The organism is Mycobacterium sp. 2YAF39, assembly GCF_052114565.1.
Lineage (GTDB): Bacteria > Actinomycetota > Actinomycetes > Mycobacteriales > Mycobacteriaceae > Mycobacterium.
Map to the genome: position 1 here is coordinate 283,442 of NZ_JBFREZ010000005.1, position 57,671 is coordinate 341,112.

A 57,671-nucleotide genomic window follows, 5' to 3' on the forward strand; every position below is an offset into this window, starting at 1 on the left:
GGTGCGTAACGATCTGGGCGTCTCGATCTCCGCGGCAGGCGAAATCGTCAGCGCCGCAGTCGTCCAACTCGACTGCTAATACCTCGATCCTCACCCGTACCGCTGCGACGTGCGGCGCCACGTGGGAAACTCGTCTTCATGAACGCACGTCGTCGCACTGCGGCCCGCTGGTCGGTCGGTGCCGCGATGGCGGCGTCAGGCCTCATGACCGGGGTGGGCCTCGCACATGCACAGCCGCCGCCCGTGGACCCCGTCATCCCCCAGATTCCCGGCGTCGTCACGAGCATTGTGACCGCCGATGGGCCGCTGCCCGTGAATCCCCCGCCCCCACCCGGAGCACCGACGGTGCCCGCGATCCCCGCCGCCCAGCTCCAGCAGCCTGGTGCGTTGGGGTCCGTCGGTGACATCATGGGCACCTTCAGCAATCCCAACGGCATCGCGGGCCTCTTCCCCGACCCGGTCGTGCCCTACACCCCGGCACGCGAGATGCCGATGGGGCCGCCGCCTCCCCCGGATCCCGCGTTCGCTCCCCGGTCCTAGGACTCGCCGAGGGGCGACTCATCTGGGCCGCCACTACGCTGAACTCGTGGCGAAGGTGGTGTCAGTCAACCTGGCGCGTGTCCGGGCGAATCCCGACGCGCCCTCGCGGCGGACAGGCATCGACAAGTCCGCGACGTCGGACCCCGTCATGGTACGAGCGCCGGGCCCCATGCGCGGCGGGCTGGGAAGTGGGTTGGTTGGCGACACCATCGGCAACCAGAAGCTTCATGGCGGCGACGACCAAGCCGTCTACGCCTATGCGCGCGAGGATCTCGACGAGTGGGAGACCCGCATCGACCGTTCGCTGGCCGACGGGATGTTCGGCGAGAATCTCACGACCACGGGCGTCGATGTCACGGACGCACTGATCGGTGAACGGTGGAGAGTCGGCACGGGCGGGCTCGTCCTCGAGGTGTCGGCGCCGCGTACTCCCTGTCGGACGTTCTCGGCATTCCTGCACCTGAAGGACTGGATCAAGACGTTCACCAGGGCCGGAAAGCCCGGTGCATACCTGCGCGTCGTATCACCCGGACCGGTACAAGCCGGTGACGCCATCTCGATCGAAGACCGGCCCGACCACGACGTGACGATCGGCCTGGTCTTCCGCGCCCGGATGACGGATCCCGACCTGCTTCCCCGGTTACTGGCCGCCGATGCCCTCTCGTCGGAACTCAAGGCCTACGCGCGTCGCCGGATACCGAGCTAACTCATTCGGGCGCAGGCGGTTTGGGCCCGCGACGCGTCGCCCCCCACAGCCCTACCCCGATGCCCACGACGGCGCCCCCGAGCCCGATGATCTGCTGGGAGCGCTTCATCTTGTCGTGCACCCTCATGCCACCCAGCAGATCGGACGCATCGGCGCCGGCCGAGGCCAGATACCAGCCGCGGGTGTTCTTGCCGCGCACCGCCGCGGCGATCATCAACCCCCCGATGAGTGCGTCGCGATAACCCATGGAGTGCAGCAGGAGCTCCGCCGTCGGTGTCGGCTCTTCGGTATCTCCCCACAAGCGGCTCGCGCGCAGCGGATCGACGAGAAACGAGATACCCGATGCGAGGCGAATGCCGCCGACGGCGAGGGCTGCGGGGTCCAGAGGCATGGCGTGCAGCCTAAGGCAGGACCAGACTGAGCAGATGCGAATTGAGATCGTGGTGTTCGAGGGGTTCGACGCCCTGGACGTCGTTGCGCCGTGGGAGGTGTTCGCCCGTGCCGCGACCATAGATCCGGGATTCGACGTGGCGCTGGTCCGCATCGACGGTCCACCTGTCGTGTCCGCCGCCGAGGGGTTGCAATTGCATGTCGTCGACGAGTTGGGCACGCCGGATGCGCTGTTCGTACCCGGCGGCAGCTGGGTCGGCGGAACGGACACCGGTGTGCCGCGGGAGATTCGGCGAGGCACGCTGCCGCGCATCATCTCGGAGCTGTCATCCTCCGTTGAGTGGGTGTCATCGGTGTGTACGGGCGCGCTTCTGCTCGGCGAGGCCGGGATCCTACGTGATCGCAACGCCACCACGAATCCCGCAGCACTGCAGGAGCTTTCGCAGTACGGCGCGGTTGTCCGGCATAATCGCGTCGTCGACGACGGAAACCTGGTGACCGCGGGCGCCGTGACCTCAGGCATCGACCTCGCGTTGTGGCTGGTGCAACGCGAGCTCGGGGAAACCGTGGCGAGCACTGTCGCACAGGCGCTCGCATACCCGATGCCTGCCGACGTGTGGCGGCGGACCGGCTAGTTGCGTTGTTGGAGATGACTCCCGGCGCCGTTGGGATCTCGCCACGCTTCCCAGAAGAGAAGGTGAGACCGGAATCCAGGATGGCTGACCTTGTCCAGCACCCGGATACCGGCGTTCGCGACGGCCGGGATGCCGACCACCTTGTGGAAGAACCTGCCCCGGCGGTACTCCTTACCCCAGGTGGCTTCCATCTGTTGCGCGTAGTTGGTGAAGTCGTCGGGTCCGCCGTTGGTCAGGCCCGCGATGGCACACTCACCTGCGGCGAGTCCGGACTGCAGCGCTTTTGAAATCCCGGCCCCGGATACGGGCCTCGCGGCGCCCAGCGCGTCGCCGGCAAACAGGACGCCGGGCCGCCAGGGTGGCCATGCGGTGAATCCCATTGGCAGCCGCCATGCCTGGAGCGCCTTGGATTCCTTCAGCTCACTGAGCGGCGGCAATTCCCACTCGGGCGGCAGCGTGGCGAGGAACTCGCTCAGCAATTGCGTCGCGTTGATGTCGTGCCACTTCTTGTAACTGGTGCAGTAGCCGAGGCCGATGTTGGCCCTGCCGCCGCCCAGCGGGAAGACCCAGCCGTAGCCGGGCAACTGGTCGCCGTTGAACGCGAGCTTCAAATGGATGTCGAGGGTGTCGGTGTCCGCCCATTTCACGGGCATCTCGGCGCGAATCGCGATGGCCGAGTAGCCATTACGTTGCGATTCGAGCCGCAGGGCGCGCTTGACCGGAGAGTATGCGCCGTCGGCGGCGATCACAGCGTCGGCGCTGATCCGCTCACCGCCCTCGAGTACCAGGCCGGCGACGCGACCGTTGTCGTCGACGATGGGTCCGGTGACCTCGGCGGACTGGCGGACCTCGGCTCCGGCGGCCCGGGCGTGGTCGAGCAGCAGCGCGTCGAGTTCAGAACGTCGCGCGACATGGCCGTGATCGGGCATTCCTGGGCGGTTCGGAAACGACAGATTCCACTCGCTTGGGCTGAATATCCGCGCACCGTTGACCCGATGGAAGGTGTCGACCCTGTCTGCGAGTCCCATCTTCTGGAGATGACTCACCGCGCGCGGGGTGAGGCCGTCGCCGCACGGCTTGTCACGCGGGAACGCGGCCTTGTCGAGCACCACCACCCGGGCGCCCGTCTGGACGGCCTGCCACGCCGCGGCGGCCCCCGCAGGACCGCCGCCTGCAATGGCCAGGTCGTAATGCTGTGTCATCGGTCTCGTCTTGGAGCGTCGAAACTAGGTCACTTTCGACGGTATGGCTCCCGACGTGCCGTGAGGCTATATCCCCAGCCAGGTCACACTCTTGTAATCGCTGGCCTATCTACAGGCCGAACTGATCCTCGATGATGCCGAGCCAGATCTGCGCCGCGTCCATCGCCACCTTCTCGCTGATGAACGCGTGCTGGGTGCCGGTATAGATGTCCCGGAACGCCCGCTCGAGGCGGCTGCCTTCCCGAATCGAACTCGTGCCGGCGACCAGGTGTGCCCATTCCGCGCATTCCCGGGCGACGTCGGTGGCGTAGACGGCGGCGACGCGCATATCGGCGCGTAGCGCGGGCGTCAACGCCTCCCCCGATGCGACGGCGGCCTCGGCCGTGGTGAACGCCTCGAGGACGAGCAGCCGCGCGGCGCGCCACGCCGCGACGTGATGTGCGAGGCCTTTCTGGAACGTCGGCCGGCTCGCCAGTGACGCCATATCGCTCATCCGGAATTTGGTCGCCGCGAGTTCCTGAACGTCGTCGAGCATGCTCTTGGCGACACCCAGCGCCCACGACGCGTGTCCTGCCGCCGTGATGGGCATCATCCCCATCCGGGTGGCAGGCGACGTGCCCCGCCGCGGCTCGCGTGAGAACAGTTGGAAGGTCCGGTACTCGGGGACGAAAAGGTCCTGCACGGCGTAGTCGTAGGATCCGGTTCCCTTGAGCCCCTGAACAAACCAGCCGTCATTGAAGGTGATCTGGTCGCGGGGCACCACAGCCACCCGCATATCGGGCACGCCCTCGCTGATCCAGCGCATCTCGCCGTCGTCCATCGGGAAGAAGCCTGCCGCGACGTATTCGGAATGGCCGGTTCCGGACCCGAAACTCCACGATCCGCTCAGCGTGAAGCCGCCGTCGGTGGCATGGCCCTGCCCGTTGGGAAAGAACTGGCCACCCATCGTCACGCGGTTCTGGTTCGCGGTGAACACCTCCGCGAATCCGTCGTCGGGCAGATACGCCGCCGCGGCGAACGACGAGGGCAGGTTCGCGATCCCGACCCATCCGAAGGAGCCGTCCTGCCAAGCCATTTCGATCCAGGTCTCGATCATCTCGGCGAACGACGGCTCGGCTCCCCCGGCCTCGACGGGGTTGAAGGCCGTCATCAGCCCGGTGTCCCACATCTGGTCGACGATCGGCTTCGAGAGCGTGCGCAACCGCTCGGATTCCCCGGCCTGCGCCTGCACGAGTTCGCGCATGCCCCGTGCGAGTCCGACAACCTGGTCAGGTGCTTCGACTGTCGACGTCATGTCCAGACTTTAACCGCCCGCCGGGAATTTCGATACCAACCGACGCGTAATTTTTCGGACCCATAGACTTCGGCCGTGGATCTGCCCCGATTGACGGTCCCCGCGCTCCTGGAGCGCAGTGCGCGGGAGTTCGGCGACGAGACCTATCTGGTGACGCCGACGGACCGGCTCACCTATCGGCAGGCGGAGCGACGGTCGGCGGGACTCGCCCGATGGCTGCTGGCTCAGGGGGTCGGCAAGGGCGCGCGCGTCGGGCTGTTCTTCCCCAACGACGTCGAGTGGGTTGCCTGGTGGCTGGCGGTGTCCCGCATCGGTGCACTGGCGGTCCCGTTGAGCACGTTGTACGCACCCGCGGAGATCGCCAAGGTGGTCCGGCTGGCCGACGTCGGAATGCTGATCGCTCCGACCCGGGTGCTCTCCATCGATGTCGCCGAACGCTTCGAGACGGCGTTTCCCGACCTGTCCGGTCAGTCCGACCGGCTCACGATCGTTGCCGCGCCGTACCTGCGTCGCATCGTGCTGACCGGTGCATCGGACCGGCAGTGGGCGACCCAGCACGACGAGACCCTGCCCGTCGCACCCGACGAGATTCTGTCAGCGGTGGAAGCGGAGGTCTCCCCCGCCGACCTGGCCGTGATGGTGCATACGTCGGGGTCGACGGCGGACCCGAAGGGTGTGATGCACACGCACGGCACCTTGGTGCGCCAGACGTCGACATGGCCGGACGCGATCCGCGCGGTGACGGGGTCGGGCGCACGCCCGCGGATTCTGTGTGCGATGCCGTTCTTCTGGATCGGCGGACTGCTCGCCACGACGGGTGCGCTCCACGATCCCGTCACGCTGCTCGTCATGCCTCGACTCGACGCTGAGACGGCCCTGGATCTCGTTGAGCGCGAGCGGGCGACGGGCATCGTGGGATGGCCCGCCTTCACCCAGCGGCTTCGCGAACATCCGACATTCCTCCACCGCGACCTGTCCAGTGCGCCGATGCTGCGCGACGGCCCGCTGGACATCGCGATGACCGATGTGCCCGACGGTTTTCCCGTGCACCGCACCATGTCTGAAACGGCGGGCGGATTCGCGTACACGGACATGTGCATCGTCGACGACGACGGCGATCGCGTGACCGACGGTAGCGTCGGCGAACTTCTGATTCGCGGCATCGGGGTGATGGCCGGCTACAACAAGCGGGAGCGGGCCGACACATTTGACGAGGACGGCTGGTACCACACCGGCGACCGGGTCTACCGCAACGACGGCGACCCGCGACTGTTCTACGTAGGCCGCACAAGCGAACTCATCAAGTCCGCGGGGGCGAACGTGTCGCCGCTGGAGGTCGAGTCGGTAATCGAGCAGTTCGCCGAGGTGTCCCAGTGCATCGTCGTCGGGATCGACGATCCGGTGCGTGACGAGCAGGTGTGTGCCGTCGTCGTACCCGCCGTTGCGGAGATCGATGTGCAATCCCTTGCGGCGCGCACACGAGACCAGTTGTCTTCCTACAAAGTTCCCACGCTGTGGGTACTGGCGACGAGCGACCAGATCCCCACCCTCGCGAGCGGAAAGCTCAACCGCAAGGCACTACGCGCGCTCGTCACGGACGGAACGCTGACCCGCACTTAGGCGATGATGCGGCTCAGGTACGGGGTCATGTTGGCAGTGCGCACCGGCGACACCTGAACGCCGGTATCGGCGACCTCGAGCATCTGCCCGTTGCCGATGAAGAGAGCGACACTGTCGTTGCCCTCCGGCCCGTAGAAGATCAGGTCGCCCGGGAGTGCCTGCGCCGCAGTGACCTTCTGGCCGACCTTGTACTGCGCGCCTGAGGAGCGGGGCAGCTTGACGCCAACTCCCGCGAACGCATAGACCATCAGGCCTGACGCATCGAATCCGACGACATCCGCGGCCGGGTTCAGTCCCACGACCGTGCCCTCGGGGCTGATTCCGACGGCGTTGGTCGCCGGACCGCTGCCACGGGTCGGGCCCGTGGTGTCGCCGCCGCCGTATGAGAAGGGCACGCCGCGCTGGGCGACTCCGCGCGCAATAACCGTCTGGACCGCCTGCACTTGACTGGCGGGCCGTTGGGAAGGTTGAGCGGTTGCTAGGCCTGGCGTTGCGACCAACAGCGCCAAGCTGATTGCCAAGGCGTAGATGCTTCTCATCGGACTTTTCACTTTCTCGAAATAGGACGCGAACCGGTTTGATCCCCTGCGATCAAGAGTTCGCTACTCCACTTGTACAGCCAGATGGTGGGTGCAGCCCAATTCGCTCGTGGCACATGGCCAATGAGTTGTCGTACCGTGATCGAATGGTGACCGCTCGACACCGAAAAGTGGCTCGCGTCACGTTGTCTACGACCGGAGGCGGCAGATGACCGACCGGGTTGCCGTCGTCGGCGGCGGGATCCTCGGTGTCGCCATCGCCCGCGAGATCCTCATACGTCGACCCGACGCGCAGGTGACCTTGTTCGAAAAGGAGGACCGCCTCGCCGCTCACCAAACCGGGCACAACAGCGGCGTGGTCCATGCGGGCCTCTACTACGAGCCCGGTTCGGCCAAGGCCACACTCTGCCGTCGCGGTGTCGGACTTCTCCAGGAGTTCTGCGAGCAGCGCGGAATCCGGCGAATCGAATGCGGCAAGGTGCTGGTTGCCCTTGACGACGCCGAACGCGCACGGCTTTCAAACATCGAAGAGCGTGCAATCGCCAATGGCGTCCCCGGTGTCCGCACGATCGGCTCCGACGAGTTGCATGAACTCGAGCCGCACGTCCGCGGTGTCGCCGCGTTGCATTCGCCCACGACCTCGATCGTCGATTTCGCCGAAGTGACCCGCGCCCTCGCCGGGGACGCGGTGGCCGCAGGGGCGGGAATTCTTCTCGGGCAAGAGGTCATCGGATTTCGGACGACCGCCACCGAGGTCGTCCTCACCGTGCGCACGGCGGGCGGTGCCTACCAGAACACTTTCGATCAGGTCGTGACATGCGGCGGTCTGCAAAGCGATCGCCTCGCCGAAATCGCCGGGGATGGACCGGATCCCGTCATAATGCCGTTCCGCGGCGAGTACTACGCACTGACGCCCGAGCGACGTGGTGTGGTCAACGGGCTGGTGTACCCGGTGCCCGACCCGCGGTACCCGTTCCTCGGAGTCCACATCACCCCACGCGTGGACGGGGAGGTGCTCGTCGGCCCCAACGCGGTACTGGCGCTGGCCCGCGAGGGGTACACCTGGCGCACGGTTTCCGGGCACGATCTCACCGAGATCGCGCGCACACCGGCGTTCTGGCGATTTGCACGCCGGAACTGGCGCACCGGCATCCGCGAGATGCACGGCTCGCTGCACAAACGGCGCTTCATCGCGGCCGCCCGTGCCTATGTCCCCGAGATCGGCGACGACGACGTCGTGCCGGGACCGGCGGGAGTCCGCGCACAGGCCCTCGAGTCCGACGGCACGTTGGTCGACGACTTTCGGATCAGCCTGCGCGATCGCATCGTGTTGCTCCGTAACGCACCCTCGCCGGCGGCGACCTCCGCGCTCGCGATCGCCGAACACGTCGTATCCGTCCTCCCCCGCTGACCTCATCGCGATGAGTTCCGCCCCCCGGTGCAGTCTGATCTGCGTGGGCAAACTCATCTATGGCTTCAACGTGTCGGTGGACGGGTACATCGCTGATGCTCGAGGCAACATCGACTGGTCCGATCCGAGCGACGAACTGCACCAGTACTGGAACGACTTCGAGCGGGAGACCGCCCTGTCGTTCTACGGGCGGCGGCTCTACGAACTGATGTCCGCGTACTGGCCCACCGCCGACAAGGCCCCAGACGCCACCCCCATGATCGTCGACTTCGCCCGTATCTGGCGCGACATGCCCAAGGTCGTGTTCTCCCGCACCCTGGAGTCCGTCGACTGGAACTCCCGCCTGGAACGCGGCGACCCGGTCGGAGTCGTGACGAAGCTGAAAGCCGAAACCGACGGCAGCCTGGAGGTGGCAGGCGCGACGCTGGCCGCACCGATCGTGCAGGCCGGACTGGTGGACGAATACCGGATCGTGCTCGCGCCCACCGCCGTGGGCGGGGGCACCCCGTTCTTCCCGACACTGCCGTCATGGATCTCGCTGCGACTGCTGGAGAACCGCACGTTCCCGTGTGGCACGGTGCTGCTGCGCTACGAGGCGAAACACGACTGATCTCGCCCGTCGGCGATAACGCCATCGCCTCACAGGCCTCGGTCGTAATGTGAGGCTATGGCCATTATCGAAGCGGATGCAGCGCCCCAGACCCAGGCAGAGCGGGATTTCGGAAAAGACATCGCCGACACCCAGCAGTACTTCGACAGCCCGCGGTTCGACGGGATCATTCGCCTGTTCTCGGCCCGCCAGGTAGTCGAGCAGCGCGGCACCATCCCGACCGACTACGCGGTCGCGCGCGAGGCGGCCGCGGCCTTCTATCCGCGCCTTCGCGAGCTGTTCGCCCAGAAGAAGAGCATCACCACGTTCGGCCCCTACTCACCGGGACAGGCCGTCGTGATGAAGCGCATGGGCATCGAGGGGATCTACCTCGGCGGCTGGGCGACGTCGGCCAAGGGCTCGATCAGCGAAGATCCCGGGCCCGATCTCGCGAGCTATCCCCTGAGTCAGGTGCCCGACGAGGCCGCGGGACTGGTTCGCGCCCTGCTGACCGCGGACCGCAACCAGCAATACCTCCGGCTGCGCATGACCGACGACCAACGCGCAACGACCCCGGCATACGACTACCGTCCTTTCATCATCGCCGACGCCGACACCGGCCACGGTGGTGATCCCCACGTGCGCAACCTCATTCGCCGCTTCGTCGAGTCGGGTGTGCCCGGATACCACATCGAGGACCAGCGTCCCGGCACGAAGAAGTGCGGGCATCAGGGCGGCAAGGTCCTTGTCCCGTCCGACGAGCAGATCAAGCGCCTCAACACCGCCCGGTTCCAGCTCGACATCATGCGGGTACCGGGCATCATCGTGGCGCGCACGGACGCCGAAGCGGCCAACCTGCTCGACAGCCGCGCCGACGAGCGCGATCAGCCGTTCCTGCTCGGCGCGACCAACCTGAAGATCCCGTCGTACAAGGCCTGCTTCCTGGCCATGATGCGCAGTTTCTACAACGCGGGTGTCACCGATCTCAACGGGCACCTTCTCTACGCGCTTCCGGACGGTGAGTACGTCGCCGCCGACGCGTGGCTGCAGCGTCACGGCATCCAAGGGGCGATCACCGAGGCCGCAAAGTCGTGGCAGGACAGCGCCGAGGATTCGGTCGACTCGCTGTTCGACGCGGTCGAATCGAAGTTCGTCGACGCCTGGCAGATCGACGCCGGATTGCAGACCTACGGCGAGGCGGTCGGCGACCTGCTCGACTTCCGCGAGCGCGAGGGTGAAGCCGCGGAGATGAGCGCCGCCGACTGGCGCAAGTTCGCGGCGACGGCGCCGATGTACACCGCGCGGGAGAAGGCCAAGGAACTGGGCGCCGACGTCGCCTGGGATCCCGAGCGCACGAAGACGCCGGAGGGTTACTACCAGATCCGCGGCGGTATTCCCTACGCGATCGCGAAGTCGCTGGCCGCCGCACCGTTCGCCGACATCCTCTGGATGGAGACCAAGACCGCGGATCTCGCGGACGCCAAGCAGTTCGCCGACGCCATCCACGCGGTCTACCCGGACCAGATGCTGGCCTACAACCTCTCCCCGTCGTTCAACTGGGACACCACCGGCATGACCGACGACGAGATGCGGGCTTTCCCTGAGGAACTCGGCAAGATGGGATTCGTCTTCAACTTCATCACCTACGGGGGCCACCAGGTCGACGGTGTCGCCTGCGAGGAGTTCGCCACATCGTTGCGGCAGGAGGGCATGCTCGCGCTGGCACGCTTGCAGCGCAAGATGCGCCTCGTCGAATCCCCCTACCGCACACCGCAAACCCTGGTCGGTGGGCCCCGCAGCGACGCCGCGCTGGCGGCGTCGTCCGGACGCACGGCGACCACCAAGTCCATGGGCGAGGGGTCAACGCAGCATCAGCATCTCGTGCAGACCGAGGTGCCGAAGAAGCTGCTGGAGGAATGGCTGGCGCTCTGGAGCGACCACTACGAGATCGGCGAGAAGCTCCGTGTGCAGCTGCGCCCGCGGCGCGCCGGTTCGGACGTGCTCGACCTGCAGATACTCGGCGAAGCCGAGGAGCCGCTGGCCAACGTGGTCGTCGACCCCATCAAGGACCGTCACGGCCGCAACATCCTCACGGTGCGCGACCAGAACACGTTCGCCGAGAAGATGCGCAAGAAGCGCCTGATGGATGTCATCCACCTGTGGCTGATCCACCGGTTCAAGCCGGAGATCGTGTACTACGTGACGCCGACCGAGGACAACATCTATCAAACCGAGAAGATGAAGTCTCACGGCATCTTCAGCAACGTCTACCAGGAGGTCGGCGAGATCATCGTGGCCGACGTCAATCAGCCGCGAATCGATGAGCTGCTCGCACCCGATCACGAGGCGCTGCAGCGGTTGATCCGCAAGGAAGACTGACCGGAGCGGCACCGTGACTCCATGGACATCCTGAGAACGCCCGACGACCGATTCGACAACCTGCCCGACTATCCGTACCCGCCCACCTACATCGACGTCGAAACCCGCAGGTTGCCCTCGGTTCGGATGCACTACGTCGACGCCGGACCCGCCGACGGGCCCGTCGCCTTACTGCTACACGGGCAGCCGACGTGGTCGTTCATGTACCGCAAGGTCATTCGCGTACTCGTCGAGTCGGGCATCCGCGTCATCGCACCGGACAACATCGGGTTCGGCCGCTCGGACAAGCTCGCCGAACCCACGGCCTACACCTTTCGCAGGCACGTCGACTGGGTACAGGGTCTGATCGACGGACTGGACCTGCGCGATGTGACGCTGGTGGTCGAGGATTGGGCCGGCCCGATCGGCTTGAGTGTGTTGGCCCGCGAACCCAACCGGTTCGCCGGAGTCGTTGCAACGAACACGATCCTGTACACCTGCGACCCTGGGCTGGCAGGCAGGCTCACGTGGGCTCACCACAGCGTCGACGGCGAACGGATGGTCCTGCAGGACGCGCTCCTCGACTACGTCACGTTCTACCAACGCGCACCCGACATCGATCCGAGCCTGTTCGTCGACGCGGAGGCCGGTCCGCTCGACGCCAACGTGCGCGCCGCCTACGATGCGCCGTTCCCCGACCGAGGCTATAAGGCCGGGCTACGCCAGATGACCGCACTGATCCCGCTCACACCCAACGACCCTGGTGCGGCGATCGGTCGCGACACCATGGCTGTGCTGGGTCAGTGGGAACGGCCGTTCCTCACGGCCTACTCCGACAACGACGCCGCGACCCGAGGATGGGAGAAGGTGTTCCAGGACCACGTTCCCGGCGCCAGGACCCAGGAGCACACGATCATTTTCGGGGCCGGTCATTTCGTTGCAGAAGACAAGGGCGAGGAACTCGGAGCCATCATCGCCCAATTCATCAGCAGCACAAACTAACTCGGAGCGGGTAGGCGCAGTACCAGCCGTGCTCCGCCCATCGGGCTGGCCTCCATGGCCGCGGTGCCGCCGTGCAGGTCCGCCTGCTGGGCGACAAGGGCGAGTCCGAGCCCCGAACCGGAGCGTGCGGCCGTCGATCCACGGGAGAACCGCTGGAAGATGGCCGACCGCTCCTCCTCCGGCACGCCGCTGCCGTTGTCGTCGACGACGATCTCGACTCCCTCACCGGAACTGTCTGCGCAGAGCTGGATTTCGGTGGCACCGCCGTGCTTGACCGCATTGGTGATGGCATTGTCGATGACCAGCCGCAAGCCTGCGGGCAGACCCACCATCAGCACCGTGGTGGACGATGCCAGCGACACACGCAGATCGGGATAGTTGCGTACCGCGTCGTGTGCCGCGCGATCCAGAAGTTCGGTGATGTCGACGGGGACGAAGTCGTCGATCGTCGTCAACTCGCCTTGTGCAAGACGTTCCAGCGCCGTGAGGGTCGCTTCGATCCGGGTCTGGGTCCGCATGACGTCGGCGATCACCTCCTCACGTTGTTCGTCGCGCAACTGGAGGGTGGACAGCACTTCGAGGTTGGTGCGCATGGCCGTCAGCGGGGTGCGCAGTTCGTGGGAGGCCACGGCGGCGAAGTCGCGGGCCGACTCGAGAGCCGCCTTGGTGCGCTGCTGTTCGTCGCCGATGCGGGCGAGCATTCCCTCGACCGCCTCGGCGATCTCGACGGCTTCCTGCACACCGCGGACTTGCACCTCGTCGGGATTGGACTGGGCATTGATCGCCCGCGCCTGCTGCGCGAGCAACCGGAAAGGATTGATCATGATCGACCACATCACCCAGCCGATCAGGATGGTGCCGATGATGACGCCTGAACAGATCAGCAGCACGCGCCTGTGGAGTTCGTTGATGCGGCGCTGCGTCTCGGCGAGCGGGGCGCCCACCGCGATCGTCGCGTCGCCGGCGGCGAACGTACGCACCCGGTATTCCACGCCGTCGATGCTCGTGTTGGCATAGCCGACGTTGAATTCCGGCAGCACCACTTCCCGGGGTATCGACACTGTCACGCCGCCGAGGCGGGCGGTGCGCACCAGGTTGCCGTCGGGCGCCTGAGGCTGGTTGATTCCCGCTTGCTGTGCGGCGCGCAGCAAGGTGCTGATGTCGCCCAGACTGCTCACCGAGTCGAGTCGACGGTCGAGCTGGCTGTACTGATCGTTCGTCACGCCGAACCACACCCACGCGCCGAGCGTGAAGACCAGGGCCACGACGGAAAGGGCGGAGACGATGACGATTACGCGCAGCGACAGCACCCGCGTCAACCACTCGTAGAAAGCGCGGACGGCGCTCATATGCGTGTGGGCAGTTGGGCCGCGATCAGCGGAGCGATCTTGTCCGCCATGTATTCGTGGCCGGCATCCGTGGGATGTACTCCGTCGGCGCCGATCAACTCCGGCTTCCCGACGAACCACCCCTCGGCGATGGGGTCGACGAACGTCGCGCCCGCGAGCTGCGCCTGATACTGCAGCGCATCGCGGATCCGCACGACGGCCGCGGGAGGGTTGGCGGTCGGCCATGGCGGGCCGATGATCAGGAATGACGCCGACGGCGCAATGCGGCGGGCCAGTTGGAAAGTGCCGTAGGCCAAGACCGACACCTGCACGGGGTCGACGCCCTGATCGTTGCGCGAACCGAAGAACACGACGAGCACGTCGTCGGGCTTGACCGTGCGGGCAGTCAGATCCTCGAACAGGCTCCCCCGGTTGCCTCGCGTGCCGTATCCCGCCCCACCCTCGGCGCCCACATCCGCGCTGATCGGTATCCGGCGTGCGGCGAGATCGCCCCAGGCCTGGGCAGTCCAACCCTTCGGGCCGAGGCCGCCGAGATCGCCACCCGTCGTGTAGGAATCGCCGATCACCGCGACGCGATTCAGCGAGGTGTTCAGCGCCACAGTGCTGTTGTGGCTCACCTCAATTGGGCGCACACCGCCCACGCTGACCAGGAGCGCGAACGCGACCATGGCCGTGATCAACCGGCTCACCGCATCAGCCTAGGTCTCAATTGACGAAATGGACGTTGACGACGCGCGAACTCATCCCGCACGTGCAGAAACCACCGGTGTCCGCTCCTCGCGCTGGGCGTCGATCGTATGCAGGGTGCCGTGGCCCGGGACCCGTCGAGAGTCGCCGGGCGGGCTCATCATGCCGCGCATCCATCGCCGCGCCGGCTCCTCGACGACGTGGTACAGCAGCACCGCGCCGATCAATGCCACCGCGAGCAGCCCGAGGAGCACCGCCTTTCCCGCAAGGTCCGAACCGAGCCGTAGTTCGAACTGCATGACCATCCAGTTCCAGGTCGTGTGCACCAACTCGTGAACCATGTACAGGCTGAAGGAGATGTGACCGAGGTAGACCATCGGACGTAGGGAAAGCAGTGCAGGCAGGGTGCCTGCGCCGATCGCCAGGGTCAGCATCAGGGGCACGAACAGCAGATCGACCAGTGCCGCCGAGTCGTAGATCGTCGGTATCGGATGCGCGTCGAGCAGGTACAGGATGCCGACAATGGCCGCCGCGATGAGAAGCGACGCGACACCGGCACCCGTGCGCGCTCGGTCGCTCGGATGAAGCCTGCGGACGGCGGCACACACGAGGGCGCCCGCGGTGAACTGCATGATGATCCGCGGCAACCAGCTCCACGGTGTGTAGAACAGGCCGGTGGCCATGAGCAACACCAGAGGCGGAAGTGTGGCCGCGACGGCAAGGAAGAACAGGCCCCGCGCCCTGGTTGCTCGAGCGATCCGGAAGATCACCAGCACCAGCGCACCGAACAGGATGTAGGCCAACCACTCGGCGCTGATCGACCATGCCGGTCCGTCCCAGCTGGTTCCGTCGAAGTAGGGCGCGACCCACAGCTGCACGAGCAGGAACTGACGGACGTAGTTCCCCGCGGTGAGCTGGTTGGCGGCCTCCGATGGGATATGGCCGACGTTGAGCGTGAAGATGATCCAGAGCGCGGCGAGGTGCATCGTCACCAGATAGACCGGCCACACGCGGGACAGGCGCAGCCACAGGAAGTGCAGAGTCGACCGCCACGAAAAGGACTCACCCATCCGGTCGAGATAGTTCCACGTCAGCACGAATCCGCTGAGGATGAAGAACAGGTCCACGCCCTGGGCGCCGCAGTTGAGCACCGGCGCGAGCGCCGACCTGAATCCCGGGGCCGCCTGCTCGAGCAGCGGGCGGAAGTGAAAGAGCACGACCCACACGGCAGCGACGATGCGCAGTCCGGATAAGGCCTTGATCTCTCCGGTACGCACAACACTCTCTTCGTGAGGGACTCGAGCAGTTTCGGTCGGTGACACATGCGTGCATTCGTCTGCCGGGCGGTCCGCCTCCCCGCGACCATGCATCCTGCAGCTTCGCAGGTTAGCAGCGGCACCAGGGCCAAGGCACGTTCGGACACGCTGTCAATTCGCTGTGTGACAACCAAAATCGTTGCCAACCAGGCACTCTGGCCGAGTGGGTAGTGAGCGCCGAACCGTTGGATGTCCGGCGCGCCCCCGACGCGCCCATGATCAAGTCTTGACTGATTCCAGAAAAGGGGCATGATGGGCGTATGCCCTCGGCGCCGGACTACGCAGACCAGCTGAGGATGGCTGATCTTCGGGTGACCCGGCCACGGTTGGCTGTCCTCGAGGCGGTGTATGCCCTTCCGCACGCCGACACCGAGACGATCTTCTCAGCCGTGCGCGCCGGCCTTCCCGACGTGTCGCGTCAAGCGGTGTACGACGTCCTCGCCGCGCTGTCGGCCTCGGGTCTGATCCGCCGGATCCAGCCGTCCGGATCCGTATCGCGCTATGAATCCCGCGTCGGCGACAACCACCATCACGTCGTGTGCCGCTCGTGCGGGATCATCGCCGACGTCGACTGCGCCGTCGGCGATACGCCGTGCCTGACTCCATCTGATCCAGACGGTTCCCTCGAGGGCTTCGTCCTCGACGAGGCCGAGGTCATCTACTGGGGCCTGTGTCCCGACTGTTCGTCAACACAAGTTTCCAGATCACATCCGTGATCACAGCCCATCACCCAACCCTGGAAGGAATGTTGTGTCTGATACACCTGACGCGAAGCCGCCGTCACCCGAGAAGCCCACGGCGAGCAGCGGAAGTGAGAGCGAAAATCCGGTAATCGACACGCCCAAGCCGAAGGAGCACGCTCCGCGCAGCAACCAGGACTGGTGGCCTGACCAAGTCGACGTGTCGAAATTGCACGCGCGCGGGTCGTTCTCCAACCCATACGGCGCCGATTTCGACTACGCCGAGGAGTTCGCCAAGCTCGACCCAGAGGCCCTCAAGGCCGATGTGCTTTCGGTCATCACGACCTCGCAGGACTGGTGGCCCGCCGATTACGGCAGCTACGCCGGTCTGTTCATCCGCATGAGTTGGCACGCTGCAGGCACCTACCGCATCTACGACGGCCGCGGCGGCGGCGGCGAAGGCATGCAGCGCTTCGCGCCGCTGAACAGCTGGCCCGACAACGCCAACCTGGATAAGGCGCGTCGCCTGCTGTGGCCGGTCAAGCAGAAGTACGGCAACAAGATCTCCTGGGCCGACCTGCTGGTGTTCGCCGGCAACGTGGCACTGGAGTCGGCGGGCTTCGAGACGTTCGGCTTCGGCTTCGGCCGACCCGATGTGTGGGAGCCGGTCGAGATTCTCTTCGGCGAGGAGGACGAGTGGCTCGGTACCGACAAGCGTTACTCCGGTGAGCGCGATCTCGCCGAGCCGTACGGCGCCACCACGATGGGCTTGATCTACGTCAACCCCGAAGGTCCCGAGGGCAAGCCGGATCCGATCGCCGCGGCGATCGATATCAAGGAGACGTTCGGCCGGATGGCCATGGACGTGGAGGAGACGGCCGCCCTGATTGTCGGTGGCCACACACTGGGCAAGACCCACGGCGCCGGCCCTGACGAGGGCATGGGCCCCGAGCCCGAGGGCGCTCCGATCGAGCAGCAGGGCCTGGGCTGGAAGTGCCCGTTCGGTTCCGGCAAGGCCGGCGACACGGTCACCAGCGGTCTCGAGGTCGTCTGGACCGACAAGCCGACGCAGTGGAGCAACCGCTTCCTCGAGATCCTGTACGGCAACGAGTGGGAACTGGTGAAGAGTCCCGCCGGTGCCTGGCAGTTCGAGGCCAAGGGTGCCGAGGCGATCATCCCCGATCCGTTCGGCGGGCCGAACCGCAAGCCGACGATGTTGGTCACCGATGTCTCGATGCGGGAGGATCCGGAGTTCGGCGCGATCACCCGCCGCTGGCTCGACCACCCGGAGGAGCTCAACGAGGCGTTCGCCAAGGCCTGGTACAAGCTGCTCCACCGCGACATGGGTCCGATCAGCCGCTATGTCGGCCCGTGGATCGCAGAGCCGCAGCTATGGCAGGACCCGGTTCCCGCCGTCGAGGGCGACCTGATCGGCGAGGACGACATCAAGGCGCTCAAGGCCAAGGTGCTCGATTCCGGACTGACCGTGCAGCAGTTGGTCAAGACGGCATGGTCGTCGGCGGCCACGTTCCGCAGTACCGACAAGCGCGGCGGCGCCAATGGCGCCCGCATTCGCCTTGAGCCGCAGAAGAACTGGGAGGCCAACGAGCCCTCCGAGTTGGCCAAGGTGCTGCCGGTGCTGGAAAAGATCAAGCAGGAGTCCGGCACGAATGTGTCCCTGGCCGACCTCATCGTGCTGGCCGGTTCGGCGGCGGTCGAGAAGGCTGCCAAGGACGCCGGCTTCGCGATCGATGTCCACTTCGCGCCGGGTCGCACCGATGCGACGCAGGAGGACACCGATGTCGAGTCGTTCGCCGTGCTCGAGCCTCGGTGGGACGGGTTCCGCAACTTCGTTCGTCCGGGCGAGAAGGCTCCGTTGGAGCAGCTGCTGATGGAGAAGGCCATCTTCCTGGGCGTGACAGCGCCGGAACTGACAGCACTGGTCGGCGGGCTGCGTGCGCTGAACGTCAATCACGGCGGCAGCAAGCACGGTGTCTTCACCGACAAGCCGGGCGTGCTGACCAACGACTTCTTCGTCAACCTGCTCGACATGGGAACCCAGTGGAAGTCGGGAACGGCCGAGAACGTCTACGAGGGTGTGGACCGCGCGTCGGGCCAGCCGAAGTGGACGGCGACCGCCAATGATCTGGTGTTCGGCTCGAACTCGCAGCTGCGGGCGCTGGCCGAGCACTACGCGCAGGACGACAACAAGCAGAAGTTCGTGGAGGACTTCGTCGCCGCGTGGGTCAAGGTCATGAACAACGACCGGTTCGACCTCGACTGATCGCCTAACAACACGACGCAGCGCCCCGCGAGTTATCACTCCTCGCGGGGCGTTGTGCTCGGTAGATTATTTTCCGTGGACGCACCGTTCCTACTCCTGTCGATCCGTGGTGAGGACGAAGCAGCCGACGACGAGTACCGGGCGGTGATGCGGTTCGCGGGTCTGGATACGACGGGCGTGCACCGGATCAGCCTCACCCACGAGTCCTTGGGGGTCGTCGACCTCGCCGACTGGTCCGGCATCATCCTCGGCGGCGGCCCCTACACCGTCAGCGATGCGCCGGAGTCCAAGTCGTCGACGCAACAACGCGTCGAATCCGAGTTGTTCGAATTGATCGGGCGGATCGTGGACGCGGACTATCCGTTCCTCGGATGCTGCTACGGCGTCGGCACATTGGGAACCGTCATCGGCGCGGTGGTCGACCGTTCGTATCCGGAACCGGTCGGTGGCATGGCGATCACGGTCACCGACGCAGGTCGCACCGATCCGCTCTTTGCCGAACTACCCGACGTCTTCGACGCATACGGCGGGCACAAGGAGGCGGCGACGACACTGCCGGCGGACACGTTGTGCCTGGCCACCTCGCCGCAATGCCCGGTTCAGGCGTTCCGGGTCAAGGACAACGTCTACGCCACGCAGTTCCACCCCGAACTCGATCTCGACGGCATCGACGTCCGCCTCAATGCGTACAAGGACCACGGCTACTTCGCGCCGGAGTCGGCGGAGCAGTTGAAAATCGAAGCGCGGCAATGGAATGTCCAGCACCCGCACACGATCCTGCGGCGCTTCATCGAACGGTATGCACGACATTCCTGACTGACTTTTGACTACGGGGGAATAAGTTCTCAGCGAGACGGGAACCCCGGGGTTCATGGATACGGTGGAGTACGCGCAGGGCCGTTCGGCCGATGTCTACGGCGATCCCGCGCAGCGCACAGTTCTGATGTGGCACGGTTCGCAGCCCGATGCCCGCGCCAGCATGCGCCCCCTCGCCGACGTTCTCACCGGATACGGCATCGGTGTTGTGGTGGCCGACTGGAACTCCCACGCCGATGACGGTGGGCGGGCCGATCTGCTGGCGTCGTTGCACTTCGCGCGCGAGGTCAGCGCATCTCCCGACGATATCGTCCTGGTCGGTTGGTCGATGGGCGGCGTTGCTGCCGCGGGAGTGAACATTCACTCCGAAAAGCTGGAGGTACGGCTGGCGCACACCGTATGCCTGGCCGGTGCATTCATGGTCGCCGAACCGATTTCCGGCGCCCGCTTGCCTACCGATCTATCGGGATTTCAGCAGCGCACACCGTTCACGCTGCTGCACGGTGTCGACGACGACGTCATCCCGATTGCGATCAGCCAGGAGTTCGCCGTGAACCTCCGCAAGCAAGGGTGGCCCGTCGACGAGGGACACCTGCCGACCGACCACGCGGCGATCGCCGGCGCACACCACGACAAGGCCGCTGATCGCTATTCCGCTGCGCACGATCAGGGCACACTCACGGTTGCGGCAGTCGTGGCGGGCCGGATAGCCGGCGTGACTCCACAGTCGAGCACTTGACCTCAACATTGGTTGAGGAAGCAGGCTGGCGACATGACCAATCCATTGACCCAGATCCGCGACGATCTCTACCAGACCCGCATGGACTCGCCCTTCCCCGGATTGAGGACCCACGCCTATCTGTGGCGACGGCCCGCCGGCAATGTGCTGTTCTACAGCCTCCTCGGTGACGCAGACTTCGATGCGATCGATTCGCTTGGCGGAATCAGTGCCCAGTATCTTTCGCACCTCGACGAGGCCGGACCGAACCTGACCGCGATCGCCGAGCGCTTCGGCCGTCAGTTGCATGCTCCCGCAGCCGAACTGGAGGCAATCGCCGAACACGGCCGCGTCGATGTACCGCTGGAGGCGGCGAGGAACCTCGACGTCAACGGTGTGGAAGTGCTTCCCACGCCGGGCCATTCACCGGGAAGCACCTGCTATCTCGTGACGGGTGCGGGCGGCGAACGGTACCTGTTCACCGGCGACACCATCTTTCCCGTCGGCGATGGCACTTGGTCGACGTTCGTGGTACCGGGCCGGGGCGATCCCGCGGCAATGCGGGACAGCGTCAAGTTGCTCGGTTCTGTCGAGCCCGACGTCGTGATCTCCAGTGCCTTCGGAGGTGAGACGCCGATCGAAGCCGTCGACGCTGTGCGGTGGTCGGAGATCGTCGATCAGGCGCTGGCGAGTGTGGCGTAGGTCAGCAGCACGTGACGGGGCCATGCCCCTGCTCTGCATACGTGTCGTTCCAGCGCCACCATTCATACGGCGCGCTCTGCGGATAGCCGTCGGGTGAATCCTCCCAATGTTCCTGGCGCCCCAGGGCTGTCATGTCGAGGAGATTCCACGTGCCTACGAATACCTCGTCACCGCGGCCGTTGATCATGTAGGTGCGGAATATGCGATCGTTCTCGTCGCGGATGAACGCGTTGGTGGCGTGCCACAAGTCGCAGCCGAAGTCCTTGTCGAAGGCTCCGCCCTCTGTGGGGAGCATGCTGAACCACGGGTGCCGCCATCCCATCTTCGCCTTCATCCGCTCGAGCTCCGGCTGTGTTGCGCGGGAGACGTAGACGAAAGTCGTGTCGCGCGCGTTGAGGTGAGCAAGGTTGGGCACGTGATCGGCCATCAACGAGCAACCCACACAACCGTGTTCGGGCCAGCCGGGGTGGCCGGGAACATCGTCGCCGCCCGTGCCGGGTTCGATGAATGCGCGATAGACGATCAATTGGCGTCTGCCGTCGAACAGGTCGAGCAGGCTCAGCTTGCCGTCGGGGCCGTCGAACACATACTGCTTCTCGACAAGAGTCCACGGCATGCGGCGTCGCTGGGCGGCCAGTGCGTCGCGGGCGCGTTGAACTTCCTTCTCTTTGGCGAGCATCGCCTGGACTGCGGCGTCCCACTCCCCTGCCGACACGATCGGTGGCGTCTTCATGTCTTTGTCTCCCTCCTCATTTCGGCGAGAGTTCGTCGGACCGGCCGGCCTTCAGCCGTGACCACTGGGCGATCGGGCGCCCGTTTTCGCGTATCCGCTCGCTGTTGTCGGCGATCGGGCGAATCGGCCAGTCCGGTGGTGAGTCCTCCCACACCTCTTGCCGTCCGTACGCGGTGAGGTCCATCAGTGCGAAGTTGTAGTCCATCGCTTCCACACCGCGGTAGTTGGTCCAGTAGGTCTCGAATACGCGGTTGCCGTCTCGCAGATAGCACACCAGGTGCATGAGTCCCTTCTGACGCCCGATCAGCAGGGTGTCGAGAGATTCCTGGGCCGAGTACCACGGCACGTGCCAATCCATGAAGTCCCGGTAGCGCCTGCTCTCGTCGTACGGCCCCTGGCAGAGGACCGCGTAGGTGATGTCGCGCGAGTGCAGATACGACAGTTCCTGGACACTGTTGGTGCACCATGTGCAGCCCTCGCATTGTTCGGCCGCGGAATGACCTGTGTGCCACATGAAGTAGTAGCCGATCAACTGCCCGCGGCCCTCGAAGGCGTCGAGAAGTGTTGTCGGTCCGTCCGGACCGACCAGCGGGGTCGATGCGTCCACCTCGACCATCGGCAGCCGGCGTCTGGCCGCGGCGATAGCATCGCCTTCTCGGGTGTGCGCTTTCTCCCGCATCCGGAGCTCGTCGATCTGCGCCTGCCAGGTCGCCCGGTCCGCGATCGCCGGCATCGCTGTCATGACTGTTCCAGCCCGGTCTTGAGGTTGGCGAGCTTCCACGGCCAGCCACCGGAAATGAGTTCGCGCACTGTGCTTTCCGGAGGAAAACCGTCATGGATGACGGTCAGCTTCACCTGGCCGTCATCAACGGGTTCGATATCGAAAGAGACCTTGGATCGACTCTCTGCCGCCGCTTTGGCGATGACGTCCTCGTCGAGGCCCAACTCGGTCAGCTCCGGCACGAACGTGTGGAAGGTGAAGGCGAGCCTGCGGTAGGGATCGGATTCGAGGATCACCTGCTCCGGGTGTTCGATCTTCAGCGCCCTGTCTTCCCAGACGTAGGTGGAGCCCTTCTGCCAATCCGAGGCCATCGCGTGCCCCATGTAGCGGTGCGAGAAGGCTGGATCGGTGATCGCCTGCCAGAGTCTCTCCGGGGTGGTGCGGATGTAGGTCGTGTAGACGAAGTCGGCGCTTTTGCTCATCGGTTCGGTCTCCAATGCGATCTTGAGGTCCGCGAGTGTCTGCACCCGCGCGCGGTCGTACTGATTGATCCAGCGGTCGGCGATGGCGTTGATCGGCTCGGCGTTGACGTAGTGGAGTTTCTCCCTACCCCGCCACACCGTCGTGATGAGGTTCGCCCCTTGGAGCACCGCCAGATGCTTGCTGACCGACTGCCGCGCCATGGACAGCCCGGCGCACAGGTCGCGCAAACTCTGTCCGTTGCGCGCGTTCAGGCTGTCGAGCAGCAGTCGTCGGCTGGGGTCGGCCAGCGCCTTGAAGACCTCGTCCATCTCTGCCATTTCAATTAATGCAGCTGTTTGGCTGCATATTTAACATAGGCAGCTACGCGGCTGCGTGTCAATGGTCAGCGCCTCGGTTTCGCGGATCCGGCGGCCGGAACTTGTCGGACTCGGGTGCTTTGATGGGGTATGTCGTCGATCGCACCCAAAGAGCGTGTTGAGGTGTTGTTCGATGAGTTGGCGGAGTTGACCGGTCAGCGCAACGCCATCGACGGACGGATCGTGGAGATCGCCGCCGAGATGGAGCGCGACTCGCTGATCGGCATGACCGGAGCACGGTCGGTCGCGGCGCTGGTGGCGTGGAAGACCGGCTGCTCCCCGGCCAACGCTTCTGTCATCGCCGCCGTGGCACGCCGGCTGGAAGAGTTTCCGCGCTGCGCGGCCGGTCTGCGCGAAGGCCGACTGTCACTGGATCAGCTCGGCGTCCTCGCGACGCGGGCAGGCCACGGATCTGACGAGCACTACGTCGAATTGGCCACAGTCGCCACCGTCACCCAGCTGCGTACCGCGGTCAAACTCGAACCCCGCCCCGAACCCGAACCACGGTCTGAGCCGGTGCGGTCGATCACGAAAAACTCTGACGAGGAATCCACCACGTGGAAGATCACCCTTCCGCACGTGGACGCCGCCGTATTCGACGCCGCACTGCAGTCCCATTTGGACGCGTTGGTCGCCGACTGGAAACACGACCACGACACCGATGCCCGCTCCGATCAGGCGCCGCCGTTTCCCGCCACGATCGATGCGTTCCTGCGCCTGATCGAAGCCGGGTGGGATGCCGATGTGGCCCGGCGGCCCCACGGGCAGCGCACCACCGTCGTCGTGCACCTCGATGTTGAGCAACGCACCGGTTCGTTGCATCTGGGTCCGCTGCTCACCGACGCCGACCGCCAATACCTGTCCTGTGACGCCACGTGCGAAGTGTGGTTTCACCGCGACGGCCAGCTCATCGGCTCCGGCCGCACCACCCGCACCATCAACCGCCGACTCCGCCGCGCACTCGAACACCGCCACCGCACCTGCGCAGTCCCCGGCTGCGACACCACCCGCGGCCTGGACGCCCACCACATCCAGCACTGGGAAAACGGCGGACCCACCGAACTGGACAACCTGGTACTGCTCTGCGCCTACCACCACCGTTTGCATCACCGCGGTGTCATCACCATCACCGGACCCGCCACCCTTGTGAAGGTCACCGACAGCAGCGGTCGACCACTCAGCGCGGCATCGTTGGCGCGCCCACCAACACGACCCCCACCCGCCGTAGCGCCCTGCCGCGGACCGCTCGGCGAACGCGCCGACTGGTGGTGGTACCAGCCCTTCGAACCCCAACCACCACCAACCAACAACTAGGTGATTGCGCGGCCTAGCGGCTGAATTCTTGGAATCGGGCTACGGCCAGATCACGCTGGTCGAGATCGAATGCCTCCATGCGAGTGACGCGAGTTCCGTCGAACAAAATGAGGGTGATCGCCGGGAGCTCGATGCTCGTGGCTTCGACCGTCGTGCCCTTCACGACAACATGGGTGAGCACGCCGGCAGCCGAATAGGTGATCACCTCCGCGAGCTCAGTCCACATATCAGGGACCAGCTCGGCGAGGGCGCGGATGGAGCGCCAATGATCCTCGATCGTCTCAGGCTCTGCACCCACGAGTTGCCGGTGATTGACATAGGTGGCGCCGCTTTCCATTGCGGCCATGACTTCCCACGCGTGACGGTTGTAAGCCTCGTTCGACCGACACGCCGCCTCGATCACTTGGGGATGAGCGACCTCTCCACGAGCGATCCAGCGAGCTGTCAGCTCAGCCATCGCGGCGTCGATATCGTCGGGGTCGAAAAGAACTGCACTGTCAAGCAATTCATCGTCGGTCGTCTCGACAAGCAGTAACGCCGCAAGAGTTATCGGTCGGTCGGCCTCGGCGGCGTCGCGGAAGATGTGGCGAGTAAGCGCGAGGTGGCGCCCTCTGATGCCGACGTGTTCCGTCTCCAGTTGCCAGGTCATCGCTCGCTCAGGCTCGAACATCGCACCGACGAATTGCCGGTCTAGTGGACCCGCGTTTTGCAGCCCCTTACGCCGATCGTCGTAGTGAGCGTTTCCGGTCAGGGCTGCGAGATAGCCGTCCATATTCCGGCGATTGAACGTATTGACGACACGCGCATTCGCACGGGTCGCGGCGTTCTCGAGTAGCGATGTGGACACGGTCAGTTCGTCGAATCTGGCGAGCGCGGCATCGATGTCGGCGTCGTCGAACAATTCGCAGCGGTACACGCGGCCGCCTTCGACCATCAGAACTTGGAGCATCCGCCACTCTGCTTTGAAGCCCGCTTGCGATGTCCCGAAGGAAGCGTTCGTGATGACCGCGCCAGACCTGCTCAGTCGATGCACCGTCTCCGCGCAGACGTGCAGATCGGGTGTGAGCTCCTTGGAGGTGCGGATACTGGTGCTCAGGTCGCTGGACGCAAAAGGCGTTCCTCGCCGGTGATCGATGTTCACCCAGTTCGCCGAAGGAAGTTCGTCCCGATTGAACGCGGCGTACACCTCCACGATTGCCGACCAAGTATCTGCGTATGCAGCAGCCTCGCCCTCGAGATACCGAGCATCGAGTTCTTCGAATGCAGCATCGACGTCGTCGAGGTCGAACATGACCTGGGCTGTCATCCTCGCGTCGGCGTCGACCTCAGCTATTGCAAGATTTTCGACATAGAACGCCCCGGGTCGTCCTCCGTAACTCGACTCTGCGCGAACCAGAACAAGACGCTCCCCGCGGGTCGCGATCTCAATTGTCGCGAATTCTTGGATGCCCATGGTGGCGGCGGCCCGCATGTCTTCCAGCACGGAGTCACGACCGTATTTAATCCCTCCGTTCACGACTCGACGGCGATCCTCGTTGTATAGGTCGTCGGCCAGCAACGCAGCCAACGCCTCCCAGTCGCGGGCAGCGAAGGCCGCCCGCAAGCGCTGGCCCACCTTGCTCACCAACTTTTCCAATGGTGTTGCTGGACAGCTGAGTTCGTCGAACCTCGCAAGTGCGGCGTCGAGGTCTGCTTCTTCGTAGATTTCGCCGCGGTTGATCAGGTCGCCGTCGACAGTGATTACATCGATCGCTCGCCACTCAGCGTCGAAACCTTCCTTTGAGGTCCCTTTCGACCATCGGGTGAAGACAGCTCCCAGGTCGCTAAGCCGGTGTACGGCCTCGACGTGGAGCTGGAATTCCGGCGCGAGATCCCACGAGGCGCGGAGATACGCGATCCCGTGATCAGGCGCCATTGAGGTGACACGCCGATGGTCGATGTTCACCAGGTCGGAGGACGTCGGGGGAAGTTCGCCTCTCGTCATTCCGGCGTACGCCTGCGTGATGGCCGTCCATAAATTCGCGTGTGGCGCGGCCTCGCCGGCGATGAAACGGGACTCGAGCTTCTCGAAGGCGGCGTCGATGTCGTCGAGATCAAACGCGACGCCCGCTATGAACCGGTTATCGGCGTCGACTTCGACGATGTTCAGCAGCTCGGTGCCGAACGCCTGGGGCCACTGACCACCACCTGATACGCGGGATCGGCCGAGGGCGAGGCGATCTCCTCGGGTCGCAATGACGGAGTACTCGACGTTCTTCACGCCGACGCCTGTAATCGCCCGCATATTCGCGATCACGGCGTCTCGACCGCGTTGAATACCACCGTTCACCACGCGACGGCGATCATCATGACAAATCTCGTCGGCAATGGACCCCGCCACAGCCTCCCAATCACGAGCCGCCCAGAAAGCTATGTAACGCTGGTACATTCGGCTGGCCGCATTCTCCAGCCGCGGGACGTGGCGACTGAGTTCGTCGAACCTGGCGAGCGCGGCGTCGAGATCGTCCTCGTCGAATAGCTCGACCCGGCTGGGTATCTCACCGTCGATGATCTGAACGTTGATGGATCGCCACTCGGCTTCGAAGCCCTCGCGTGACGTACCGGTGGCGACCCAGGTCAGGACCGCTCCGACATCAGTGATTCGATGCACAGCCTCGATGCGGATATAGATGTCCGGCACCACGTCCCACCCGGCGAGGATGTTCGCCCTCAGATCGCCCGGCGCCATCTTGGTCACGTGACTGTGGTCGATGCTGATCACGTCCCGAGCCGATTCAGGTAGGTCGCGTCGGTTGATCCTGGCGAACGACTCTGCGATCACCGACCACGTGTGCGCGCAACCGGGGGCTAGGTGAGCGAGGTAGCGCGCGTCCAGTTCTTTGAAGGCTGCGTCCACATCATCAACGTCGAATGCGATGTATGCGACCATTCGCTCGTCAGCGTCGATTTCGACGACACCCAACTGCTCGACGTAGAAGCCCTGGGCGGTTGTGTCGCTGCCCGAGATTCGTGTATTGCTAAGCGCGACACGCTCGCCGCGAATAGCGATGAAGGTTGACGTGATCGTTGTGACACCGAGGGCAGCGGCCTCCCGATTGCTCGCCACTTGCGCATGTCGCCCGCGTGTGACGCCGGCACTCACCACCGTGCGACGATCGTCGCTGAAGAAGCCTTCGGAGAGTGTTTCCGCCAGTGCGTCCCAATCGCGAGCCGCGAAGTAGGCGTTGCGGCGCTGGGACAATCGACTTGCCGCGTTCACTGGCCGCTGCGCATGCAGACTGAGTTCGTCGAGCCTTGCGAGCGCGGCGTTGAGATCGTCCTCGTCGTACAGCTCGGTTCGGTTGATCATGTCGCCGCCGACCGTCACAACATCAATCTCACGCCACTCAGGGGCAAAGCCTGTTAACGACGATCCCCGCGTCGCGCTTGACACGACCGCACCCAAATCGTTCAGCCGATGGACGACCTCGACGCGGATCTTGTTGTCGGGCGTGTCATCCCACGAGGCGCTGACAAATGCGAGCAATTCTCCGGCTGCGAACGCGCCTCCCCCGCGTCGGCGGTCGAGACTAACGAAGTCGGGCGGGGTCGGCGGCAGCTCGTGGCGATTGAGTGTGGCGTAGCCCTCGGCGATGACTGACCACGTATGCGCATGCGCGGCCGCTTCCCCCGCCAGGTAACGCGCATCGAGTTCTTCGAATGCGGCGTCGATATCCCCCAGATCGAACATGACAAAGGCGATGATCCTGTTCCGGCCGTCCACCTCGCCGATGACGAGAGCGTCGGTCCGGAAGGCCTCAGGTCGTTTATCCCTGCCGTTGATCAGAACACGGTGCATTGCCAAGGAGTTTCCACGGGTCGCGATGACCGTCGACGTTACGCTTTTGACGCCGACATCGGCGGATGCCCGCATGTTTGCGAGTATGGCGTCGCGTCCGGAGAATCCGACTCCGACCACCCGACGTCGGTCGTCAAGGCAGATGTCGTCGGCAAAGATCTCCGCCATACCATCCCAGTCGCGAGCGCCGAAGACTTCCTGAAACTGCGTGATCATCCGACTTGCCGCGTTCTGATGCTGTAGTGCCGGAAGATTGAGGTCATCAAACGTTGCCAGCGCGTCGTCGAGGTCTGCCTCGTCGAAGACTTCGCATCGGTCGACGAGAGTACCTTCGAACATGAAGAGATTGACCACTCGCCACTCGGCACTGAATCCGTCACGCGAGGTCGCGTGAGCCGCGAGGGTGATGACAGCCCCGGAACTGCTGAGTCTCTGTACCGCCTCAACATATAGCGTGGTCTGTTGCGAGAGATGCCACGTGGCACGCATGTACGCAGTCAGCTCGCCTGGAGCGAACGCCGCTCCGTGACGGTGATCTATGGTCACCGCGTTCGATGTTCCAGCCGGAATTTCACGCCTGCTGAATGCCTTCGTGGTCTGTATGACAGCCGACCAAGCTTGTGCATGCGACGCCGCCTCGCCCGCGAGGTAGCGAGCGTCGAGCTCCTCGAACGCGGCGCCGACGTTGTCAGCATCGAATGCGATACGTCGCGTGATCTTGTTGTCGGCGTTGATCTCAACGAGGTCAACTATTTCGGTGTGGAACGCTTCGGGACCCTGGTTGTGACCGGAGAAGCGGGTCCGAAGGAGGGCGAGGTGCTGCCCGCGGGTGGCAACGACGATTGATTTCGCGTACTTAACACCCAGGTCGACGACGGCCCGCATGTTCGCGATCTCGGCATCCCGCCCGTGCCGCATCCCGGCGCCTACGACCCGCCGACGGTCATCGTTGTACATGTCCTCGGCCACGATCGCCGCCATGCCAGCCCAGTCGCGGGCCACGAAACAGGCGTCGAAACGGTTGTTTACTTGGCTCGCCGCGTTTTCCAACGCCGGTATCGGCCGACTGAGTTCGTCGAATCGGGCCAGCGCGGTGTCGAGGTCTGCGTGGTCGAAAAGTTCGGTGCGCGTAACGAGCTCACCGTCGACGGTCGCCAGATTGATCTCTCGCCACTCGGCGTCGAAGCCCTCATGTGTTCGTCCGCGCGTAACGCTGCAAACGAGCGCTCCGAAGTCGCTCACCCGATACACGGTCTCGATGTAAACGGAGACGTTGGAAGCGACGTCCCACAGAGAACGAATGTATGCCGCCAGCTCGCCGGGCTCGAAAGACGTTGATAGACGATGATCGATGGTCACCCAATCCGGTGATGTTGCGGGGATCTCGCGCCGATTGAGCGCAGCGAAACCGTGTGTGATGATCGACCACGTGTGCGCATGCGCGGCCGCTTCACCGTCGAGATACCGCTTGTCGAGTTCCTCAAAAGCCGCTTCGATGTCGTCGGGGTCGAACATCACGATCGCTGCGACCTGATCGTCGCGGACTACCTGGACAAGGTGGAGGATCTCGATTTGAAACGACTCGGGGTCAGCGCCGAATGCTCGCAAACGCGTGAGGATGAGGTGCTCGCCCCGCGCCGCAATGGCGGTCGATGTCGTTGTCATGACCCCGAGGTCGGCGATGGCTCGTGAGTCGGCGATCGCGGCTTCGCGACCGTGGCGGACACCGGCATTCACCACGTGGCGACGATCATCTACGACAATGTCGTCGGTCATCGTCTGCGCCATCGCATCCCAGTCGTGCGCAGCGAGGTGCGTCAAGAGCCTTTCATGCGCCTTGCTTGCCGCATTCTCTAACCGCTGCGCCGGCTGACTCAGTTCGTCGAATTTGGCGAGTGCCGCGTCGAGGTCTGCCTCGTCGAACATCTCGCTGCGATTGATCCGGTCACCTTCGATCGTCGACAGGGTGATTTCTCGCCACTCACCCTCGAACCCCTGATGCGAGGTTGCTTTTGCCACATGGGTGACGACTGCGCCGAAGCTGGTCAGCCGGTGGACGGCCTCAATATAAATTGAGGCATCCGGCGTCTGATCCCACATTGCATGGAGATACGGGGACAGTTCGCCGGGCGCGAACGCTGCCGCGCGCCGGTGATCGATGTTCACCGCATCCGGTGTCCACGCGGGGATCTCGTGTCTCTCGACTGCGGCGTAGCCCTGCAGGATGACTGACCACGTGTGCGCGTAAGGGGCCGCTTCGCCTGCCAGGTAACGCGTGTCGAGCTCCGCGATGGCGGCCTCGATGTCTTCGGGATCGAACGCGATCTCGGCCACGATCCGGCCATCGGCCCCACTTTCGACGACGTCGATGGTCTCGGTGTCCAGCCCGGGCCAATTGGGCGCGGTGAAAGAGTGGCGCGCAAGAACTAGACGCTCTCCACGGAGAGCGACGGCGATCGATGTGATATTCGTGCAACCGATCTCGGCCATGGCTTGCATATTCGCGATCTCGGCATCGCGACCGCTTCGGGCGCCGGCGTTCACCACGCGGCGACGGTCGTCGGTCGACACATGCTCTGCCAGGGCGTCGGCCATGACGTCCCAGTCGCGGGTCGCGAAGTGCGCAAGATATCGATCGACTACGCGGTTTGTCGCGTTGTCGAGTCGCGGCGCCGGTCGACTGAGTTCGTCGAACCTAGCAAGCGCGGCGTCGAGGTCTGCCTCGTCGAAGAGCTCTGCACGGCTAATAAGTTCACCGTCGACGGTGAAGATGTCGATCATCCGCCACTGCGCGTCGAAACCCTCATGCGAGGTCCCATACGCGGTATGGGTGACGACCGCCCCGAGACTGCTCAACCGATGCACGGCCTCGATGTAGGTGACGACGTCCGGCGTGAGCCGCCACGTCTCATGGAGATACGCGGCCCAATCGCCCGCCACAAATGGCTGGAGCGACCGGTGGTCGACTCGGACCCAGTCCTTCGTCATCGTGGGAACTTCGCGCCGATTGAGCGCGGCGAATGCGCGCGTGAGAACCGACCACACACGCGCGTGCGGCGCCGCCTCCCCCGAGGCGTACCGGGCATCGACTTCCGCGATCGCGGCATCGAGGTCGTCGAGGTCGAATGCGAGGAACGTCGCGATCTGTTGTCGCGAATCAATCTCGACCATGTGAAGCACTTCGGTATGGAAAGCATCGGGCAACTCACCCCTTCCCCAGAAGCGGGCGCGCATCAGAGCGAGCCGTTGCCCGCGGATCGCAATGACGGTCGACGTCGCGTTCCTGACCCCCAGGTCGGCAGTGACCTGGGCGTGATCGATCGCGGCATTACGCCCGGGCTGACCCCCCGCTCCCACGAACCGACGACGATCGTCTGTATAGAAATCCTCGGCCATAGTTGTGGCCAAGGCCTCCCAGTCGCCAGTCGTGTAATACGTGTTGAAGCGTTGGTATTCGCGGCTTGCCGCGTTTTCCAGCTGCGGCGCTGGGCGGCTGAGTTCGTCGAACCTAGCGAGAGCGGCGTCGAGGTCCGCCTCGTCGAACATCTCGTTTCGGGTCATGAGGTCGCCGTCGACCGTTTGAAGTAGGATCGTCCTCCACTCGGCCTCAAAGCCCTCTTGTGACGTCCCATAAGACGAACAAGTCACGACCGCACCAAGATTGCCGAGCCGATGCACGTTCTGCACGTAGGCGCGCAGGTTCGGCGTGATGCCCTTCGTGTTGGCGGCGGTCAGGTCGCCGGGCGCGAACCGTGCAACCCGGCGGTGGTCGATGTTCACCACGCTGGAAGGGTCGTGCTCTTGGCGGTTGAACTCGGCATAGGTTCTGGCAATAACCGACCACGGATGTGCGAAGACGGCCGCTTCTCCTCCGAGATAGCGAGTTTCGAGTTCGGCGATGGCCTGGTCCATATCATCGAGGTCGAACGCGACGTACGCCACGATCTGCCCGTTCGCGTCGACCTGTGCGATGCGGAGCACCTCGGTGTGGAACGCATCGGGTCGCTGATCTCTGCCCGTATGGCCCGAATAGAGGGTCCGAACAAGCGCGAGGCGCTCGCCCCTAACCGCGATAACCTCGGAAGTCATCGATCTGGTCCCGAGGTCGGCAATCGCACGCACCTCCGCGAGCTCGGTGGCGCGGTCGGTGCCCACCCGGTGAAGTCCGCGGCGCCTGTCTTCGACCCGGAGGTCGTCGACAAGCAGCGCGCCGATCTCATCGAAGCGGCTGTCCGCAAAGAGCGCATTGAACTGAGCATCGGCCCGGCTCGCGGCGTTCTCCAGCTGCGGGGCCGGGCGGCTCAACGCCTCGAATTTCGTTATGGCGGAATCGATATCGGCTTCGTCGAACAGCTCGCAGCGACTGACCTTGTCGCCGTCGATCATAAGCAGGTTGAGTATCCGCCACTCGGCATCGAAGCCATCCGGCGATGTTCCACCAGAGACCTGGGTAAAAAGCGCTCCGCGATCGTGCAGCAGATGCACTGACTCAACGTAATTGCTGAGGTTTGGTGTGAGTTCGTTGAGCGTGGCGACTATTGCCCTGAGGTCGCTATGCGCGAGCGGTGTCCCTGCCCGGTGATCGATATTCACCCAGTCTGGCGTTGCAGGCGGTATCTCGTGACGACCAAGCGCAGCGAAGACGCCAACGACGACCGACCATGCGTGCGCGTACGGTGCCGCTTCGCCCGCGAGGAAGCGGACATCGAGCTCGGCCATTGCGGCGTCGATGTCTTCGAGGTCGAAAAACACCTGCAGCGAGATCCGATACTCCTCATCGATGCCGTACAGCTGGAGATAAACGTCGTTGGGTGCACCGGAGCTCTCGTCGGGGGTGCCAAGCGTCACGCGGGCGAGGGCCAAGCGTTCGCCGCGCACCGCTATAACCTCTTGACTACCTCGTACAGCGCCCGCCTCGAGAGCGCGCCTGTTCACATGCGGCCACTCCGTCGACACGAGGTCGGCCTGCCTGAAGCCGACCATCTTTCGGTGGCTCTCGACGGTTGTCTCGACTGCATAAAGCCCCTCGAACTCATCCCAGAGATCGCTATTTGCCGCCGCCAGCACCCGGTTGCCGACGCGCACGCACTCGTTCTCCAGTGGCGTTTGAGACAGCTGTTCCTCGAGCCGAACGTACTCTGCGTCGAGTTCGGCCATCGCGGCATCCAAGTCGTCGATGTCGAAGTGAATATGCAGCGCGAGTCGGCCCGTCTCGTCGAGGCCGTACAGCTGGAGCAACGCATCCCGTGGTGCACCGGGGCTCTGATCCTTCGGCCCTACTTCCAACGAGGTGAGAGCCAGCCGCTCACCCCGCGCCGCGACAACAGTGTGGCGGTAACGCATTTGCGCGAGCGCTTCACGGTAATGCTTTGCCCCGTCCAGCCATTCACTCTGAGAATTGTCGAATCGATCGATACCGACAATCTTCCGGCGACTCTCAACGCTGACGACCGGTGCAATGCACTGCGCTACCTCATCCCAATCATCGCGGTCGTAGGCGGCATCAAGGCGGCTGATCACCCGTACACATGCGGTGTCCAGCTCGAGCCGCACGTGCTGAGCGTCCATCTCGGCGATCGCGGCGTCCACATCCTCGACGTCGAACCAGATCTGCAGCGCGATCCGGCCCTCCTCATCGAGGCCGACAAGTTGCAGCATCTCATCCTGCGGCGCCCCTGGGCTTGTGTCAGCGGTGCCGACCCCCAACCTGGTGAGGGCCAAACGCTCACCCCGCACTGCGACGACCTCACGCCGGGCACTTCTAGCACCCATCCCGCGACCGAAATCTCTGGCCTGGCTTGCGAATTCGCTAGGTCGATAAGCGATCCGCCCAAAGCCCACTATCTTGCGGCGACTCTCGATCGAACCTTCGGAGGCATACTCTTGCTCCAACTCGTCCCGGGCCATGTTCAGGACGGCCGCGTCTACGCGGCGAAGCACTCGTACACACTCGTTGTCCGGCTCGACGGTTGCCGCGACCGATACAGCCGGTACGGACGGGCCGCCTTGCCCGAGCACGCTGCGCGCCATTTCAGCAAGTGCCGCGGCACCTTTCCGTTCGTACAGCTCGACCGCCTGCTCGGCTGCAGCCCACGCCGCTGCACTGTCGCCGGCGGCGCCCAACACAACGGCCAATGTCAGACAGGCATCACCGTGATCGACCAAAAGGTCGGTGCGCTCTGCGACAGCGACGCCCTCCTCGGCGACCCGCCTGGCCTCGTCGTAAGCTCCCCCGCGCGCCAGCAGCTGCGCCCGCGCCGATCGCCACGCGATCGACGCCTTCAACGCGTGCCCGGCGAGACGCTCACTCTCCGTGCACAACTCATCGGCCTCGGTATCCCGGTCGAGCGCAAGACATGCCCGGGCCATTAGCGCGGCAGTCTCCGCGGTATCGGCATCCAGACCCATGCGGCGAAAGCCGTTGTACGCCCGCCGCAAATGCGCCTCGGCGGCGCCGGGATCGCCGGCGACCAACTCGACGATGCCCGCAAACTGCTCAACTTCGAGTAACGCGTGGCGCATACCGAGTTCGGTGAGCGAACGTCGCGCGGAGTCGATCAGGGCACGGCCCGCGGCAGCGCGGCCACGCAAGGCATCCAGCACGCCCTGGCATCTCGTCGACGTCGCCTCGACGACCGGCGACCCTGTGGTGATGCGAAGTAGCCGAACGACATCCAGACACCGCCCGCCTGCGCGAGGTACCGGATTGGGGCCCCACAATGCCGCAAGCGGTGCGCCGGCCAGCACGGCGTTCACCCGGCGATGTTCATGCGCGCGCCGCGCCGCCGTGAGCGCCTGGTCCAGAGCGGTCTCGGCATCACCGATTCGTCCGAGACGGGCCAGACACGCGGCCCGAACCGTATGAGCGTTGGCCTCCCCCGCAGCGTCCTCCAGTCCGGCCAGCTGTTCGGCGGCCGCACCCACCGCGGACTCGATTTCGTCCAACCGCTCGGGGTTGGTCAGCATCGAAAGCTGCCCATCGAAACATGTACCCCAGGCCGTCAAACGCACAGAATCGCCCGCAGCCCTTTGCAATTGCGACACCGCGCCCGCCGCCGAAACCACATCGCCTGCCGCCAGCAGCGCCTCGCATCGCGCGACCAATAGCTCAGCCTGCTGAGCGTCGCGATCGGACAGCTCCTCGTCGAGCTCCTCCAGCGCGTGCAACGCCCTGTCGTACAGGTCGGCCGCACCTTCGTACGCGAGGCGTTCAATCGCCTGGTCCGCCGCGCGCCGGCAGTACTCAACTGCCTTGGCCGCGTTGCCCGCCCACGCACATTCGAAGTAGTGGTAGGCCAGTTCGGCCAGGAGTTCGTCGTCGGCGCCCGACTCGGTTTCGAGCGTCACGGCGATCTTCTGATGCAGCCGCATCCGACGCACCGAGGCAAGCTCGGCGAGCAGAGACTGACGGACGATGGCGTGGTTGAACCGATATCGACCGCCCGGCTCTTCGATGACGATGCCCGCCTTGCTCGCTTCGTCGAATGCGTCGATCAGATCATCGCCGACCACACTCTCGACCAGCGCCAGCGGGAAACGGCTGCCGACGACCGCGGCCGCTGCCAGGGCTTTGTTCGTCTCCGCCGGAAGCCGAGACAGCCTGCGGCTCACCGCTTCCCGAACCCCCTGTGGCAGGGTGCTCGAGTCCCAGCGGCCGCCGCTTTCGTCGACGTGACGCAGTGCCTCGATGAGGAAGAACGGATTGCCGCCGGTGACGGACGCCAGGGCCCGGGCCAACTCCTCGTCGTCGTAACCGGCTTCGGCGACATATGCGGTGACGTCGTCCTCATCGAGGCCACTCAATGAAAGGCGAGTGGCCGTGCCGTCGCGGTGAAGGTCGGCGAGCATGGCCGCCAGCGGGTGGGAACGGTCGAGGTCGGTGTTTCGGTATGTGCCGACGATCTGTACACGGGCGTGCTCACCGAAGCGCAGCAGGTGTCGTAACAGCAGCAACGTGGGCTTGGCCGCCCAGTGAAGGTCGTCCAGGATCAGGACGACGGGCGCACTACTCGAGGCGGCCGCCAGCAGCGCGACCACGGCATCGAACAATGCGTAGCGTTCGGTGTCCGGATCCGAGCGCGAAGGCGTCGGAAGGTCAGGGACCACCTCGGTGAGACCCGGAACCAATGCCAGCAGAGCCTCGACGCCGCGAAGGCCGCGCAGCCGGTTGGCACCGAGGCACGGCACCAACGAGCGCAAGGCCTCCGCGAACGGCTGATACGCCGCACCCAGGTCCTCGTCGCACCGGCCATAGAGGACCACGGCGCCTTGCTCATAGGCCTGACGGGACCATTCGCCTGCCAGGCGTGTCTTGCCCACGCCGGGTTCACCGGCGACCAACACCGCGCGCGCACCAGCCGCGAGCGTCGACTGCCATGCGGCCAGAAGTCCCGCGAGTTCGGTGCCGCGCCCGACGAACGGACCCGGGCCGGTCAGCACGGCAGGCAGGGCGGGCCGCTGGATCGGCGCCTCGGTCGGTTGCGCGGGGGAATCGTCGGCTGCCTCCAAGCGGAGTTCGAATACATGCTCGGGACGGGCCAGGTTCTTCAGGTTGCGCATACCGAGATCGGCCAGGATGACATCGTCCGAGAGGGAGTCGATGACGAGTTCGGCTGTCGCGCCCGAGCACAGGATCTGCCCGCCGTCGGCCAGGGAACGCAGGCGCGCGGCGCGGTTGACCGCCCGGCCGAAGTAGTCGCCGTCGCGCAGCTCGACCTCACCGGTATGCAAGGCCACCCGGATGCGCATCGGGTCGGCCAACGCCCACGGTTCGTGACGGATCGCTTCCTGCAGCTCGATGGCGGCCGCAGCCGCCGCTGACGGCCGGTCGAAGACCGAGAAGGTGGCGTCACCCTCGCCGCGCGTCTTGACGAGCCGCCCGCCACGCGACGTGACGACCTGTTCGACGATCTCGTCATGGCGGGCCAGCGCCACCGCCATCGCGTCGGCGTCTGCCTCCCACGCGGCGGTCGAGCCCTCGATGTCGGTGAGCAGGAAGGTCACTGCCTTGGTGACCGTCGAAAGTTGTTGTGATACCGGTATTTCCAGCGCGGCATCCTGGGAGACGATCGCGGCCTCCAGCCGGCGAAGGTTTGGCCCCGGGTCGACGCCCAGCTCATCGGCGAGCAGCGACCGCGCACGTTGGTACGCGCCGAGCGCTTCGCCCTGCCTGCCCGCGCGGTAAAGCGCGAGCATCAGCTGCCCCCAGCGCCTCTCGCGCAGCGGCGCATCGGCGATCGCAGCCTCCAACTCGCCGACGATCTCGGCCGCGCGGCCCGTCGCAAGCAGCGCATCGGCGCGGTCCTCGACCAATGCGGCGTGCCCCTCGATCCATCGCGTCTTCTCCGATGCCGCACGCGGGCCGTCCGGAAGTTCGGGAATGCCCCGCCACAGCGACAGCGCCTCGTCGAAACGCGCCACCGCCTGGCTGGCGTCCCCGGCCGCGATCGCGTCGCGGCCCAGCCTGGCGGCCACCTTGTAGCGGGCGGCGTCGATGTCCGTCGTGCTCAGGGTCCAGCCCGTCCCCTCCGTCAGGACGAAGCCGTCACCGAGGGCGCGACGCAGAGACGAGATGTGGGTCTGCAGCGCCTTGACGGCGGTGCGCGGCGGACGGGCGCCCCAAAGCAGCTCGGCAAGAGTGTCGGCGGAGACGACCGAACCGCCATTGAGGCCGAGCATCGTCAGGACGGCCCGAGGTTTGGCGCCAGGGACTGCGACCGGCAGGCCGTGCTGCCGGACCTGCAGAGGACCCAAAACCCCCAGCTCCACGGATGAAAGCGTAATCACGGAACCATCGTCAGGTCGGGGATTCAATGCACGGTCAAGGTTTAGTAAAGACGCCTCCGCGGGTGTGGCAGGCTCGGGTTGTGGAGCTGCCACAGCCCGACCCGGACACCCCACACCTCGCCGACGTCGTCCCGTCGGTCCTTGCGGCGATGGGGGTAGCGGGATTCGACGGCAGCATCCCGCTGCGGGACGACGTCGCCGGTGCGTGTGTGCTGCTCATCGACGGGCTCGGCGCCGAGCTACTCGATACCTACGCGGCCGACGCGCCGGTGATGGCCGGCCTGCGGGGCCGTACCTTGCAGGTCGGATTCCCGTCCACCACCGCCGCCGGGCTCGCCGCATTGGGCACCGGCTGCCGGTCCGGCGAGCACGGGCTGGTCGGCTACTCCTTCCGCCTTCCGGACGTCGGTGTCTTCAACACTTTGCGGTGGACCATGCACCCATGGGGCGCCGACCTCCGCGAAACCGCGCCACCCGAGGAGGTCCAGCCCATGCCGACGACCTTCGAACGGGCTTCCGCCGCGGGGGCAGCGGTGAGCGTCATCTCCGGCGCCGAATTCACCGGGTCCGGGCTGACCCGTGCGGTCTTGCGGGGCGGGCGGTATGTCGGCGTGCATGCGCTGGGCGATCTGGCTGCACGCGTGCAGGAGGCCGTCGTCGACGGTGGATTCTGCTACGGCTACCACAGCCAGCTCGACATGCTGGGCCACTTGTACGGGCCCGGATCGCCCGCGTGGCGGATGCAGCTGCGCCAAGTCGACCACCTCGTCGAATCGGTCGTCGAGGGCCTGCCGCCCGGTGGGCTGCTTGCGGTGGTGGCCGACCACGGGATGGTGTCCGTGGATACCGCAGACGCGATCGACATCGACAGCGACGGCGCGCTCACCGAGGGTGTGACGGACATCGGGGGCGAGCCGCGGGCCCGACATATATATGTAGCCCAGGGAGCAGCCAACGACGTTTTGACCACCTGGCAGGAGACGCTCGCGCAACGCGCGTGGGTGGTCTCGCGCGACGAGGCAATCGACGCGGGGTGGTTCGGCGAGCGAGTCAGCCAGGCGACGCGGGGCAGGATCGGCGGCGTGGTGGCTGCCGCCCGGGACTCAACAGCTTTGCTGAGACGGACGGTCGAGCCGCTCGAGTCTTCGTTGATCGGACACCATGGATCGCTGACAACCGCGGAACAGAGCGTCCCACTCCTACTCGCCTACGGATGAGCGATGGCCCACGACATACTCACTGAGTGGTAACTAGTTGGCGCACAACCCTTTTCGGACAAAACATCGCTTTTGCTGAGACCGCAGAACCCGAATAGTCGCCCCGGCCAAGCCAAATCGTTATCTACACCAGCGTCACCAGCAAACAATCACGCGAATATGCGCTTTTCTGGCCGAAATTCAGTGGCCCAGACCATGTGATTTGGACATTGTGAACGGAGTCACAGCATTTCCCGTGAACGTGGTCACAGATGTTGGCGGGCCCCAAAAAGCTCTGTTAGCGTCCGAGCTCATGTTTGCTGTCGCAGCGCTTTTGACGCTTGTCAACTCTGTCTCAGGCACGCCGTACGTCACCGGTGGTGATTCACCGGCCGGTACGGACTGCTCCGGTCTGGTCTCCTGGGTGACCAACGCGGCGACCGGCCGCCCCATTTACGGGGACCGGTTCCACACCGGGAACATCGAGCAGGCACTGCTTGCCCGTGGATTCCAGTACGGCTCGCAGCCGGGCGCCCTCAATGTCGGCTGGAACGGCGGCCACACCGCCGCGACGCTGCCCGACGGCACTCCGGTGTCGTCCGGCGAAGGCGGTGGCGTGCAGGTCGGTGGCGGCGGCGCATACCAGTCGCAGTTCACCAACCACATGTTCCTGCCGATGCCTGCCGACCAGGTGCCGCCGCCTCCCGGCGCCCCGGTCGTGCTCGTCGGCCAGCAGGGCCCGATGCCTCCGGCCCCGCCGATGGCACCGCCACCTCCCCCGCCGCCCGCACCGCTGATGGCACCGCCACCCGGGATGGACCCGATGTTGGCGCCGCCCCCTCCGCCTGCCCCGCCGATGGCCCCACCGCCGATGGCCCCTCCGCCGCCCGCCCCGCCGATGGCTCCTCCGCCTGCACCGGGAATGCCGCCGGCTCCGATGCCGCCGGTCTGACACCACGGGAGCGCCGGATAATCTCTGCGGCGTGATCGTTGTGCTGCCGCCGTCGGAGACCAAGCACCCCGGCGGCAACGGGCCACCCCTGCGCCTGGAAGCGCTGTCCCACCCCGAGCTCATGCCATTGCGCACCGCACTGGTCGACGAGCTGGTCCAACTGGCCGCCGACACGTCGGCGTGCATGCGTGCGCTCGGGCTCTCGGCCTCGCAACAGGTCGAGGTCGAACGCAATGCCATGCTGCGCACCGCGCCGACCCTGCCTGCGATCAACCGGTACACCGGTGTGCTGTACGACGCGCTCGACGTCGAATCGCTCAAAGGCGCCGCCGCGGGCCGTGCACATGCGCGGCTTGCGGTCGGCTCGGCGCTCTTCGGTTTCCTTCGCGCCGACGATTCGATTCCCGCGTACCGGCTCTCCGCGACGTCGAAGTTGCCCGGACAACCCGCGTTGGCGACACGCTGGCGCCCACTTCTGGAGCCGATGCTGGCCCTGATGACCGGCGAACAGCTGGTGGTCGACCTTCGATCGGGCTCGTACGCGGCCCTCGGCAAGCTGCCCGACGCCGTTCACGTAGATGTCGTCTCGGAGCGCTCCGACGGTCAGCGCACCGTCGTCAGTCATTTCAACAAGGCTCACAAAGGGCGACTGGCCCGCGTCCTGGCGTCCACCCGATCCGAGCCCGACGACGCCGGTGCGGTCGCCACGATCGCGCGGCGCGCGGGAATGCATGTCGAACGCGACGGCAGCCTGCTAACGGTCGTGGTGCCTGCCTGAGTCGTCGAACACCTTTTCCGCCAACGCGAATCGCGCGCTAGATCGGCGCGATCAAGTCCGTCGTGTAGAACTCCGCCGGGTTCTGCGAGTACATGTCGGGGCGGCTGATGAACACCCACGCTCCCGTCGCACCCGGTTCGATCCCGTCCTGGAGCGTCACCGCGGCCGCCCCGCCTGCATCGGTGTTCAGCGAACCCTGCGCGACGCCGGGATCCGCACCCCAACAGGGAACCGAGGGCGATCGTGGCACCTGAATCATCCTGATGTCGTAATGCATGTTCGGCTTCGCGGTCGCGATCTGCACATCGGCGGTCAGGGTGGTTCCGTCCGACCGCAGGGTGCCCGTGGGCCGTGCCATCCCCGTCGGTCCGTTGTAATCGGTCTCGCTGAAATCGCACCGCCGCAGAATCTGCGCGAACGGCAGCACAGTGCCCCCCGCTCCACTGGACACTCCGGAGTTGCCGGTGCCGTCGGCGAGCGCGGCCCAGGGCGGTGCGACCAGAACCATTGCCGTTGCCAACGTCAAAATCCGTGTCGTCTGCCGCATAGTCCCGAGTAAAGCACCGATCAGCGTCGAGTTGGGCAAAACCTGCGGGGTTGCTGAGTGTCAGTCCCGGCACTCCACGACGTCGTAGGCACCGTCGGAGTACAGCGACCGAATGTGCTTCTTGTCGAACTTGCCCACGCTGGTCTTGGGCACCTCGTCGATGAATGTCCACCGCTCGGGAAGCCAGAACCGGGCGACTCTGTCGCACAGATGCTTTCGTAATTCCTGCGCCGTGGCCGAGGCGTCGCTCTTGATCACCACCGCGGCGAGCGGCCGTTCCTGCCAGCGTTCGTCCGGCACCGCGACAACCGCCGCCTCCAGCACCGCCGGGTGCTCCATGATGCACAGTTCGAGTTCGACCGACGAGATCCATTCACCGCCGGACTTGATGACGTCCTTGGCGCGGTCGGTGAGCGTGATGAAGCCCTGCGGGTCGATGCGACCGACGTCACCGGTCCGCAGCCAGCCGTCGTCGAACTTCGAGGAATCGGCATTCTGGTAGTACGACGCGGTGATCCACGGGCCACGAATCTCTATCTCTCCCACCGCTTTACCATCGTTGGGCACCACGCTGCCCTCGTCGTCGACGATGCGGATCTCGACTCCACTGATCACTCGCCCAGCCGACGCGCGCAATCTCCACGCGTCTTCTCCGGTGACCTCCGGCGGCGGTGTGGCCAGGGCGGCCAGCGGCGAGGTCTCGGTCATACCCCAGCCCTGCCGGATGACCACGCCGTAGCGCTCTTCGTACTCCTTCATCATCGACAGTGGTACGGCCGACCCGCCGCAGCAGACCGTCCTCAATGACGAGATATCTCTGTTGGGATTGGCGTGCAGGTATTGGAGGACGTCGTTCCAGATCGTCGGGACAGCGGCCGCGACGGTGGGCCGCTGCCGCTCGATCATGTCGACGAGCGGTTCGGCCTGGAGGTACTTGTCGGGCATCAGAAGATCGGCGCCCGCCATCACCGCCGCATAAGGCTGACCCCACGCGTTGGCATGGAACATCGGCACGACCGGCAGTATCCGGTCACCGTCGACGAGGCCGATCGCGTTGGCCGTGCAGACACTCATCGAATGCAGATAACTCGACCGGTGGCTGTACACGACGCCCTTGGGATTGCCGGTGGTACCGCTGGTGTAACACATTGCGGCAGCGCTCTTCTCGTCCACGTCCGGCCAGTCGTAGTCGCTGGGTCGACCCTCGAGCAGGTCGTCGTAGCGGATCACCTCCTTGCCGGCGCCGCTGAGCACATCCAGGTCCCCGGCGCCCACGACGACCACGGTTCGCACCGTCGTCAGGTCACCGAGCACCGCGGCCAGCAGCGGAGCCAGCGACATGTCCACCAGCACAACGCGATCCTGCGCCTGGTTGCCGATGAACGCGATCTGCTCAGCGGCAAGTCGGATGTTGAGCGTATGCAGCACCGCGCCCATGCACGGCGCCGCGAAGTATGTCTCCAGATGCTCCTGGTTGTTCCACATGAACGTCGCGACCCGGTCGCCGCCCTCGACGCCGATATCGCGCAACCCGTGAGCGAGTTGCGCCACCCGGGAGCCCAGTTCGCCGAAGCTGATCTCGCGGTAGCCGTCGGGCGTCTTCGTGATCACCTTGCGGGTCGAGGACCACGTCGTGCCGTGCCGCAGAATCCCCGTCACGGTCAGCGGAAAGTCCTGCATCGTGCTGTCCATAACACCCCCAACGCGCGTGAGTCGGCAGGGGTTCATGATCGCCGACGCCCACAGCCGTTCGGCAGGAAACGACCAATGTGGCCGATAGCATCTCCTGTCATGTCTGCGCCCGGCTATCCCGCGATGCCCCCGCCGAAGCCTCCGGTCAACGGAGCCGATGTCACCATCTCGGTCGTCGTGCTCGTCGTGACGGCCCTCTTCGGTGCGGCCGCCTCCTTCTTCGGGCTCTTCTTCCTCGCGTTCCTCGACAGCTGCCCACCGGAGACGTGCACCGTGGAAGGCGCCGTCACCGCGGTGATGGGGGGACTCGGCACCGCCCTGATCATCGGTGTGGCGGGACTCATCGCGACCGTGGTGCAACTGGTCCGGCGAAAGCGCGGCTGGCCGATTGCGGTGGCGACCCTCGTGCTCTGCATCATCGCCGTGTTCCTTGGCGGCGTCGGCTACGTCATCGCTGTCGGAGGGTGACGGCACGGCCGACGCGTGTAGCTCCGAGCGCGCCGTGGCGGCATGAGACACTTTGGCCATGGTTGTCGCAATCGCCCGCCCCAAGCTCGAAGGCAACATCGCTGTCGGCGATGACCGTCAGATCAGCTTCGCCGAGTTCGGTGACCCGCAGGGCCGCGCGGTGTTCTGGCTGCATGGCACGCCGGGGGCACGGCGCCAGATCCCGATGGAAGCGCGCGTCTACGCCGAACAGGAGCACATTCGGCTGATCGGGGTCGACCGGCCGGGGATCGGCTCATCGACACAGCACAACTACGACACCGTCGTCGCCTTCGCCGACGATCTGCGCACCATCGCCGACACGCTGGGCATCGACAAGTTCGTCGTCGTCGGGCTGTCCGGTGGTGGCCCGTACACACTCGGCTGTGCCGCGGCGCTGCCGGATCGCGTTGTCGCCGCCGGCGTCATCGGCGGCGTCGCCCCCACGATGGGTTCGGACGCCATCACCGGCGGCCTGATGGGCAACCTCGGCACGCGGGTTGCCCCGCTGCTTCAGGTGGCCGGAACGCCCATCGGGCTGCTCGCGAGCGCCATCATCCGCCTGGTCCGCCCCGTCGCATCCCCAGTCGCCGATCTGTACGGCCGAGTCTCACCGGAAGCCGACCGCAAGCTGTTGGCGCGCCCGGAGATCAAGGCGATGTTCCTCGACGACATCCTCAACGGCACCCGCAAGCAGATGGCTGCCCCGTTCGCCGACGTCGTCGTCTTCGCCAGGGACTGGGGCTTCCGGCTGAGCGATATCAAGGTGCCCGTCCGCTGGTGGCACGGCGACGCCGACCACATCGTGCCGTATGCACACGGACAACACGTGGTGTCGCGCCTGGCCGATGCCGAGCTCTATCCGATGCCCGGTGAAAGCCACCTCGCCGGGCTTGGCCGGGCCGAGGAGATCCTGCATACCATGACCAAGGTGTGGGACGAGTACGGCGACCGCTCCTAGAACCCGAAACCCAGCTGGGCGCACACATCGCTGGCGAAGGCGGCATCGAGTCGTGCGATGAGCTCGGAGTCGTTGCTGCGCAATCGGTTTGCCGCGGCGAAAATCGATGCGCGATGGCTGCCGAAGTAAATGCTGCCGAGGACGTCGAGGTCCATGGAGACGTCGGCAGGCGCGCCAGTCGGCACGCACCGAGCCCGGCCGTCGCCAATCTCCAGCGCGAAACGGCCCCCGTCGCTTCGGAACCCGTCGGACACTTCCAGCACCGCGGTGAGATCCCCCCGATAGCTGCGCGCCTGCAGTGCGGCGGGGATGTCCATCAGACGCAGCCACAGATCGTCCTCGTAGTAGGTGACGCGGGCGTGCCTGGCGTCGGTCAACAGGTACGGCAGCGGATCGGCCGGATGCGTGCCGAACGCGACCTTGTCCATCAGGTCGAGCCCCAGAAGTGCCCGGCTCAGCGCGATGTGCGCCTCGGTCGTCACCGCGGTGAGTTCCGCGACCCGCACCATCATCGGTTTGTCGCCGAACACCCGATACAACGCGTACCCGTCGGTGTGCAGCATCGAGAACAATTCGGTTCCGCCGCGCCGGTCGTCCGCGCGGTCGGCCAGCAGTTCGTCCCATAACGCCTGCGGACGCACCTGAGCGCCGGGCGTCAGCATGCGCCAGCGGTCGTAGATCGCGGCGAATTCGTCTGAGTGCTCGGTGGGTTGGACCAACCGCACACCGAGAGGGTCCGGCGCGTCGGCGCGGAACTGCGCGCGCGTGCGGTCGACGGTCAGCTCAACCTCGGTGGTCGCTGGACCATAGCCGAAACGCCCGTAGATGCCGCCTTCGCTCGCCGTCAGCGCCGCGATCGGGTAGCGCGCATCCGCGATGCGGTCGTGCATCTCGGTGTACATCGCGCGCAACACCCCACGCCGCCGGTGGGTCGGCGCGACCGCCACCAGCGTGACGCCCGCGACGGGCACCACCGCACCGCCGGGCACGGTGACCGTCAGGTCGAGATAGTGCGACATCCCGATGATGTCGCCGCCGTCGCTTGCGACGACCGAACCGTCGCGGGGAATCATCGACCGCCACGCGGCGAATGTGTCGGGATGGCCGAACCTGCCGAAGCAGGTGGCGTCGAGCAGCAAGATTCCCGGCCAGTCGGCGTCGAGCGCCGTGCGGATGTTCACCGATGTCGATGTGTCATGGACAAGCACGGAATTCCACGCTGCCACACTGACGTCCGCCATCGCATCCGATTTTCCCGTCGACCCGATACGGCGGAAAGGCGCGAAAGGAGCGTGTCATGGCGACTGACCTGACGCTCAATCTCGATGACGAGCCCGGCCAACTGGCGCGGGTCGGCGATGTGCCGTCACTTCCGGTGGGGGCAAGCTCTCCGCCGCCGGGATCAGTCTGACGACCGCCTACCTGGCGACCAATACCCGCCTGGTCCTGGCGTCGGACGATCTCGCCGCCGCGCCAAACGCTCTCAGCTGATCAGCGCTTCAGCCAGCCCTCGATGGTGTCGAGGTCCCTTGAGTAGGTCATGAGCAGATCGTCGTGGTACAGCGCGCCGCCACTGATCGCGTCGTTTCCCTGCCAGATGATGTGGATGCGGACCGGGGTGCGGGTGAAATAGTCGGTCCGTTCTTCGCCTCTGAGCTGCCACCCGGCCGCGACGGCGCGCTCGGACAGCTCTTTGCGCTGGTCAACTGCGGTCATTCAGTATTCCTCCTGCCGAGCAGCGTACGTCATCGAACCGCTGCCGAATCTCACCCCAGCGCGCGGCGCAGGAGGTGCATCGCGACGGTCGTCGACCTTTCACGGACGTCGGACCGGTTGCCGGGCAACCGCATGGTGCGGAGGTCGGTTGCACCGTCGGCCAGCTTCACGCAGAAACAGACTGTTCCCACCGGTTTGTCCTCCGTACCGCCGCCCGGTCCTGCGATTCCTGTGATCGCGACGGCGGTGTCGGCGGAGAAGCGGCGCAACGCACCGTCGGCCATCGCATCGGCCACGGGTTCTGACACCGCTCCGTGGGCCTCGATGAGCGCCGGGTCCACGCCGAGAAGTTCGGACTTGGCCTCGTTCGAGTAGGACACCACTCCCCCCGTGACGTACGCCGACGACCCCGGAAGGTCCGTGAGCCGGGCAGCCACGAGGCCCGCGGTGCAGGATTCCGCGGTGGCGATCCGCCGACCGGCCAGCAGCGCGGCCACCTGGTCGTCGACGGTGGAACCGTCTTCGGAGAAGATCTCCCCGCCGTGGCGCTCTCGGAGCAGCGTCATCAGATCTGCGTAGACAGCCGCGGCGTCGGGTTCGTATCGGGTGACCATTTCGACCTCACCACGTCGCAGGCATGTGGTGATCTCGAGCCGCCCGAAGCCGTCGACACGCTCTTCGGCGTCGCGCAGGGTATCGGCCAGCCCCGACTCGGGCAGCCCGAACATCCGGACCATCTCCTGGCGGTACGTCGTTCGGCCCGCGGTCGCTTCCTGCACCGCGGCGGTCTGCAGCGCCGACGGCCACATCGGCTGCAGCTCGCGCGGCGGCCCCGGCAGCACGATGACCGTCGGCTTGCCTGGCACGACGACTCCGGGCGCAGTACCGACCGGATCGATGACGTGAGCGCCTGCCGGAATGAGTGCCTGCTTGCGGTTCGCCGCGCGCACGGCCTCCAGATCAACGTTTGGAAAGCGAGCCATCAGGCGCGCCACGATGTCGGCGATCTTGGCCTCGAGATCGTTGTCCAACACCAACTCTCGGCCGCAGAACTTCGCCACAGTCGCCACCGTCATATCGTCGGCCGTCGGGCCGAGGCCCCCACTGGTGACGATGAGGTCCACACCCTCGGCTGCCAGGAACCGCAGCTGCGCCTCGATATCGTCGGGCCGGTCGCCGCAGATGGTGATATGGGCCAGCTCGACACCGAGCTCGAGCAGCTGGTCGGCGATCCACGGACCGTTGCGGTCGGCCACCCTTCCCGTGAGAACTTCGGTTCCCGTCACCACGATGCCCGCACGTGCGCTCACGCCGTACGACACTACGCACACCGGACGTGGGCGATACCGGTCGGTAAGGATCGGTAATGTCGTTCTCCGTGACTGCGCCGAGATCGCTACGAGAGCTCTTCGATCAGCTCGGCCTCGCCGAAGTCCCGTCCACGGATGACAGCGTGATCATGGAGATGGCGGTCGACGAGCGGACCACCAACACCGCGGGGGGTCTGCAGGGCGGTCTGGTCGCGACGATGGCCGATGTGACGGCCGGCCAGCTCGCCGCCAGGGCCACGCCATTCGGGCACGCGATCGCGACGACCGATCTGTTCATCCGCTACCTGCGACCGATCAAGGTCGGGCCGGCGCGCGCGGTCGCGCGGATCCTGCGCCTCGGCAAGCGCTCCGTCGTGATCCAGGTGGACATCTACCGCGGTAACGACGATCAGATCGGCGCCACCGCGACGGTCAACTTCGCCGCCGTCGACTAACCGAGCGGTAGTGCCTTGTGGGGAACGTCGGTGACAAGTCCACCGTCCATGATGAACTCGGCGCCCGTCGCGAATGACGACTCGTCGCTGACGAGGAACACCACGAACGGCGCGACCTCCTCGGACTGACCGGGCCGGCGCAGCGGCGCGGTGACCATGTCGTCGGGAAAGTGCTTGGTCATCGGGGTGCGGATGAATCCCGGGTGGATGGAGTTGACCCGGATGTTCTTGGGGCCCAATTCGATCGCGGCCGACTTTGCCAGCCCGCGCACCGCCCATTTCGACGCGACGTACGGGTGCACCATCGGCGCGCCGCGCAGTCCCTCGATCGACGACACGTTGATGATCGAGCCGCCGCCCGCCGCCTTCATCTGCTCGACGACGGCCTGCATACCGAGGAACGTGCCCGTCAGGTTGACGTCGATGACCTTCTGCCACTTGGCCATATCGAACTTGCCGATCTGGCCGAGGGCGACGATCGCCGCGTTGTTGACGAGCGCGGTCAGCTTGCCGAACGCCTCGACGGCGACGTTGACCGCGGCCTCCCACTGCTCGGGGTCGGTGACGTCCAGGTGGACGTAGCGCGCGGATTCTCCGAGCTCGTCGGCCAGCGCCTTGCCCTCGTCGTCGAGGATGTCCCCGATGACCACTTTTCCGCCCTCGGCGACCAGAGCCCTGGCGTGAGCGGCGCCCATTCCCCGAGCTCCGCCACTGATCAGTGTGACTTTTCCGTCCACGCGTCCCATGGGGCGTCAGGTTACCGCACCAACCAGGGAGAACTAGAACCTGTTCCAATTGGGGTTGTCAGCACGCATACTGCTGGCCATGGCTATTCGCGTCGCGCTCCTCGGCACTGGCAACTGCGGCAGTCTGGCGCTGCGGCAATTGATCAGCGATGCACGCTTCGCCCTCACCGGCGTCTGGGTCTCGACGGACACCAAAGTGGGCCGCGACGCCGGTGAGCTGGCGGGGCTGGACGTCACGACGGGCATCACCGCGACCAACGACCTCGACGCGATCATCGCGACGAAGCCCGACTGCGTCGTCTACACCGCGATGGGCGACACGCGCCCGCGTGAGGCATTGGCCGACGTTCGTACGTTCCTGTCCGCGGGCATCAACGTGGTCGGCTCGAGCGTCGGCGCGCTCCAATATCCGTGGGGACTTCTGCCCGATAAGGCCATCACCAAGGTCGAAGATGCTGCGCGCGAGGGTGATTCGACCGTCTACTTCACCGGTGTCGATCCGGGCTTCTGCACCGACCTGTTGCCGTTCGCACTGGCCGGAACCTGTCAGAGCATCGAGCAGATCCGCACTATGGAGATCGCCGACTACGCCACCTACGACGGCGAGACCGTGATGTTCGACGTGATGGGCTTCGGCAACGACATCGGCGACCTGCCGATCCTGTATCAACCGGGCGTGCTGTCGATTGCGTGGGGCACCGCGATCCGGCAGCTGGCCGCGGGACTGGGCATCGAGGTCGACGAGATCCGCGACTCCGTCGAGCAGGAGCCCGCGCCCGAGGACCTCGACGTCGCGGTCGGCACCATCAAGAAGGGCACCGTCGCGGCGGTCCGCTTCCTGATCGAGGGCATGGTCGACGGCAAGCCGGTGATCGTCGTCGAGCACGTGACCCGACTGCGGGCCGATCTGCGGCCGGACTGGGCACAGCCCGCGCATCCCGGCGGCTCCTACCGCGTCGAGATCACCGGTGAACCGTCGTATTTCTGCGACATCGTTCCGATGAGCCGCAATGGCGGAGCGCCCTATGCAGCGATCCTGGCGGCGGCGGGCCGGATCGTGAACGCGATTCCCGACGTCGTGGCCGCACCGGCGGGCATCCGGACCACCGTCGATATGCCGCTCGTGACCGGGAAGGGTCTGTACGCAGCGAAGTAGGCTGGTGCGCGATGACCGCGCAGCCCGTGGCAGATGACCCAACTGCGGAGATCGCCGCAAGCGAACCGGGGCCCCATATCGGTGCGTTTTTCGATCTCGACGGCACCCTGGTGGACGGCTTCACCGCCGCGGCGCATGCCAGCGACCGCATCAAGCGCAGACAGGCCGGCATCGGCGAGGTCCTCGGGGTCGTCGAAGCATCGATGCGCTACAAACTGCGCCGGATGCGATTCGAGCATCTGCTGACCAGGGCCGCGGGCTATCTCCGGGGTGAATCGCTCGCCGACCTCGACGACGTCTGCGAACGAATATTCGTCGACAGTGTGGCCACGCGCGTCTTCCCCGCGATGCGCGACATCGTCGCGGCGCATCAGGAACGCGGTCACACGGTGGTGCTCAGCACCTCGGCGGTGACCATCCATGCCCAACCCGTGGCCCGCTACCTCGACATCGACCACGTGCTGTGCAACCACTTCTCGCTCGACGGCGATGGCCGCCTCACCGGGCAGATCGCGAAACCGGTGGTTTGGGGACGTAACAAGGCCAGCGCCGTAGTGCATTTCTGTCATGTCAATGAGGTCGACCTACAACGCAGTTACTTCTATGCCGACGGCGACGAGGACGCCGCGTTGATGGTCAAGGTCGGAAACCCACGGCCGGTGAATCCACGCCCCAAGCTCGCCGCCTTGGCCGTCGAACACGGTTGGCCCGTGCTTCGGGCCGTCGGCACCGGTGGGCGCAGGCGTCCGTCGCTGCGAAGGTTCGTCGGTTACGACTGAGGAGAACTTGAGCCCGGCAATGAGGTCTCCTTCGTCGAGGACCTGACCGATGAGCTAAACTAGAACACGTTCTAATTCGCGAGCGGCCCACCAAGGAGCAGCCATGCGCACCCCCATCTGCAACGACCTCGGCATCGAATACCCGATCTTCGCCTTCACCCATTGCCGCGACGTGGTCGTCGCCGTGAGCAAGGCCGGCGGCTTCGGCGTGCTCGGGGCGGTCGGCTTCAGCCCGGAACAGCTCGAGATCGAGCTGAAGTGGATCGACGAGAACATCGGCGACCACCCCTACGGCGTCGACATCGTCATCCCCAACAAGTACGAGGGTATGGACTCCACCGACCTGGACCCGGAGGTGCTCAAGAAGACCCTCAACGACCTCGTGCCGCAGGAACACATCGACTTCGCCAAAAAGATCCTCGCCGACCACGGCGTGCCGGTCGACCACAGCGATGACGATGCACTGCAGCTGCTCGGATGGACCGAGGCGACCGCCACACCGCAGGTAGAGGTCGCGCTGCAGCACCCGAAGTGCACGCTGATCGCCAACGCGCTCGGCACCCCGCCCGCCGAGATGATCAAGCACATCCACGCCGAGGGCCGCAAGGTCGCCGCGCTGTGCGGATCGCCGTCGCAGGCGCGCAAGCACGCCGACGCCGGCGTCGACATCATCATCGCCCAGGGCGGCGAGGCCGGCGGACACTGCGGCGAGATCGGCTCTATCGTGCTGTGGCCGCAGGTCGTCAAGGAGGTCGCCCCCGTCCCGGTGCTCGCAGCGGGCGGCATCGGCAGCGGCCAGCAGATCGCGGCCGCGCTGGCGCTCGGCGCACAAGGCGCGTGGACCGGCTCGCAGTGGGTGGTGGTCGAGGAGTCCGAGCACACCGCGGTGCAGCACGCCGCCTACGTCAAGGCCGAGAGCCGCGACACCGTCCGCAGCCGCTCCTTCACCGGTAAGCCTGCGCGCATGCTGAAGAACGACTGGACCGAGGCCTGGGAAGACCCGGACAACCCGAAGCCGCTCGGAATGCCGTTGCAGTACATGGTGTCCGGTATGGCGGTCGCCGCCACGCACAAGTTCCCGAACGAGAGCGTGGACGTCGCGTTCAATCCGATCGGTCAGGTCGTTGGCCAGTTCACCAAGGTGGAGAAGTCCTCCGCGGTGATCCAGCGGTGGGTGCAGGAGTATCTCGAGGCGACCAGCACGCTCAACGATCTGAACGAAGCCGCGTCCGTCTGATCGCAGCGGCCTGCGCCGGCTTTCTCGTCGCCGTCCTCTGGATGGACCTGATCTTCGACAGTCAGGTCCTCCGTCACCGCGGCGCAGAGGTGCTTCCCGAGGAGGTGCTCGCGTCGGTCTCCGCGTACTACCGCCGAGCCACGACGACGTCGCGGCCGATGGGTCATCTCATCGCACTGGTGATGGTGATCTTGTTGGGCGCGTTGCTTATCGCCGCCTTCGGTGACCACCACCCGGTATGGCTGTCGGTCGCCGCGCTCGCACTCACCGGCGCACCGATCCTTCTGGCGATGATCCGCACCGTCCCCAACGCGGTCCGGCTCGGCGCCCGCACCGGCGAACCGGCGGAACAATCTCGGCTGGCCCGCTCCATCTCTCGGGATCACCTCTTCTGCGTCGTAAGCATGACGGGGTTTCTGGTGCTGTGGCTGCTTCGCTAGCCGCGGCGCGCGGTCACAAGCCAGGCGCATGAGTCGAACCACACACCGCCCTCCTCACGGGCGCGAATGATCGATCTCAGCCCGCCGAGCGCGCGATCGGTCGACGCGTCATCCAGATCGTCACGCGGATCGCGGGGTGCTCGCAGCGACCGAATGGCGTGCAGTGCGCTCGCGGGGTCTGCACCGTAGTAGACCGGTTCGCATACCTCGACCAGCTGCACGTCGACGAAGCCGGCACCGTCCAGGATGGCGTGTACGTTCGCCGGATCAGCCAGGGAGAAGGCGCCTCTCGCCGCTGGGGTCGGTGGTGCGTCCAGTTCGTCGGCCAGCGCCAGTTGCACTGCGGCGCGCCACTCTTGCCGATCACCGCCCTGCCAGACCAGCTGCACGAATCTCGCACCCGGGCGCAGCGCCCTCGCGACGTTGGCGAACGCGGCGCGCGGATCGGCGAAGAACATCGTGCCGAAGCGACTGAGTCCGATCGTGAACCGCTCCTCGGGAAGCGGGTAAACCTGCGCGTCACCCAACTCGAAGCTTGCGTTGGCGAGCCCTTCGGCCTTCGTCAGATGACGTGCCCGTTCCAGCATTGGTTGCGAGATGTCGATGCCGAGCGCGTCGCCGCCGGACGCGGCACGTGCGGCCGCCCGGGTGGTCTGTCCGGTCCCGCAGCCGATATCGAGGACACGGTCATCCCGGTGAATGTCGACCGCATCGAGTAGTCGTGCGTGGTAACGGCGAAGCTCTGCGTCGTAGTCGAACATGTCAGCCGCAACCATAGTGCCGACCGAACCGCCCTTGCTTTGGCCTCGCGACTATGTAAGGTGACATACATAGTCGGACGGAGAGGGGACCCAGTCGTGCCAAGCCACCGCGAGCGGATGGTGATGTCAGCCGCCCTGCTCATCCGCGAACGGGGCGCGCATCCGACCGCCATTGCCGACGTCCTCGAGCACAGCGGGGCCCCGCGAGGGTCGGCGTACCACTACTTCCCCGGCGGCCGCACCCAACTGTTGTGCGAGGCGATCGACTACGCCGGTGAGTACGTCGCGGCCAAGATCGCGGAGGCCGGATCCGGTGTCGACGCCCTCGACGTGCTGTTCACCGACTATCGGAAGCAGCTGCTGCGAAGTGACTTCCGGGCCGGCTGCCCCATCGTCGCCGTGAGCGTCGAGGGGGGCGATCCGGACAAGCCCGACACTGCGACACCGGTGATCGAACGTGCGGCAGCGGCGTTTGAACGGTGGACCGACCTCATCGCCACCCGGCTGATCTCCGACGGCGTCGCCAAGAAGCGTGCCGCAGAACTCGCCATGCTGACGACCGCATCGTTCGAAGGCGCGATCGTGATCGCGCGCGCATCCAGAAACGTCAAAGCTCTCGACCTCGTTCACGGCCAGCTACGCGCCCTCCTGCTGGCCGAGACCTCGGAAAGGTAGTCCGGTGATCGCTAAAGAGGATGTCGCCGCCGTGGCGGCTCCAGAAGAATGGCAGCCGACCGCGTGCATTCTCTGCGAATGCAACTGCGGCATCGTCGTCCAACTCGACGGCCGCAAGCTGGCGAAGATCAGAGGCGACAAGGAACATCCTGCCTCGCAGGGATACACCTGCAATAAGGCGCTGAGACTCGACCACTACCAGAACAATCGCGGCCGGCTGACCTCGCCGATGCGCCGGCGTCCCGACGGCAGCTATGAGGAAATCGACTGGGATACGGCCATTTCCGAGATTGCCGCGGGCTTCAAACGCATCGCCGAGACCCACGGGGGCGACAAGATCTTCTACTACGGCGGGGGCGGCCAGGGCAACCATCTGGGCGGCGCCTACAGCGGCGCCTTCCTCAAGGCACTCGGCTCGTACTACCGTTCCAACGCGCTCGCACAGGAGAAGACGGGTGAGGCCTGGATCGACGCCCACCTCTATGGCGGCCACACCCGAGGGGAATTCGAGCACGCCGAGGTCTCGGTCTTCATCGGCAAGAACCCGTGGATGTCGCAGAGCTTTCCGCGGGCGCGGACGGTGCTGAACGACATCGCCAAAGACCCTGAGCGTTCGATGATCGTCATCGACCCGGTCATCACCGACACCGCCAAGATGGCCGACGTGCACCTGCGCGTGCGTCCGGGAACCGACGCCTGGGCGCTGGCGGCACTCGCCGCCGTGGTGGTGCAGGAAGATCTCTGCGACAACGCGTTTCTGGCCGAACATGTCACGGGCGTCGATTCCGTCCTGGACGTGATGCGCACCGTCGATGTCGGCGACTATGCGCTCCGGTGCGGGGTGGACGAGGAGCTGATCCGGGCGGCGGCGCGGCGTATCGGCGCCGCGGCGAGCGTGTCCGTGTTCGAGGATCTGGGCATCCAGCAGGCTCCCAACAGCACGCTGTGCTCCTACCTCAACAAACTGCTGTGGATCCTCACCGGCAACTTCGCCAAACGCGGTGCCCAGCATCTGCATTCGTCCTTCGGTCCGCTGTTCCGGCATACGCCAAACGTGGGTCGGACGCCGGTCACCGGCGCCCCCATCGTCGGCGGACTGGTCCCGAGCAACGTCATACCCCAGGAGATCCTCGGCGATCACCCGGACAGATTCCGCGCGATGATCGTCGAGAGCAGCAACCCCGCTCATTCACTCGCGGACTCCAACGCGTGCCGCGAGGCGTTCAGCTCGCTGGAGCTGATGGTCGTGATAGACGTCGCGATGACCGAAACCGCGCGACTGGCCCATTACGTGCTACCCGCGGCATCTCAGTACGAGAAGACGGAATCGACGTTCTTCAACCTCGAGTTCCCGCACAACACATTCCATCTGCGGCATCGACTGATGGAACCGCTCGACGGCACCCTGCCCGAGCCCGAGATCTGGGCGCGCCTGGTGCGGGCACTGGGTGTCGTCGACGACGCCGAGCTCGAACCGTTACGACGCGCCGCACGCGAGAGCCGTGAAGCGTTCACCGCGGCGTTCCTGCAAGCCGTCGGCGCCAGTCCGATGCTCGGCAAGGTACTCCCCTACGTGCTGTACGACACGTTGGGACCATCGCTGCCCGAGGGACTTTCCGGTGCGGCCGCGCTGTGGGGACTCGCCCAGAAGGCGGCCATGACCTACCCCGATGCCGTCCGCCGAGCCGGGCACGCCGACGGCAATGCGTTGTTCGACGCGATCCTGACGAGCCGTTCGGGTATCACGTTCACCGTCCACGAGTACGAGGACGATTTCGCGTTGATCACACATGCCGACCACAAGATCGCGCTGGCCATGCCCGAGATGCTCGATGAGATCCGCGCGCTGTCCGACGCCCAATCGCATTTCACGACAGTCGATTTCCCGATCGTGCTGTCGGCGGGCGAACGTCGCGCCTACACCGCCAACGACATCTTCCGGGATCCGGCCTGGCGCAAACGCGACTCCGACGGCGCGCTGCGGGTCAGCCTCGAAGATGCCGAAGCACTCGGGTTGGTCCACGGCGGACGCGCCCGAATCACCACCGCGGCAGGCAACGCGGAGGCGACCGTCGAGATCAGCGAGGCGATGCTTCCTGGCCACGCATCGTTGCCCAACGGGTTCGGCCTCGACTTCACCGACGGTGACGGCGAAGCGCACGTCCCCGGCGTGGCGCCCAATGTGCTGACATCCAGCGACTGGCGCGACGCGTATGCCGGCACGCCGTGGCACAAGCACGTTCCGGCCAGGATCGAAGCCGTGCCCGCGCTGAGCACTGTCTAGCGTCAGATCACAGGCTCGCCGATGCCGAGCATGTTTCCCTCGCTGTCACGAAACCATGCGCCCATTTCACCCGAGCCCTTGCTCGGGTAATTCCCCGCGACCTCGGCGATCCCGTCCACGGTCTTGAGCCCCGGCAGGTCGACCTCCTCGAAAACCACTCCACGCCTGCGTAGCTCGGCGACAGTGGCCGCAATGTCGTCGACAGTCCAGGCCATTTGAGTGAAGGCACCCGCCGAAACACCCGCGGATTCGAACAAGGCGAACTCGCATCCAGAGCAGCGGTACAGAAGACCACCCGGCCGCTCCTCGACAGGCTCGAGCCCGAGCTTGTCGGCATAGAACGCCCGTGCCCGCTGCAGGTCCTGCGCAGGCAACCGGGTGGCGATACGACCGTCGTGCAGCATGGGTACAGAATAGTCAGGTCAGCAGGTGCCGGGTCGCGTGCGCAAGCACCTGCGCCCTGCTGCTTCCCGGGTGGTCGGCGGCGATGAAGTGACTGCCGATGGCCAACGAGAACGCAAGCATGCCGCGGGCTTCGATGTCATCGGCATCATCACAGAACGTGCCGATCAAGGTGCGCAGGTATTCCATGCGCCGATTGTCGACGCGCCGGAGTCGCCGGGCCACCGCCTTATCGCGCCGTGCCCAGTCGCGCACAGCGAGGTCGATCGGCAGCAGGTCCTTGGCGAAGGTGAGCATGCCTGCCTTGCGCACCTTGTCCCTGGCGTCGCCCCCCTCGGCTTCCACGCGATCGAGCACCTCGTCGGTGCTGCGGTGCTCCCACGTCTCGAGGAGTGCGTCGAGAAACACTGCCCTGCTCGCGAAGTGGTGGTAGAAACCGCCGCGGGTGACCGCGAGCGCCTTCGCGAGAAGGTCAACGCGTACCGCGTCCGGCCCACCCGCCGCGAGGGCGTCGAGACCTGCGTCGATCCACGTACTCCGCGGAGTGCGGGTCTGGGCGACCATGGTTCTCCATCTGTTTTGACCGGGGCTTGACGACCGCCATCCGGCAAGCATACAGTACTGTATGCTTGGTTCTAGGCCGCTCGACAAGGGCGCACACATGACACGGCCGTGGCGAATCCACGAGCTCACCAAGGATTTCCAGGTTCTCGATGTGTGGGCGTTGCCGACGCCAGGTGGGGCAGACGACTTCGCGAGACTCGTCGACCTGTGGTCGACGTTCGATCCGAAGCGGTCCTCTCCCGTCGTGCGCGCCCTGTTCGCCATCCGGTGGACGATCGGCCGGATGCTCGGTCTCGACCGGCCGGAGACGGGTCTGGGATCCCGTGTCGAGACGCTCCGCGATCGGCTGCCCGCCGACTTGAGCGGCACCCCAACCGATCTCGCGGCCGACCGATCTGCTTTCAGCCCCTTGTACCGGACCGACGACGAGTTCGCGATGGAGATCGCCAACCAGACGGTGCACGG

48 protein-coding genes (2 of these 48 running past the window's edge) are annotated in these 57,671 nt (G+C 65.5%); 28 read left to right on the forward strand and 20 right to left on the reverse strand.

Going from position 1 to position 57,671, the window contains the following annotated elements; genetic code table 11:
* The 3 genes in view from AB4Z42_RS16780 to AB4Z42_RS16790 are tightly spaced (at most 59 nt apart) and all read left to right on the forward strand, a layout consistent with a single transcriptional unit that may run on beyond the window.
* A protein-coding gene (locus AB4Z42_RS16780; protein ID WP_442010509.1) for a DUF732 domain-containing protein crosses the window boundary here: on the forward strand, positions 1-79 show its end. 194 nt of this gene lie to the left of the window's left edge; only the last 79 of its 273 coding nucleotides appear in the window; its start codon lies beyond the left edge, outside the window; the stop codon is at positions 77-79.
* Between the two features lie 59 nt (positions 80-138).
* Positions 139-540, forward strand: coding sequence for a hypothetical protein (locus AB4Z42_RS16785; RefSeq protein ID WP_442010318.1), 402 nt, complete (start codon positions 139-141; stop codon positions 538-540).
* A gap of 46 nt (positions 541-586) precedes the next feature.
* Positions 587-1,246, forward strand: a complete 660-nt coding sequence (locus AB4Z42_RS16790; RefSeq protein ID WP_442010319.1) for an MOSC domain-containing protein — start codon at positions 587-589, stop codon at positions 1,244-1,246.
* Position 1,247: 1 nt separating this feature from the next.
* On the opposite strand, the gene AB4Z42_RS16795 is transcribed toward AB4Z42_RS16790, so the two are convergent.
* Entirely contained in the window at positions 1,248-1,637 is a 390-nt protein-coding gene (locus tag AB4Z42_RS16795; protein ID WP_442010320.1) for a DUF4267 domain-containing protein, read from the reverse strand.
* A gap of 34 nt (positions 1,638-1,671) precedes the next feature.
* On the opposite strand from AB4Z42_RS16795, the gene AB4Z42_RS16800 reads away from it, so the two are divergent.
* Complete coding sequence (locus AB4Z42_RS16800) at positions 1,672-2,271, forward strand: DJ-1/PfpI family protein (RefSeq protein WP_442010321.1); 600 nt, start codon at positions 1,672-1,674, stop codon at positions 2,269-2,271.
* On the opposite strand, the gene AB4Z42_RS16805 is transcribed toward AB4Z42_RS16800, so the two are convergent.
* Both AB4Z42_RS16805 and AB4Z42_RS16810 read right to left on the reverse strand, forming a co-directional pair.
* Positions 2,268-3,473 (reverse strand): NAD(P)/FAD-dependent oxidoreductase, encoded by a 1,206-nt coding sequence (locus tag AB4Z42_RS16805; protein WP_442010322.1) that lies wholly within the window; start codon positions 3,471-3,473, stop codon positions 2,268-2,270. The two genes, AB4Z42_RS16800 and AB4Z42_RS16805, sit on opposite strands and share 4 nt — an antisense overlap.
* 109 nt (positions 3,474-3,582) lie before the next feature.
* Complete coding sequence (locus AB4Z42_RS16810) at positions 3,583-4,767, reverse strand: acyl-CoA dehydrogenase family protein (protein WP_442010323.1); 1,185 nt, start codon at positions 4,765-4,767, stop codon at positions 3,583-3,585.
* Positions 4,768-4,842: 75 nt separating this feature from the next.
* On the opposite strand from AB4Z42_RS16810, the gene AB4Z42_RS16815 reads away from it, so the two are divergent.
* Entirely contained in the window at positions 4,843-6,387 is a 1,545-nt protein-coding gene (locus tag AB4Z42_RS16815; RefSeq protein WP_442010324.1) for a class I adenylate-forming enzyme family protein, read from the forward strand.
* On the opposite strand, the gene ripD is transcribed toward AB4Z42_RS16815, so the two are convergent.
* Positions 6,384-6,926, reverse strand: coding sequence for an NlpC/P60 family peptidoglycan-binding protein RipD (ripD, locus tag AB4Z42_RS16820; protein ID WP_442010325.1), 543 nt, complete (start codon positions 6,924-6,926; stop codon positions 6,384-6,386). The two genes, AB4Z42_RS16815 and ripD, sit on opposite strands and share 4 nt — an antisense overlap.
* A 208-nt stretch (positions 6,927-7,134) precedes the next feature.
* On the opposite strand from ripD, the gene lhgO reads away from it, so the two are divergent.
* Genes lhgO through AB4Z42_RS16840 form a run of 4 tightly spaced genes read left to right on the forward strand, consistent with a single transcriptional unit; the run spans position 7,135 to position 12,286 of the window.
* Complete coding sequence (gene lhgO, locus AB4Z42_RS16825) at positions 7,135-8,337, forward strand: L-2-hydroxyglutarate oxidase (RefSeq protein ID WP_442010326.1); 1,203 nt, start codon at positions 7,135-7,137, stop codon at positions 8,335-8,337.
* Positions 8,338-8,380: 43 nt separating this feature from the next.
* Positions 8,381-8,947 (forward strand): dihydrofolate reductase family protein, encoded by a 567-nt coding sequence (locus AB4Z42_RS16830; RefSeq protein WP_442010327.1) that lies wholly within the window; start codon positions 8,381-8,383, stop codon positions 8,945-8,947.
* A gap of 57 nt (positions 8,948-9,004) precedes the next feature.
* Entirely contained in the window at positions 9,005-11,305 is a 2,301-nt protein-coding gene (gene aceA, locus AB4Z42_RS16835; RefSeq protein ID WP_442010328.1) for an isocitrate lyase ICL2, read from the forward strand.
* Between the two features lie 21 nt (positions 11,306-11,326).
* Positions 11,327-12,286 carry a haloalkane dehalogenase gene (locus AB4Z42_RS16840; protein ID WP_442010329.1) on the forward strand — a complete coding sequence of 320 codons (960 nt, stop codon included), beginning with the start codon at positions 11,327-11,329 and terminating at the stop codon, positions 12,284-12,286.
* Here AB4Z42_RS16840 and AB4Z42_RS16845 read toward each other — a convergent pair.
* From AB4Z42_RS16845 to AB4Z42_RS16855, 3 genes are read right to left on the reverse strand one after another with little or no spacing between them, the layout of a single operon-like run.
* Positions 12,283-13,635 carry a sensor histidine kinase gene (locus AB4Z42_RS16845; protein ID WP_442010330.1) on the reverse strand — a complete coding sequence of 451 codons (1,353 nt, stop codon included), beginning with the start codon at positions 13,633-13,635 and terminating at the stop codon, positions 12,283-12,285. The genes AB4Z42_RS16840 and AB4Z42_RS16845 overlap by 4 nt on opposite strands.
* On the reverse strand, positions 13,632-14,324 hold the full coding sequence (locus AB4Z42_RS16850; RefSeq protein WP_442010331.1) for an Rv0518 family GDSL lipase: 693 nt from the start codon (positions 14,322-14,324) through the stop codon (positions 13,632-13,634). The genes AB4Z42_RS16845 and AB4Z42_RS16850 overlap by 4 nt, the downstream gene beginning before the upstream one ends.
* Before the next feature lie 51 nt (positions 14,325-14,375).
* The gene (locus AB4Z42_RS16855) at positions 14,376-15,599 is read right to left on the reverse strand and encodes an acyltransferase family protein (protein WP_442010332.1); all 1,224 of its coding nucleotides are present in this window, start codon (positions 15,597-15,599) and stop codon (positions 14,376-14,378) included.
* 299 nt (positions 15,600-15,898) lie between these two features.
* Here AB4Z42_RS16855 and AB4Z42_RS16860 point away from each other — a divergent pair, with 299 nt between their 5' ends.
* The 5 genes from AB4Z42_RS16860 to AB4Z42_RS16880 all read left to right on the forward strand — a co-directional run bounded on the left by AB4Z42_RS16860 (position 15,899) and on the right by AB4Z42_RS16880 (position 20,838).
* Positions 15,899-16,354 carry a Fur family transcriptional regulator gene (locus AB4Z42_RS16860; RefSeq protein WP_442010333.1) on the forward strand — a complete coding sequence of 152 codons (456 nt, stop codon included), beginning with the start codon at positions 15,899-15,901 and terminating at the stop codon, positions 16,352-16,354.
* A 34-nt stretch (positions 16,355-16,388) separates the two neighbouring features.
* A complete protein-coding gene (gene katG, locus AB4Z42_RS16865; RefSeq protein WP_442010334.1) occupies positions 16,389-18,602 on the forward strand; it encodes a catalase/peroxidase HPI in 2,214 nt (737 codons plus the stop codon).
* 75 nt (positions 18,603-18,677) lie between these two features.
* Complete coding sequence (locus AB4Z42_RS16870) at positions 18,678-19,418, forward strand: glutamine amidotransferase (protein ID WP_442010335.1); 741 nt, start codon at positions 18,678-18,680, stop codon at positions 19,416-19,418.
* Positions 19,419-19,473: 55 nt separating this feature from the next.
* Positions 19,474-20,157 carry an alpha/beta hydrolase family protein gene (locus AB4Z42_RS16875; RefSeq protein ID WP_442010336.1) on the forward strand — a complete coding sequence of 228 codons (684 nt, stop codon included), beginning with the start codon at positions 19,474-19,476 and terminating at the stop codon, positions 20,155-20,157.
* 33 nt (positions 20,158-20,190) lie between these two features.
* On the forward strand, positions 20,191-20,838 hold the full coding sequence (locus tag AB4Z42_RS16880; protein WP_442010337.1) for an MBL fold metallo-hydrolase: 648 nt from the start codon (positions 20,191-20,193) through the stop codon (positions 20,836-20,838).
* A 1-nt stretch (position 20,839) separates the two neighbouring features.
* Here AB4Z42_RS16880 and AB4Z42_RS16885 read toward each other — a convergent pair whose 3' ends face one another.
* The 3 genes from AB4Z42_RS16885 to AB4Z42_RS16895 are packed head-to-tail and all read right to left on the reverse strand — an operon-like array spanning position 20,840 to position 23,083.
* Positions 20,840-21,571 (reverse strand): DUF899 domain-containing protein, encoded by a 732-nt coding sequence (locus AB4Z42_RS16885; protein ID WP_442010338.1) that lies wholly within the window; start codon positions 21,569-21,571, stop codon positions 20,840-20,842.
* Positions 21,572-21,587: 16 nt separating this feature from the next.
* Positions 21,588-22,313 carry a DUF899 family protein gene (locus AB4Z42_RS16890; protein WP_442010339.1) on the reverse strand — a complete coding sequence of 242 codons (726 nt, stop codon included), beginning with the start codon at positions 22,311-22,313 and terminating at the stop codon, positions 21,588-21,590.
* A complete protein-coding gene (locus tag AB4Z42_RS16895; RefSeq protein ID WP_442010510.1) occupies positions 22,310-23,083 on the reverse strand; it encodes an ArsR/SmtB family transcription factor in 774 nt (257 codons plus the stop codon). Before AB4Z42_RS16895 ends, AB4Z42_RS16890 begins: the two co-directional genes overlap by 4 nt.
* A gap of 138 nt (positions 23,084-23,221) precedes the next feature.
* On the opposite strand from AB4Z42_RS16895, the gene AB4Z42_RS16900 reads away from it, so the two are divergent.
* Positions 23,222-24,445 (forward strand): HNH endonuclease signature motif containing protein, encoded by a 1,224-nt coding sequence (locus tag AB4Z42_RS16900; protein WP_442010340.1) that lies wholly within the window; start codon positions 23,222-23,224, stop codon positions 24,443-24,445.
* Positions 24,446-24,458: 13 nt separating this feature from the next.
* On the opposite strand, the gene AB4Z42_RS16905 is transcribed toward AB4Z42_RS16900, so the two are convergent.
* A complete protein-coding gene (locus tag AB4Z42_RS16905) occupies positions 24,459-38,051 on the reverse strand; it encodes a BTAD domain-containing putative transcriptional regulator (protein ID WP_442010341.1) in 13,593 nt (4,530 codons plus the stop codon).
* 98 nt (positions 38,052-38,149) lie between these two features.
* Between AB4Z42_RS16905 and AB4Z42_RS16910 the strand changes: the two genes are divergently transcribed.
* The 3 genes from AB4Z42_RS16910 (at position 38,150) to yaaA (ending at position 40,995) form a co-directional block, all read left to right on the forward strand.
* Positions 38,150-39,286: an alkaline phosphatase family protein gene (locus AB4Z42_RS16910; protein WP_442010342.1), complete on the forward strand. Its 1,137-nt coding sequence runs from the start codon at positions 38,150-38,152 to the stop codon at positions 39,284-39,286.
* Between the two features lie 292 nt (positions 39,287-39,578).
* A complete protein-coding gene (locus tag AB4Z42_RS16915) occupies positions 39,579-40,217 on the forward strand; it encodes an NlpC/P60 family protein (RefSeq protein WP_442010343.1) in 639 nt (212 codons plus the stop codon).
* 31 nt (positions 40,218-40,248) lie between these two features.
* Positions 40,249-40,995: a peroxide stress protein YaaA gene (yaaA, locus tag AB4Z42_RS16920; protein WP_442010344.1), complete on the forward strand. Its 747-nt coding sequence runs from the start codon at positions 40,249-40,251 to the stop codon at positions 40,993-40,995.
* A gap of 37 nt (positions 40,996-41,032) precedes the next feature.
* Here the strand turns inward: yaaA and AB4Z42_RS16925 are convergent, their stop codons facing one another.
* Positions 41,033-41,542: a hypothetical protein gene (locus AB4Z42_RS16925; protein ID WP_442010345.1), complete on the reverse strand. Its 510-nt coding sequence runs from the start codon at positions 41,540-41,542 to the stop codon at positions 41,033-41,035.
* A gap of 60 nt (positions 41,543-41,602) precedes the next feature.
* Positions 41,603-43,234, reverse strand: a complete 1,632-nt coding sequence (locus AB4Z42_RS16930) for a fatty acid--CoA ligase (protein ID WP_442010346.1) — start codon at positions 43,232-43,234, stop codon at positions 41,603-41,605.
* A 99-nt stretch (positions 43,235-43,333) separates the two neighbouring features.
* Between AB4Z42_RS16930 and AB4Z42_RS16935 the strand changes: the two genes are divergently transcribed.
* Complete coding sequence (locus AB4Z42_RS16935) at positions 43,334-43,702, forward strand: hypothetical protein (RefSeq protein WP_442010347.1); 369 nt, start codon at positions 43,334-43,336, stop codon at positions 43,700-43,702.
* Between the two features lie 58 nt (positions 43,703-43,760).
* The gene (locus AB4Z42_RS16940; RefSeq protein WP_442010348.1) at positions 43,761-44,681 is read left to right on the forward strand and encodes an alpha/beta fold hydrolase; all 921 of its coding nucleotides are present in this window, start codon (positions 43,761-43,763) and stop codon (positions 44,679-44,681) included.
* On the opposite strand, the gene AB4Z42_RS16945 is transcribed toward AB4Z42_RS16940, so the two are convergent.
* The 3 genes from AB4Z42_RS16945 to AB4Z42_RS16955 form a co-directional block, all read right to left on the reverse strand.
* Positions 44,678-45,922, reverse strand: a complete 1,245-nt coding sequence (locus AB4Z42_RS16945; RefSeq protein ID WP_442010349.1) for an enhanced intracellular survival protein Eis — start codon at positions 45,920-45,922, stop codon at positions 44,678-44,680. The genes AB4Z42_RS16940 and AB4Z42_RS16945 overlap by 4 nt on opposite strands.
* A gap of 250 nt (positions 45,923-46,172) precedes the next feature.
* A complete protein-coding gene (locus AB4Z42_RS16950; RefSeq protein ID WP_442010350.1) occupies positions 46,173-46,397 on the reverse strand; it encodes a hypothetical protein in 225 nt (74 codons plus the stop codon).
* Between the two features lie 50 nt (positions 46,398-46,447).
* Positions 46,448-47,707: a competence/damage-inducible protein A gene (locus AB4Z42_RS16955; RefSeq protein ID WP_442010351.1), complete on the reverse strand. Its 1,260-nt coding sequence runs from the start codon at positions 47,705-47,707 to the stop codon at positions 46,448-46,450.
* A gap of 68 nt (positions 47,708-47,775) precedes the next feature.
* Between AB4Z42_RS16955 and AB4Z42_RS16960 the strand changes: the two genes are divergently transcribed.
* Complete coding sequence (locus AB4Z42_RS16960; RefSeq protein ID WP_442010352.1) at positions 47,776-48,162, forward strand: PaaI family thioesterase; 387 nt, start codon at positions 47,776-47,778, stop codon at positions 48,160-48,162.
* Here the strand turns inward: AB4Z42_RS16960 and AB4Z42_RS16965 are convergent.
* A complete protein-coding gene (locus AB4Z42_RS16965; protein WP_442010353.1) occupies positions 48,159-48,908 on the reverse strand; it encodes a glucose 1-dehydrogenase in 750 nt (249 codons plus the stop codon). The genes AB4Z42_RS16960 and AB4Z42_RS16965 overlap by 4 nt on opposite strands.
* Positions 48,909-48,987: 79 nt before the next feature.
* Here AB4Z42_RS16965 and AB4Z42_RS16970 point away from each other — a divergent pair, with 79 nt between their 5' ends.
* From AB4Z42_RS16970 to AB4Z42_RS16985, 4 genes are all read left to right on the forward strand, one after another.
* On the forward strand, positions 48,988-50,064 hold the full coding sequence (locus AB4Z42_RS16970) for an NAD(P)H-dependent amine dehydrogenase family protein (RefSeq protein WP_442010354.1): 1,077 nt from the start codon (positions 48,988-48,990) through the stop codon (positions 50,062-50,064).
* 11 nt (positions 50,065-50,075) lie between these two features.
* A complete protein-coding gene (locus AB4Z42_RS16975) occupies positions 50,076-50,843 on the forward strand; it encodes an HAD family hydrolase (protein ID WP_442010355.1) in 768 nt (255 codons plus the stop codon).
* A gap of 103 nt (positions 50,844-50,946) precedes the next feature.
* Positions 50,947-52,080 carry a nitronate monooxygenase gene (locus AB4Z42_RS16980; protein ID WP_442010356.1) on the forward strand — a complete coding sequence of 378 codons (1,134 nt, stop codon included), beginning with the start codon at positions 50,947-50,949 and terminating at the stop codon, positions 52,078-52,080.
* Positions 52,081-52,121: 41 nt separating this feature from the next.
* On the forward strand, positions 52,122-52,520 hold the full coding sequence (locus AB4Z42_RS16985) for a hypothetical protein (RefSeq protein WP_442010357.1): 399 nt from the start codon (positions 52,122-52,124) through the stop codon (positions 52,518-52,520).
* On the opposite strand, the gene AB4Z42_RS16990 is transcribed toward AB4Z42_RS16985, so the two are convergent.
* Complete coding sequence (locus AB4Z42_RS16990) at positions 52,517-53,296, reverse strand: class I SAM-dependent methyltransferase (protein ID WP_442010358.1); 780 nt, start codon at positions 53,294-53,296, stop codon at positions 52,517-52,519. The two genes, AB4Z42_RS16985 and AB4Z42_RS16990, sit on opposite strands and share 4 nt — an antisense overlap.
* 81 nt (positions 53,297-53,377) lie before the next feature.
* On the opposite strand from AB4Z42_RS16990, the gene AB4Z42_RS16995 reads away from it, so the two are divergent.
* Together AB4Z42_RS16995 and AB4Z42_RS17000 are read left to right on the forward strand one after the other, a co-directional pair.
* Entirely contained in the window at positions 53,378-53,956 is a 579-nt protein-coding gene (locus AB4Z42_RS16995; RefSeq protein ID WP_442010359.1) for a TetR/AcrR family transcriptional regulator, read from the forward strand.
* 31 nt (positions 53,957-53,987) lie between these two features.
* On the forward strand, positions 53,988-56,240 hold the full coding sequence (locus AB4Z42_RS17000; RefSeq protein WP_442010511.1) for a molybdopterin-dependent oxidoreductase: 2,253 nt from the start codon (positions 53,988-53,990) through the stop codon (positions 56,238-56,240).
* Between the two features lie 2 nt (positions 56,241-56,242).
* On the opposite strand, the gene AB4Z42_RS17005 is transcribed toward AB4Z42_RS17000, so the two are convergent.
* Both AB4Z42_RS17005 and AB4Z42_RS17010 read right to left on the reverse strand, forming a co-directional pair.
* Positions 56,243-56,644, reverse strand: a complete 402-nt coding sequence (locus AB4Z42_RS17005) for a VOC family protein (protein WP_442010360.1) — start codon at positions 56,642-56,644, stop codon at positions 56,243-56,245.
* Positions 56,645-56,657: 13 nt separating this feature from the next.
* Positions 56,658-57,206, reverse strand: a complete 549-nt coding sequence (locus AB4Z42_RS17010) for a TetR/AcrR family transcriptional regulator (protein ID WP_442010361.1) — start codon at positions 57,204-57,206, stop codon at positions 56,658-56,660.
* 97 nt (positions 57,207-57,303) lie between these two features.
* Between AB4Z42_RS17010 and AB4Z42_RS17015 the strand changes: the two genes are divergently transcribed.
* Positions 57,304-57,671: the 5' portion of a DUF2867 domain-containing protein gene (locus AB4Z42_RS17015; RefSeq protein ID WP_442010362.1), read on the forward strand. It continues 220 nt past the right edge of the window; the window shows 368 of its 588 coding nt (coding positions 1-368); the start codon lies at positions 57,304-57,306; its stop codon lies beyond the right edge, outside the window.

What these genes read in the sequence shown, in the direction of transcription:
- AB4Z42_RS16785 (WP_442010318.1), top strand. Translation starts at nt 139, where the DNA reads ATGAACGCACGTCGTCGCACTGCGGCCCGCTGGTCGGTCGGTGCCGCG.
- AB4Z42_RS16795 (WP_442010320.1), bottom strand. Translation starts at nt 1,637, where the DNA reads ATGCCTCTGGACCCCGCAGCCCTCGCCGTCGGCGGCATTCGCCTCGCA.
- AB4Z42_RS16800 (WP_442010321.1), top strand. Translation starts at nt 1,672, where the DNA reads ATGCGAATTGAGATCGTGGTGTTCGAGGGGTTCGACGCCCTGGACGTC.
- AB4Z42_RS16805 (WP_442010322.1), bottom strand. Translation starts at nt 3,473, where the DNA reads ATGACACAGCATTACGACCTGGCCATTGCAGGCGGCGGTCCTGCGGGG.
- AB4Z42_RS16810 (WP_442010323.1), bottom strand. Translation starts at nt 4,767, where the DNA reads ATGACGTCGACAGTCGAAGCACCTGACCAGGTTGTCGGACTCGCACGG.
- ripD (WP_442010325.1), bottom strand. Translation starts at nt 6,926, where the DNA reads ATGAGAAGCATCTACGCCTTGGCAATCAGCTTGGCGCTGTTGGTCGCA.
- lhgO (WP_442010326.1), top strand. Translation starts at nt 7,135, where the DNA reads ATGACCGACCGGGTTGCCGTCGTCGGCGGCGGGATCCTCGGTGTCGCC.
- aceA (WP_442010328.1), top strand. Translation starts at nt 9,005, where the DNA reads ATGGCCATTATCGAAGCGGATGCAGCGCCCCAGACCCAGGCAGAGCGG.
- AB4Z42_RS16840 (WP_442010329.1), top strand. Translation starts at nt 11,327, where the DNA reads ATGGACATCCTGAGAACGCCCGACGACCGATTCGACAACCTGCCCGAC.
- AB4Z42_RS16845 (WP_442010330.1), bottom strand. Translation starts at nt 13,635, where the DNA reads ATGAGCGCCGTCCGCGCTTTCTACGAGTGGTTGACGCGGGTGCTGTCG.
- AB4Z42_RS16860 (WP_442010333.1), top strand. Translation starts at nt 15,899, where the DNA reads ATGCCCTCGGCGCCGGACTACGCAGACCAGCTGAGGATGGCTGATCTT.
- AB4Z42_RS16875 (WP_442010336.1), top strand. Translation starts at nt 19,474, where the DNA reads ATGGATACGGTGGAGTACGCGCAGGGCCGTTCGGCCGATGTCTACGGC.
- AB4Z42_RS16880 (WP_442010337.1), top strand. Translation starts at nt 20,191, where the DNA reads ATGACCAATCCATTGACCCAGATCCGCGACGATCTCTACCAGACCCGC.
- AB4Z42_RS16885 (WP_442010338.1), bottom strand. Translation starts at nt 21,571, where the DNA reads ATGAAGACGCCACCGATCGTGTCGGCAGGGGAGTGGGACGCCGCAGTC.
- AB4Z42_RS16890 (WP_442010339.1), bottom strand. Translation starts at nt 22,313, where the DNA reads ATGACAGCGATGCCGGCGATCGCGGACCGGGCGACCTGGCAGGCGCAG.
- AB4Z42_RS16895 (WP_442010510.1), bottom strand. Translation starts at nt 23,083, where the DNA reads ATGGACGAGGTCTTCAAGGCGCTGGCCGACCCCAGCCGACGACTGCTG.
- AB4Z42_RS16900 (WP_442010340.1), top strand. Translation starts at nt 23,222, where the DNA reads ATGTCGTCGATCGCACCCAAAGAGCGTGTTGAGGTGTTGTTCGATGAG.
- AB4Z42_RS16915 (WP_442010343.1), top strand. Translation starts at nt 39,579, where the DNA reads ATGTTTGCTGTCGCAGCGCTTTTGACGCTTGTCAACTCTGTCTCAGGC.
- AB4Z42_RS16925 (WP_442010345.1), bottom strand. Translation starts at nt 41,542, where the DNA reads ATGCGGCAGACGACACGGATTTTGACGTTGGCAACGGCAATGGTTCTG.
- AB4Z42_RS16930 (WP_442010346.1), bottom strand. Translation starts at nt 43,234, where the DNA reads ATGGACAGCACGATGCAGGACTTTCCGCTGACCGTGACGGGGATTCTG.
- AB4Z42_RS16935 (WP_442010347.1), top strand. Translation starts at nt 43,334, where the DNA reads ATGTCTGCGCCCGGCTATCCCGCGATGCCCCCGCCGAAGCCTCCGGTC.
- AB4Z42_RS16940 (WP_442010348.1), top strand. Translation starts at nt 43,761, where the DNA reads ATGGTTGTCGCAATCGCCCGCCCCAAGCTCGAAGGCAACATCGCTGTC.
- AB4Z42_RS16945 (WP_442010349.1), bottom strand. Translation starts at nt 45,922, where the DNA reads ATGGCGGACGTCAGTGTGGCAGCGTGGAATTCCGTGCTTGTCCATGAC.
- AB4Z42_RS16950 (WP_442010350.1), bottom strand. Translation starts at nt 46,397, where the DNA reads ATGACCGCAGTTGACCAGCGCAAAGAGCTGTCCGAGCGCGCCGTCGCG.
- AB4Z42_RS16965 (WP_442010353.1), bottom strand. Translation starts at nt 48,908, where the DNA reads ATGGGACGCGTGGACGGAAAAGTCACACTGATCAGTGGCGGAGCTCGG.
- AB4Z42_RS16970 (WP_442010354.1), top strand. Translation starts at nt 48,988, where the DNA reads ATGGCTATTCGCGTCGCGCTCCTCGGCACTGGCAACTGCGGCAGTCTG.
- AB4Z42_RS16975 (WP_442010355.1), top strand. Translation starts at nt 50,076, where the DNA reads ATGACCGCGCAGCCCGTGGCAGATGACCCAACTGCGGAGATCGCCGCA.
- AB4Z42_RS16980 (WP_442010356.1), top strand. Translation starts at nt 50,947, where the DNA reads ATGCGCACCCCCATCTGCAACGACCTCGGCATCGAATACCCGATCTTC.
- AB4Z42_RS16985 (WP_442010357.1), top strand. Translation starts at nt 52,122, where the DNA reads ATGGACCTGATCTTCGACAGTCAGGTCCTCCGTCACCGCGGCGCAGAG.
- AB4Z42_RS16990 (WP_442010358.1), bottom strand. Translation starts at nt 53,296, where the DNA reads ATGGTTGCGGCTGACATGTTCGACTACGACGCAGAGCTTCGCCGTTAC.
- AB4Z42_RS17005 (WP_442010360.1), bottom strand. Translation starts at nt 56,644, where the DNA reads ATGCTGCACGACGGTCGTATCGCCACCCGGTTGCCTGCGCAGGACCTG.
- AB4Z42_RS17010 (WP_442010361.1), bottom strand. Translation starts at nt 57,206, where the DNA reads ATGGTCGCCCAGACCCGCACTCCGCGGAGTACGTGGATCGACGCAGGT.